Annotated in this window: 52 protein-coding genes, 1 tRNA gene and 1 pseudogene (1 of these 54 running past the window's edge); 36 read left to right on the plus strand and 18 right to left on the minus strand. The window is 71.2% G+C overall.

The window, feature by feature from the left end; translation table 11 throughout:
* The 4 genes and pseudogenes from N869_RS00380 to N869_RS00390 all read right to left on the minus strand — a co-directional run.
* Positions 1 to 468: pseudogene (locus tag N869_RS00380) on the minus strand (sugar ABC transporter permease); the annotation flags it as partial.
* Between the two features lie 74 nt (positions 469 to 542).
* Positions 543 to 2,228, minus strand: a complete 1,686-nt coding sequence (locus N869_RS00385; RefSeq protein WP_035056263.1) for an ABC transporter substrate-binding protein — start codon at positions 2,226 to 2,228, stop codon at positions 543 to 545.
* 92 nt (positions 2,229 to 2,320) lie between these two features.
* Entirely contained in the window at positions 2,321 to 2,476 is a 156-nt protein-coding gene (locus N869_RS17180) for a hypothetical protein (protein WP_156968262.1), read from the minus strand.
* Between the two features lie 695 nt (positions 2,477 to 3,171).
* Positions 3,172 to 3,248 (minus strand) — tRNA-Leu (locus N869_RS00390).
* Positions 3,249 to 3,380: 132 nt separating this feature from the next.
* Here N869_RS00390 and N869_RS00395 point away from each other — a divergent pair.
* A complete protein-coding gene (locus N869_RS00395; protein ID WP_232229529.1) occupies positions 3,381 to 4,010 on the plus strand; it encodes an ANTAR domain-containing response regulator in 630 nt (209 codons plus the stop codon).
* A 174-nt stretch (positions 4,011 to 4,184) separates the two neighbouring features.
* A complete protein-coding gene (locus N869_RS00400) occupies positions 4,185 to 5,462 on the plus strand; it encodes an ABC transporter substrate-binding protein (protein WP_035056269.1) in 1,278 nt (425 codons plus the stop codon).
* A gap of 79 nt (positions 5,463 to 5,541) precedes the next feature.
* Here N869_RS00400 and N869_RS00405 read toward each other — a convergent pair whose 3' ends face one another.
* From N869_RS00405 to N869_RS00420, 4 genes are read right to left on the minus strand one after another with little or no spacing between them, the layout of a single operon-like run.
* Complete coding sequence (locus tag N869_RS00405) at positions 5,542 to 6,285, minus strand: ABC transporter ATP-binding protein (protein ID WP_408606330.1); 744 nt, start codon at positions 6,283 to 6,285, stop codon at positions 5,542 to 5,544.
* A 38-nt stretch (positions 6,286 to 6,323) separates the two neighbouring features.
* The gene (locus N869_RS00410) at positions 6,324 to 7,229 is read right to left on the minus strand and encodes an ABC transporter ATP-binding protein (protein WP_035056275.1); all 906 of its coding nucleotides are present in this window, start codon (positions 7,227 to 7,229) and stop codon (positions 6,324 to 6,326) included.
* Positions 7,219 to 8,205: a branched-chain amino acid ABC transporter permease gene (locus N869_RS00415; protein WP_035056278.1), complete on the minus strand. Its 987-nt coding sequence runs from the start codon at positions 8,203 to 8,205 to the stop codon at positions 7,219 to 7,221. The genes N869_RS00410 and N869_RS00415 overlap by 11 nt, the downstream gene beginning before the upstream one ends.
* Positions 8,206 to 8,215: 10 nt before the next feature.
* On the minus strand, positions 8,216 to 9,646 hold the full coding sequence (locus N869_RS00420) for a branched-chain amino acid ABC transporter permease (RefSeq protein ID WP_232229526.1): 1,431 nt from the start codon (positions 9,644 to 9,646) through the stop codon (positions 8,216 to 8,218).
* 292 nt (positions 9,647 to 9,938) lie between these two features.
* Between N869_RS00420 and N869_RS00425 the strand changes: the two genes are divergently transcribed.
* On the plus strand, positions 9,939 to 10,616 hold the full coding sequence (locus N869_RS00425; RefSeq protein ID WP_035056281.1) for a GNAT family N-acetyltransferase: 678 nt from the start codon (positions 9,939 to 9,941) through the stop codon (positions 10,614 to 10,616).
* Here N869_RS00425 and N869_RS16770 read toward each other — a convergent pair.
* Positions 10,529 to 10,951 carry a hotdog fold thioesterase gene (locus N869_RS16770; RefSeq protein ID WP_084136291.1) on the minus strand — a complete coding sequence of 141 codons (423 nt, stop codon included), beginning with the start codon at positions 10,949 to 10,951 and terminating at the stop codon, positions 10,529 to 10,531. The genes N869_RS00425 and N869_RS16770 overlap by 88 nt on opposite strands.
* Between N869_RS16770 and polA the strand changes: the two genes are divergently transcribed.
* Positions 10,950 to 13,655, plus strand: a complete 2,706-nt coding sequence (gene polA / locus N869_RS00430) for a DNA polymerase I (RefSeq protein ID WP_035056394.1) — start codon at positions 10,950 to 10,952, stop codon at positions 13,653 to 13,655. The two genes, N869_RS16770 and polA, sit on opposite strands and share 2 nt — an antisense overlap.
* An 18-nt stretch (positions 13,656 to 13,673) precedes the next feature.
* Here polA and N869_RS00435 read toward each other — a convergent pair whose 3' ends face one another.
* A complete protein-coding gene (locus tag N869_RS00435; RefSeq protein WP_035056285.1) occupies positions 13,674 to 14,459 on the minus strand; it encodes a class I SAM-dependent methyltransferase in 786 nt (261 codons plus the stop codon).
* 125 nt (positions 14,460 to 14,584) lie between these two features.
* Between N869_RS00435 and N869_RS00440 the strand changes: the two genes are divergently transcribed.
* From N869_RS00440 to N869_RS00480, 9 genes are all read left to right on the plus strand, one after another.
* Positions 14,585 to 16,252 (plus strand): ABC transporter substrate-binding protein, encoded by a 1,668-nt coding sequence (locus tag N869_RS00440; RefSeq protein ID WP_084136296.1) that lies wholly within the window; start codon positions 14,585 to 14,587, stop codon positions 16,250 to 16,252.
* A gap of 13 nt (positions 16,253 to 16,265) precedes the next feature.
* Complete coding sequence (locus N869_RS00445) at positions 16,266 to 17,270, plus strand: ABC transporter permease (RefSeq protein ID WP_035056291.1); 1,005 nt, start codon at positions 16,266 to 16,268, stop codon at positions 17,268 to 17,270.
* The gene (locus N869_RS00450; RefSeq protein WP_035056294.1) at positions 17,267 to 18,202 is read left to right on the plus strand and encodes an ABC transporter permease; all 936 of its coding nucleotides are present in this window, start codon (positions 17,267 to 17,269) and stop codon (positions 18,200 to 18,202) included. The genes N869_RS00445 and N869_RS00450 overlap by 4 nt, the downstream gene beginning before the upstream one ends.
* The gene (locus N869_RS00455) at positions 18,199 to 19,878 is read left to right on the plus strand and encodes a dipeptide ABC transporter ATP-binding protein (RefSeq protein ID WP_035056297.1); all 1,680 of its coding nucleotides are present in this window, start codon (positions 18,199 to 18,201) and stop codon (positions 19,876 to 19,878) included. Before N869_RS00450 ends, N869_RS00455 begins: the two co-directional genes overlap by 4 nt.
* 138 nt (positions 19,879 to 20,016) lie before the next feature.
* Positions 20,017 to 21,042, plus strand: coding sequence for a 6-phosphofructokinase (locus N869_RS00460; RefSeq protein WP_035056300.1), 1,026 nt, complete (start codon positions 20,017 to 20,019; stop codon positions 21,040 to 21,042).
* Between the two features lie 198 nt (positions 21,043 to 21,240).
* Positions 21,241 to 22,725, plus strand: coding sequence for a 30S ribosomal protein S1 (gene rpsA, locus N869_RS00465; protein WP_035056303.1), 1,485 nt, complete (start codon positions 21,241 to 21,243; stop codon positions 22,723 to 22,725).
* A gap of 85 nt (positions 22,726 to 22,810) precedes the next feature.
* Positions 22,811 to 23,437: a dephospho-CoA kinase gene (coaE, locus tag N869_RS00470; protein WP_052104791.1), complete on the plus strand. Its 627-nt coding sequence runs from the start codon at positions 22,811 to 22,813 to the stop codon at positions 23,435 to 23,437.
* Between the two features lie 43 nt (positions 23,438 to 23,480).
* Positions 23,481 to 25,580: an excinuclease ABC subunit UvrB gene (gene uvrB, locus N869_RS00475; protein ID WP_035056306.1), complete on the plus strand. Its 2,100-nt coding sequence runs from the start codon at positions 23,481 to 23,483 to the stop codon at positions 25,578 to 25,580.
* 198 nt (positions 25,581 to 25,778) lie between these two features.
* Positions 25,779 to 26,837 (plus strand): TerC family protein, encoded by a 1,059-nt coding sequence (locus tag N869_RS00480; protein WP_052104792.1) that lies wholly within the window; start codon positions 25,779 to 25,781, stop codon positions 26,835 to 26,837.
* A 28-nt stretch (positions 26,838 to 26,865) separates the two neighbouring features.
* On the opposite strand, the gene N869_RS00485 is transcribed toward N869_RS00480, so the two are convergent.
* Positions 26,866 to 27,174 (minus strand): YciI family protein, encoded by a 309-nt coding sequence (locus N869_RS00485; protein ID WP_035056309.1) that lies wholly within the window; start codon positions 27,172 to 27,174, stop codon positions 26,866 to 26,868.
* Positions 27,175 to 27,323: 149 nt separating this feature from the next.
* On the opposite strand from N869_RS00485, the gene N869_RS00490 reads away from it, so the two are divergent.
* Both N869_RS00490 and N869_RS00495 read left to right on the plus strand, forming a co-directional pair.
* Positions 27,324 to 28,523, plus strand: a complete 1,200-nt coding sequence (locus N869_RS00490) for a serine/threonine-protein kinase (RefSeq protein ID WP_035056403.1) — start codon at positions 27,324 to 27,326, stop codon at positions 28,521 to 28,523.
* Positions 28,520 to 28,849, plus strand: a complete 330-nt coding sequence (locus tag N869_RS00495; RefSeq protein WP_035056312.1) for a hypothetical protein — start codon at positions 28,520 to 28,522, stop codon at positions 28,847 to 28,849. The genes N869_RS00490 and N869_RS00495 overlap by 4 nt, the downstream gene beginning before the upstream one ends.
* A 31-nt stretch (positions 28,850 to 28,880) precedes the next feature.
* Here N869_RS00495 and N869_RS00500 read toward each other — a convergent pair whose 3' ends face one another.
* A complete protein-coding gene (locus tag N869_RS00500; protein WP_035056315.1) occupies positions 28,881 to 29,549 on the minus strand; it encodes an MBL fold metallo-hydrolase in 669 nt (222 codons plus the stop codon).
* Positions 29,550 to 29,649: 100 nt separating this feature from the next.
* Here N869_RS00500 and uvrA point away from each other — a divergent pair, with 100 nt between their 5' ends.
* Entirely contained in the window at positions 29,650 to 32,511 is a 2,862-nt protein-coding gene (gene uvrA / locus N869_RS00505; protein ID WP_035056318.1) for an excinuclease ABC subunit UvrA, read from the plus strand.
* Between the two features lie 15 nt (positions 32,512 to 32,526).
* Here the strand turns inward: uvrA and N869_RS00510 are convergent, their stop codons facing one another.
* Entirely contained in the window at positions 32,527 to 33,042 is a 516-nt protein-coding gene (locus tag N869_RS00510) for an OsmC family protein (RefSeq protein WP_035056320.1), read from the minus strand.
* 94 nt (positions 33,043 to 33,136) lie between these two features.
* Between N869_RS00510 and uvrC the strand changes: the two genes are divergently transcribed.
* The 9 genes from uvrC (at position 33,137) to N869_RS00555 (ending at position 42,212) form a co-directional block, all read left to right on the plus strand.
* Positions 33,137 to 35,152, plus strand: a complete 2,016-nt coding sequence (gene uvrC, locus N869_RS00515; RefSeq protein WP_035056323.1) for an excinuclease ABC subunit UvrC — start codon at positions 33,137 to 33,139, stop codon at positions 35,150 to 35,152.
* A 77-nt stretch (positions 35,153 to 35,229) separates the two neighbouring features.
* Positions 35,230 to 36,168 carry an RNase adapter RapZ gene (gene rapZ, locus N869_RS00520; RefSeq protein ID WP_035056325.1) on the plus strand — a complete coding sequence of 313 codons (939 nt, stop codon included), beginning with the start codon at positions 35,230 to 35,232 and terminating at the stop codon, positions 36,166 to 36,168.
* A complete protein-coding gene (locus N869_RS00525) occupies positions 36,165 to 37,160 on the plus strand; it encodes a gluconeogenesis factor YvcK family protein (RefSeq protein ID WP_052104794.1) in 996 nt (331 codons plus the stop codon). The genes rapZ and N869_RS00525 overlap by 4 nt, the downstream gene beginning before the upstream one ends.
* Positions 37,161 to 37,164: 4 nt before the next feature.
* On the plus strand, positions 37,165 to 38,145 hold the full coding sequence (gene whiA, locus N869_RS00530) for a DNA-binding protein WhiA (protein ID WP_035056327.1): 981 nt from the start codon (positions 37,165 to 37,167) through the stop codon (positions 38,143 to 38,145).
* A 188-nt stretch (positions 38,146 to 38,333) separates the two neighbouring features.
* Complete coding sequence (gene gap / locus N869_RS00535) at positions 38,334 to 39,341, plus strand: type I glyceraldehyde-3-phosphate dehydrogenase (protein ID WP_035056329.1); 1,008 nt, start codon at positions 38,334 to 38,336, stop codon at positions 39,339 to 39,341.
* 114 nt (positions 39,342 to 39,455) lie between these two features.
* Positions 39,456 to 40,646, plus strand: coding sequence for a phosphoglycerate kinase (locus N869_RS00540; RefSeq protein WP_035056331.1), 1,191 nt, complete (start codon positions 39,456 to 39,458; stop codon positions 40,644 to 40,646).
* Positions 40,643 to 41,437, plus strand: a complete 795-nt coding sequence (tpiA, locus tag N869_RS00545; RefSeq protein ID WP_408606331.1) for a triose-phosphate isomerase — start codon at positions 40,643 to 40,645, stop codon at positions 41,435 to 41,437. The genes N869_RS00540 and tpiA overlap by 4 nt, the downstream gene beginning before the upstream one ends.
* Before the next feature lie 169 nt (positions 41,438 to 41,606).
* Positions 41,607 to 41,849: a preprotein translocase subunit SecG gene (gene secG / locus N869_RS00550; RefSeq protein WP_035056336.1), complete on the plus strand. Its 243-nt coding sequence runs from the start codon at positions 41,607 to 41,609 to the stop codon at positions 41,847 to 41,849.
* Positions 41,850 to 41,864: 15 nt separating this feature from the next.
* Positions 41,865 to 42,212, plus strand: a complete 348-nt coding sequence (locus tag N869_RS00555) for an RNA polymerase-binding protein RbpA (protein ID WP_035056338.1) — start codon at positions 41,865 to 41,867, stop codon at positions 42,210 to 42,212.
* A gap of 63 nt (positions 42,213 to 42,275) precedes the next feature.
* On the opposite strand, the gene pgl is transcribed toward N869_RS00555, so the two are convergent.
* The 5 genes from pgl to tkt all read right to left on the minus strand — a co-directional run bounded on the left by pgl (position 42,276) and on the right by tkt (position 48,959).
* Complete coding sequence (gene pgl, locus N869_RS00560; protein ID WP_035056407.1) at positions 42,276 to 43,022, minus strand: 6-phosphogluconolactonase; 747 nt, start codon at positions 43,020 to 43,022, stop codon at positions 42,276 to 42,278.
* Positions 43,023 to 43,050: 28 nt separating this feature from the next.
* A complete protein-coding gene (gene opcA, locus N869_RS00565; protein ID WP_035056341.1) occupies positions 43,051 to 43,971 on the minus strand; it encodes a glucose-6-phosphate dehydrogenase assembly protein OpcA in 921 nt (306 codons plus the stop codon).
* Positions 43,972 to 44,011: 40 nt separating this feature from the next.
* Positions 44,012 to 45,553 (minus strand): glucose-6-phosphate dehydrogenase, encoded by a 1,542-nt coding sequence (gene zwf / locus N869_RS00570; RefSeq protein ID WP_035056343.1) that lies wholly within the window; start codon positions 45,551 to 45,553, stop codon positions 44,012 to 44,014.
* Positions 45,550 to 46,695: a transaldolase gene (tal, locus tag N869_RS00575; RefSeq protein ID WP_052104796.1), complete on the minus strand. Its 1,146-nt coding sequence runs from the start codon at positions 46,693 to 46,695 to the stop codon at positions 45,550 to 45,552. Before tal ends, zwf begins: the two co-directional genes overlap by 4 nt.
* A gap of 89 nt (positions 46,696 to 46,784) precedes the next feature.
* Positions 46,785 to 48,959, minus strand: a complete 2,175-nt coding sequence (gene tkt / locus N869_RS00580; protein ID WP_035056346.1) for a transketolase — start codon at positions 48,957 to 48,959, stop codon at positions 46,785 to 46,787.
* 291 nt (positions 48,960 to 49,250) lie between these two features.
* Between tkt and N869_RS00585 the strand changes: the two genes are divergently transcribed.
* The 11 genes from N869_RS00585 to der form a co-directional block, all read left to right on the plus strand.
* On the plus strand, positions 49,251 to 50,246 hold the full coding sequence (locus tag N869_RS00585) for a heme o synthase (RefSeq protein ID WP_084136292.1): 996 nt from the start codon (positions 49,251 to 49,253) through the stop codon (positions 50,244 to 50,246).
* Between the two features lie 4 nt (positions 50,247 to 50,250).
* On the plus strand, positions 50,251 to 51,213 hold the full coding sequence (locus tag N869_RS00590) for a site-specific tyrosine recombinase XerD (RefSeq protein WP_052104797.1): 963 nt from the start codon (positions 50,251 to 50,253) through the stop codon (positions 51,211 to 51,213).
* 11 nt (positions 51,214 to 51,224) lie between these two features.
* Complete coding sequence (locus tag N869_RS00595; protein ID WP_084136293.1) at positions 51,225 to 52,100, plus strand: ParA family protein; 876 nt, start codon at positions 51,225 to 51,227, stop codon at positions 52,098 to 52,100.
* The gene (locus N869_RS00600) at positions 52,090 to 52,974 is read left to right on the plus strand and encodes a segregation and condensation protein A (protein ID WP_035056418.1); all 885 of its coding nucleotides are present in this window, start codon (positions 52,090 to 52,092) and stop codon (positions 52,972 to 52,974) included. The genes N869_RS00595 and N869_RS00600 overlap by 11 nt, the downstream gene beginning before the upstream one ends.
* Positions 52,971 to 53,648: an SMC-Scp complex subunit ScpB gene (scpB, locus tag N869_RS18340; RefSeq protein WP_035056351.1), complete on the plus strand. Its 678-nt coding sequence runs from the start codon at positions 52,971 to 52,973 to the stop codon at positions 53,646 to 53,648. The genes N869_RS00600 and scpB overlap by 4 nt, the downstream gene beginning before the upstream one ends.
* Complete coding sequence (locus N869_RS00610) at positions 53,645 to 54,415, plus strand: pseudouridine synthase (RefSeq protein ID WP_052104798.1); 771 nt, start codon at positions 53,645 to 53,647, stop codon at positions 54,413 to 54,415. The genes scpB and N869_RS00610 overlap by 4 nt, the downstream gene beginning before the upstream one ends.
* A 31-nt stretch (positions 54,416 to 54,446) precedes the next feature.
* Entirely contained in the window at positions 54,447 to 54,809 is a 363-nt protein-coding gene (gene aroH / locus N869_RS00615) for a chorismate mutase (protein ID WP_035056353.1), read from the plus strand.
* A complete protein-coding gene (locus tag N869_RS00620; RefSeq protein ID WP_035056356.1) occupies positions 54,806 to 55,927 on the plus strand; it encodes a prephenate dehydrogenase in 1,122 nt (373 codons plus the stop codon). Before aroH ends, N869_RS00620 begins: the two co-directional genes overlap by 4 nt.
* Positions 55,928 to 56,000: 73 nt before the next feature.
* A complete protein-coding gene (cmk, locus tag N869_RS00625; protein WP_035056423.1) occupies positions 56,001 to 56,714 on the plus strand; it encodes a (d)CMP kinase in 714 nt (237 codons plus the stop codon).
* Entirely contained in the window at positions 56,711 to 57,415 is a 705-nt protein-coding gene (locus N869_RS00630; protein ID WP_035056359.1) for a lysophospholipid acyltransferase family protein, read from the plus strand. The genes cmk and N869_RS00630 overlap by 4 nt, the downstream gene beginning before the upstream one ends.
* Positions 57,416 to 57,457: 42 nt before the next feature.
* A protein-coding gene (der, locus tag N869_RS00635; RefSeq protein ID WP_035056361.1) for a ribosome biogenesis GTPase Der crosses the window boundary here: on the plus strand, positions 57,458 to 57,671 show its 5' end (the start). The gene runs 1,298 nt beyond the window's last position; only the first 214 of its 1,512 coding nucleotides appear in the window; the start codon lies at positions 57,458 to 57,460; the stop codon falls past the right edge of the window.

The following is a 57,671-nucleotide window of genomic DNA, read 5'->3' on the forward strand; positions in this document are numbered from 1 at the left end:
GAAGTGCGGCAGGTAGGAGATCGACTGGATGGTGCGCTTGAAGGCGGTCTTGCGGACCTCGTTGAGCGCGAGCGCCAGGACGATGGGCAGAGGGAAGCAGAAGAGCAGGGTGAGACCGCCGAGGATGGCCGTGTTGGCGAAGACCTTCCAGAACGTCGGGTCGTTGATGAAGAGCTCGATGTAGGCGAACCCGACCCACTCCTCACCGAACATGCTCCCGCCGGGTCGGAACCGCCGGAAGGCGATCACGTTGCCGAGCATCGGGACGTACCGAAACAGGAGCAGGAACAGGACGGGCACCAGCGCCATCGCGTACAGGGGCCAGTCGCGCCGCAACGCGGTCTTCCACGGACGGCGCCGGGCAGGCCCGGAGGTCACCGACGGCGTTCCGGCACCCGGCGGGTCGACGTCGACCTCGGCCGTGACGCCCCGGTCCACGGCCGGGGAGGGTTCACGCGTGAGGCTCATGCGGTGCTCCTTGGGTCAGGGGGCCGCGGGGTGTCGGGACGTCCCGACACCCCGCGGGTCACGTCGTCGGACGGTCAGCCGTTGGCCTCGGCCCAGCGGTCCTTGGCGCTGTTGATCAGCTCGACGTAGCTGGCCAGGCCGGAGCTGCCGAGCTCCGAGACGAACGCGTCCCACTCGGACATGTCGCGGTCACCGAGGATGAACTGCAGGGTCGCCGTGTCCACGGAGTCCTTCAGCGGGGTGGCCTGGAGCGACGCGCGCTCCAGCTCCATCTCGTCCAGGGGAGCGGGCGGGAACGGGTCCCGCGGGGTCCGGGACGAGAGCACGGTGTCGATGTAGTCGACGTACCCGGGCTGGTTGTACGACTCCTTGAGCACGCGGGACTCGGTCCCGCCGGCCAGGACGTCGTTGCCCCAGCCGAGGTCGACCTTGATGTCGGTGCTCCCGGTGTCGGTGTTGAGGTTGTAGGCCGTGTACGTGAAGTCGGGCAGGAGCGTGATCGTGCCGTCTTCAGCCTTCTCGTAGGTCTCGCCCTCTACGCCCCACTGGACCAGTTCACGCGCCTCCGGGTTGTAGTACAGCCAGTCGAGGAACTGAATGGTGCTGCAGAGGTTGGGGTCGTCCTTCGCCTGCGCGGTGACCATGAAGCCGTGCCAGAAGTTCCGGGGCTCCACGACCTGCCCGGCCTCGCCGCCCGGGGGGGCGAGCAGGGCGAGCTCGTAGTCGGTCACGCCCGCCGCGTCGAGCGCGATGGCGAACTCGTTGACGGTCCCTGAGGCGCCCGAGGCGGCGAACACCGTCTCGGCGGCGATCTTCTCGGTGACCGTGCCGGTCCCGTCGTTCGGTGCGGTGAACGACTCGGTGTCGAGCAGGCCGGCGTCGACCAGGCCACGGAAGTACGCCACCATGTCTCGGTAGCCGTCGGTGGTCGGCGCGTACTCGAAGTCACCGGTGGACTCGTTGTAGAACATGCCCTGGCCGAAGCCCCAGCCGGCCACGGTGCCGAAGGCGTGCGAGGCGTAGTTGAGCATGGACTGGCCCTCGAAGCCGTCCGCGAGCGGCAGGCTGTCCGGGTACGCCTCCTTGATGAGCTCGAGGCCCGTCTGGAGCTCTTCCCAGGTCTCGGGGATCGGTGCACCGACCTCCTCGAAGACGTCCTTGCGGATGATGAGCGAGAACATGGGTACCGAGACCTCCTGCAGGCCCGGGGTCATGTAGTACCGACCGTCGGACTGGCGCAGGTTGTCGACCATCTCCCGCAGGTCCCACTCGTCGACGTACTTGTTGAAGTTGGGCATGTGCTCGGCGTAGTCGCTCAGCGGGAGCACGGCCCCGGAGGCGGCGAAAGGTCGCTCGTCGCCGGTGTAGGTGAGGGGGATCACGGTAGGTGCCTCACCTGCGGCGATCAGCAGGCCGCGCTTCTCGACCGCGTCGCTGAACGGGACGTGGGTGGTGACGATGCGGACGTTGGTGCGCTCCTCGATCTCGTCGAAGATCCGCCAGGAGTCCGTCACGGGGCTCTCGGGCCAGTCGGTCCACAGCATGCTCACCTCCATCGGCTCGGGCGAGGTGAACTGCTGGTCGGCGGCGTAGTCGGTGACGGCGCACTCGAGCTCTGCCGGCTCAGCCGCGGCGGTTCCACCTCCTGGGGATCCTCCGGTGCCGCCGCAGGCGGCCAGGGCGAGTGCCGAGACGGCCGTCAAGGCCACGCCTCGGTACGTCCCCGCCCGGCGGGTTCGTGTCTTCGGGACGGGGTTCATGGCTCTCCTCTTTGAGATCGTGCTCGGACGAGCACGTGCGCTGGGTTTCTGTGGTGGCTCGGGGGTCGGTCGACGTGCCTCGTCGTCGGAGCTCATGCGAGTGCCCGCCGGATCGCGTCCGGCGTGAGGGCGACGAGGTCCACGTGTACTGGACCGGTACGGAACGCCGGACGCCGGCGGTTGCGCGCCCGGTCGGACGCGTCGTCCTCGAGGTGGACCAGCAGGTGAGCGCAGGCATCGTTGCCCATTCCCGACTCCTTCGTCGTGAACCGCTGAGCGAGAGATCGATCTCTCGCGACGCAGCATGCACGGGGCGCGAGGGGGTTGTCTAGACACCGGAGGCGGGCTCTCGGCACCCGTGACGAAAACGTTATCGAAAGCCAGCGGCCGGGGTTGCGCCCGTGGCGCGACCATGTGGTCCGGTCAGACCGTCCAGGACCAGGTCACCGTCAGCGCACCGGCCTCGCGGGCCTCGTGCCCGCGCGCCGTCACCCCTCGGGCGGCAGGCCGACGTGGGCGTCGCGCCATGGTGTCTGCGCAGGTCGGGGTGGTGCCCCGAGTGGGATTCGAACCCTGTACCCCCACGTCGTCGAGGTGCAGCAGACCCCAGTCCCGGTGGCTGTTGCCGGCGCGATCCTGACCGCTTGACCGATTCGGCCGCCGCTGAGGTGCCCCGGGAGGCCGCCCGCTCCGAGTCGGCCGAGCACGTGCGCCGACAGCTCGACAAGGGGCCAGACGTTCTGATCCTCACGGCGCCTGAACTGCGGTCTCGATGTGCTCCCGCCACCGGACTCGATCCAGCCGATCCTTCGCCGGCGGTAGCAGCATGCGAGCGGCAGCCCGGCCGACCGGGCCATCGGATCAGTCTGATCTCGGCAGCCCCGACTGGGCCCGCCCGCTGCGACACGTGTGGGACACGCCGTGATGTTCTCGCAGGTCAACCTGGTGCCCCGAGTGGGATTCGAACCCACACTGGATCGGGTTTGAGCCGAACGCCTCTGCCGGTTGGGCTATCGGGGCAGGGCACCCGTGGGCGCCCTGAAGCGCGTGGCATGTGCCCGACCTGTGTGGCGTTGCACCTAGTCACGCGGCTTCGGCACTAGGCTAGCGTGCGTGAGCGAGAACGACGGCACCCAGACTCCCGACCTCGAGCTGCCGATCGGTGCACCCGACGCCGACACGGAGGTCGAGGCGCCGACGACCCGTCCCCAGCGTCGGGCGGTCGTGGCCGAGGACGAGGCCCTCATCCGCATGGACGTCGTCGAGACGTTGCGTGAGGCCGGATTCGACGTCGTGGGGGAGGCCGGCAACGGCGAGGAGGCCGTGAAGCTGGCGGTCGAGCTCAAGCCCGACATCGTCGTCATGGACGTGAAGATGCCCGTCATGGACGGGATCACCGCCGCCGAGAAGATCGGCAAGGAGCACGCAGCCCCCGTGGTCCTGCTGACGGCGTTCTCGCAGACCGAGCTCGTGGAGCGCGCCCGGGACGCCGGTGCCATGGCCTACGTCATCAAGCCGTTCACCCCTGCCGACCTGCTGCCCGCGGTCGAGATCGCGATCTCCCGCTACAGCCAGATCAGCGCCCTCGAGGCCGAGGTCGCCGACCTCGCCGACCGGTTCGAGACACGCAAGCGCGTGGACCGGGCCAAGGGGCTCCTCATGACCAAGATGGGCCTGAGCGAGCCCGAGGCCTTCCGCTGGATCCAGAAGACGTCGATGGACCGTCGCCTCACCATGCGCGAGGTCGCCGACGCCGTCATCGAGCAGGTCGGCAGCGCGTGAGCCTGCGTGTGACACGCACGTAGGACATAGGTCACAAGTCCGCAACAGATTCCCGTGCTTGGGGATCTGTCACACCGTGGACACACACGGCCGGTACGTTCCTCGGCACACACCCTCGCCGGGCGCTGGCTCCCGGTAGGGGAGATCAGAGTGCTCAGAAGAGGAGTGCACCGCATGAAGCGATCGACCCACATGGCCCGCGCCGCCGCGCTGGCCGGAGCCGTTGCCCTCGTCCTCACCGCATGCGCCGGTGACGCCGATGAGCCGGCCGCCGAGAACACCCCCACCGACGAGCAGGCAGGCGGCGACACCGGGCCCCTGATCGTCGGGTCTCTGCTACCCCAGACGGGTTCCCTCGCGTTCCTCGGCCCCCCCGAGATCGCCGGCGTGGACCTCGCCGTCGAGGAGATCAACGACGCAGGTGGCGTCCTCGGGTCTCCTGTCGAGATCCACCACACGGACTCCTCCGACGCTGCGAACTCCGAGGTCGCGACCCAGTCGGTCACCGACCTGCAGAGCCGAGGCGCCCAGGTGATCATCGGCGCTGCGGCCTCGTCCGTGACGCGCATCGTGATCGACGACATCACCGGGTCCGAGATCGTCCAGATCTCACCCGCGAACACTGCCACGGACCTCTCCGGGTACTCGCCCTTCTACTTCAGGACCGCGCCGTCGGACGTCGTCCAGGGTGACGCCCTCGCCAACCTGATCCTCGAGGACGGGCACGCCGACGTCGCGTTCATCGTGTTCAACGACGACTACGGCATCACCCTCCGTGACGTCGCCCAGGCCACGCTCGAAGACGCAGGCGCGACCGTGACGTACGGGTCGTCCGGGGACGAGTTCGACCCGCAGTCCAACGACGTGATCGCCTCGACCGTCACGGCCGCCCTGGCGACCGACCCCGACGCGGTCGTGGTCATCGCCTTCGACCAGACCAGGCTCATCGTCCCCGCGCTGGTGTCGGCCGGGTTCGACGCGTCGAACCTGTACTTCGTCGACGGGAACCTGTCGGACTACTCCGAGGACTTCGAGCCGGGCACGCTCGAAGGGGCCCAGGGCACCCTCCCCGGTGCGTTCCCCAGCGACGAGTTCCAGGGCCGGCTCCTGGAGGTCGACCCCGACCTGCGTGACTACTCCTACGCCGCCGAGTCCTACGACGCGGTGATCCTCGCCGCGCTGGCGGCCGTCCGCGGGGGAGGCACCGACGGTCCGACCATCCAGGCGAACCTCGCCGCGGTGTCCGGGGCCGAGGGCGGGACGGAGTGCATCGGGTTCTCCGAGTGCGCTGCGCTCCTGGACGACGGTCAGGACATCGACTACCAGGCCGTCTCGGGCGTCGGACCGTTCGCGGACAACAACGACCCGTCCTCGGCGTACGTCGGCATCTACCGGTACGAGGACGACAACAGCTACACGTGGGTCAAGGCAGTGTTCGGTGAGGTCGGCTGACCTCACCGGGTGAAGACGAGGGGCCCTGCCGTCCGGCAGGGCCCCTCGTCTTGTAGCGCGACTGATCGTCGCGTTCGGCTCAGCCGTCGGATCCCACGTCCGTGGCGAGCGTGCCCAGGTACAGCTCGATGACCTTCGGGTCGTTCATCAGGTCCCGCCCAGGGGCGGTGTAGGCGTTGCGGCCCTGGTCCAGGACGTAACCGCGGTCGCAGACCTGGAGGCAACGACGGGCGTTCTGCTCGACCATGATGATCGAGACACCCGTCCGGTTGATCTTCCTCGTCCGCAGGAAGGTCTCGTCCTGACGCACCGGCGACAGCCCGGCGGACGGCTCGTCCAGCAGCAGCACCGACGGCTCCATCATCAATGCTCTCGCCATGGCCACCATCTGGCGCTCGCCACCGGACAGGGACCCGGCGCGTTGACGCCGGCGGTCTCCCAGGGCCGGGAACAGGTCGACGATCGCCTCGAAGCGTTCGGCGAACCGACGCGGTTCCTGGTAGCTGCCCATCTGGAGGTTCTCCTCGATGGTGAGGGAGGGGAACACGTTGTTGTTCTGCGGGACGAACCCGACACCCCGCCGGACCAGTGAGTCGGCGCGCTTGTTCGTGATGTCCTCACCCTTGAGGGTGACCTTGCCGGAGCGGACCGTCACCAACCCGAAGAGGGCCTTGAGGAGCGTGGACTTGCCGGCACCGTTCGGCCCGATGATCCCGATCAGCTCGCCGGGCCGCACGACCAGGTCGCAGCCGTTGAGGATGTTCACCCCCGGCAGGTACCCGGCGACGAGGTCCTCCGCGTGGAGGAGGGTGTCGTCCTGCACGGTCCCCGCGGGGGCCTGCGTCGTGGCCGGGGTGGTGGTCACGGTCGTTCCTCTCGTCGCTGCGCGCTCCCGGCGGCCTCATCAGGTCCCTCGGGGTCCTCCAGAAGGGCGTCGTCACCCAGGTCCGTGTCGTGGTGGGCGCCCAGGTAGGCGTCGATCACGGCGGGATCGGCCATGACCGACCCCGGCGGACCTTCGGCGACGACCCGCCCCTCGGCCATGACGGCCACCCAGTCCGAGATGTGCCTGACCATGTGCATGTCGTGCTCGACGAACAGCACCGTGGTGCCGTCGTCGCGCAGGGCCTGGATGTGCCCGAGGAGCGACTGGGTCAGGGCAGGGTTCACCCCCGCCATCGGCTCGTCGAGCATGATCATCACCGGGTTGCTCATGAGGGCTCGCGCCATCTCCAGCAGCTTGCGCTGCCCGCCGGACAGGCTGCCCGCGAAGTCGTCCTTCTTCTCCAGCAGGCGGAACCGTTCCAGCAGCTCCTCCGCGCGGGCGGTGATCTCCCGTTCCCTGGGTCGCCACAGGGGCGGGACGAGCGCGGTCGCGAGGCTCTCACCGGGTTGGCGGTCAGCACCCAGCCGCATGTTCTCCATGACGGTCATCCGGGCCAGGGCCTTGGTCAGCTGGAACGTGCGGACCATCCCGCGGCGGGCGACGCGTGCGGCCGGGAGCCGACCCATGGGCCGGCCGTCGAACGTCCACGTACCGGTGCTCGGCCGGTCGAACCCGGTCAGCAGGTTGAACAGCGTCGTCTTCCCGGCGCCGTTGGGTCCGATCAGTGCGGTGATCGCACCGCGTTGGACCTCCAGGTGCTCCACGTCGACCGCGACCATGCCCCCGAAGCGGCGACGAACGCCGTCCACGACGAGGATCGGGTCGGGCTTGGGCGCGCCAGGGGAGTGCGGGACGGCCCCGAGGGTGGTGTCAACGGGCATCGATCGCCAGCTCCTTCCGGTCCCCGAGTATCCCTTGCGGTCTGAAGATGACCAGGAGCATCAGGGTGACGCCGACGACGATCCAGCCGAACTGCTCGATCTGCTCGGTCCGCATGACGGTGGCGGGCACCACGTCGCGCATGACCGTCTTGATGAGCATCAGCGCGCCCCAGAAGATCATCGACCCGAGCACCGGACCGAAGACCGTCGCGGCCCCCCCGAGCAGGAGGATCGTCCAGATGAAGAACGTCATGGGTCTGCCCATGGCATCGGGTTGCACCGCCCGGGGTAAGACGTAGACCACCCCTGCGAGCGCACCGATCACGCCGCCGAGGACCAGCGCCTGCATCTTGTAGGCGTACACGTTCTTGCCGAGGGAGCGGACGGCGTCCTCGTCCTCCCTGATGCCCTTGAGGACCCGGCCCCACGGGCTGTTGATGAGCCGCCACACGAGCAGGCAGGCGAGGAGGACCAGGAGCCACCCGACGATGCGGATCCACCACGAGTTCGAGGCGTTGTTGGCGTAGGTGAACGGGCCCAGGGTCGTCGTGCCGTCCGGGAACGGTGACAGTGCCTGGAACGTCACCTTGTAGCTGTCGCCCCGGAGCCCGGACGAGGCGCCGGTCAGGTCGGTGAGGGCGGTGGACCGACCGACGATGCGGACGATCTCGGCTGCGGCGATGGTGACGATGGCCAGGTAGTCCCCGCGCAGCTTGAGGGTCGGGATCCCTAGCAGCAGGCCGAAGAGCACCGCGCAGGCGATCGCGACCAGGACCGCTGCCCACAGCGGGAACCCGGCGATGGTGGAGATCGCGAAGCCGTAGGCGCCGAGCAGCATGAAGCCTGCCTGCCCGAAGTTGAGCAGCCCGGTGAGCCCGAAGTGCACGTTGAGGCCGATGGCCGCGAGGGCGTATGCGGCGGTGGTGGGGGCGATCAGCTCGCCGGCGACGTTTGTGAGGATGCGTGCCCAGTCCATGGGGTCTCCCTTATCCGATCCGCTCGGCGCGGCCGAGGATGCCCTGGGGGCGTAGCAGCAGTACGAGGATGAGGATCACCAGTGCGCTGACGTAGCGCATGTCCGAGGGGATGACGAGGTTCGACAGCTCCACGACCATCCCGATGACCAGTGAGCCCGCGAGGGCGCCGAACGCCGTGCCGAGCCCGCCGAGGGTGACGGCGGCGAACATGAGCAGGAGCAGGATCTGGCCCATGTTCCAGGCGGTGGCGTTGAGGTACAGGCCCAGGAGCACCCCGCCCAGGCCCGCGAGCCCGGCTCCGACGGTCCAGACGATCCTGATGATGCGGTCCACACCGATCCCGGACGCCGCGGCGAGCGCCGGGTTGTCCGAGACGGCCCTGGTCGCGCGTCCGACGCGGGTGGAGGTCAGCAGGTAGCCCACGGCGGCGAGCGCCAGTGCTGCGATGCCGAGGGAGATCAGGGACTGCTGGGCGATCGTGACGGGCCCGATGGTGAGGGTCTCGGGGTTGGTGCGCACGATCCGCAGCGAGCTGCTGCCGAGGAAGAACTGGAACACGTACTGCAGGGCGATCGCCAGGCCGATGGTGACGATGAGCTGCTGGGTCAGTCCGACACGACGTCGTCGGAGCGGACGCCAGATGGCGGCGTCCTGGAGCCATCCGGAGGCAGCGGCCAGGGCGATGGCGATGATCGCGGACACCAGCAGGGGCAGGCCCACGATCTGGGTGAAGACGTAGGCGAGGATCCCACCGAGGGTGACCTGCTCGCCGTGGGCGAAGTTGCTCAGGCCGGTAGTGCCGAAGATCAGCGACAGGCCGACGGAGGCCAGGGCGAGCAGGGTCCCGAACACCAGGCCGGAGCTGGCCTGCTGGGCCACGCGCTCCCAGGTGATGCCGGACCCCGACCGGGAGTCCGGTGGGGGGCTGGTCACGGCGTCGGGGTCGGGCACGTCGGCGGTGTCGTCGGCGGTGCCGGGCGACGGGGTGGGGTCCGGTCCGGGGTCACCGAGGGGGAAGAGGACGGCCGCGGAGGTTCCGAGCTCGACGGACACGGTGCGGGGGTTGGCCGCGGGGTCCCTGAGGGTCTCGCCGTCGGGCAGCGTGTCCTCGTCGAGGGTCACCGTGTGCTCGCCGGGCTCGGTGGTCGCGATCGACCAGCGCCCGTCCGGGCCGGTCGAGGTCTCCAGCTCACCGGAGGGGCCTTCGATGACGATGCGGACGTCGGTGGCGGGTTCCCGCTCCGAGGTCCGCACCGTGCCCGCCACGCACCCGGTGTCGGGAGCCGGGGTGCACTCGCCGGTGGCGGCGTGCGCTGTGCCGGTCGCCAGGAGGGCGGCCCAGGTGAGGGTGAGGACGACCAGGGCGAGCAGGGCGGGGCGGAGGGTGCCGCCGGGTCGGGGGGGTGCCTGGGGCAACCGGGGGATCGCTGCACGTGGCACGTGGGCCTCCGTCCGCTTGTGCGCTCTCGCGCAGGTCCTCCGGTCGGGCGACGGTGCCCGGCCGGTCCGGGCCCGGTCGGTCCGCCGGGTGCCGGTGAGAGTAGGCACCCGATGTGTCCTCGCGGTTACGTGCCACAGGTTCCGCTCCTGCCAGGGACCTTGGTCGCACGTCCGGTGAAGGAAACGTAGGGGTCCGGGACCAGACTTTCTCCACGCGGCCGCGACCGTTACCGTTTCGTCATCAAACCGGGCGCCGCCCCCACGGCCCGGGTTCGACGGAGGAGGCCCAGGCGTGCGAACCGGAGTCGAGGTCAGCCCCGCTGAACCCCAGGACGTCGAGCACCTGGCAGGGCTGTGCCTGCGAGCCCGGTCCGAGTCCTCGCTCGCGAGTCAGATCTGCAGCGCCGACCAGGGCGACGTCGCGCGACAGATCGGTGCCCTGACCGGGGCACCGGGGGGTGTGGTCCTCACCGCTCGCCTGGAGGGCACGGTCGTCGGGCTCCTGCTGGCGCGGGTCCTGGGTCCGAGCCCGTTCACCGAGGAGGTGAGCCTGGCGGTGGAGGCCGTGTACGTCGACGCGGCGCACCGACGGCGTGGCGTCGGGCACGCGCTCATGGTCGGGGCCACGCACGCCGCCCGGCAGGCCGGGGCGGAGTCGGTCTACGCCGCGCCCATCCCGGGGGCGCGAGGCATGCAGCGATTCTTCGTGCGACTGGGGTTCACGCCCGCCGCCGCCCACCGGGTGGTCTCGACCTCGGCGCTGGAGCGTCGCCTGGCCGGTGACGTCGCCAAGGGCCGGGTCGGCGCCCTGGAGGACCTCATCGCCAGGCGTCGGCGCCTGCGCCTGGATGGGCAGGTCGGCCACGTCCCCGACCAGGTCGGTCAGGCCTCGCGCGCGGTGATGAGCACACAGGTCAGTCGCGCGGTGCAGACCCGCCTGTCCGCGGAGTCCACCACGACCACCTCATAGCTGGCGGTCGTCCTGCCGAGGTGCACCGCCCGGGCGGTACCGGTGACCTCCCCGTCGGCCACGCCCCGGTGGTGGGTGGCGTTCAGGTCCACGCCGACGGCGCGCCTGCCCTTACCGGCGTGCAGCATCGCCCCGTAGGAGGCCAGCGTCTCGGCCAGGGCCGCCGAGGCCCCGCCGTGCAGCAGCCCGTAGGGCTGGGTGTTGCCCGCCACGGGCATCGTGCCGATGACCTCCTCGGCGCTCGCCCGGAGCACCCGGATGCCGAGCCTGGAGATCAACGTGCCCGGGTCGGCGGGGGCGGTGGGGTCCAGGTCGGGTCCGTCGGTGTCGGTCATGGCCGATAGGTTGGCACCCGTGACTGACCTGGCGCGAACCCGTCCCCTGCTCCTGCTCATCGACGGGCACTCGATGGCGTACCGGGCGTTCTTCGCGCTCCCGGCGGAGAACTTCTCCACGAGCACAGGGGCGACGACGAACGCCGTCTACGGCTTCACCTCGATGCTCGCCAACCTGCTGCGCGACGAGCGCCCGACGCACGTGGCCGTGGCGTTCGACGTGGGGCGCACCACGTTCCGCACCGAGCAGTACCCCGCGTACAAGGCGACCCGGGACGCGACCCCGGAGGAGTTCCGTGGCCAGGTTCCCCTGATCAAGGAGATCCTGGCCACGCTGCGTGTCACGACGCTCGAGAAGGAGGGTTTCGAGGCCGACGACGTCATCGCGACGTTGGCCACGCGAGCGGTCGCCTCGGGCATGGACGTGCTGGTGTGCTCCGGGGACCGGGACGCGTTGCAGCTGGTCGGTCCCGAGGTCACGCTGCTCTACCCGCGCAAGGGGGTCTCGGACCTGGTCCGCTTCACCCCCGAGGCCGTCGAGGACAAGTACGGCGTCCCGCCCGGGCGCTACCCGGACCTGGCGGCGCTCGTGGGTGAGACCAGCGACAACCTCCCCGGGGTGCCGGGCGTGGGTCCCAAGACCGCCGCGAAGTGGATCACGGCCCACGGCGACCTCGAGGCGGTGCTCGCCGCCGCGCCGACCATCAAGGGCAAGGCGGGGGAGAACCTGCGCACCCACCTGGACCAGGTGCGGGTCAACCGCGAGCTGAACGCCGCAGTGCGCGACCTGGAGCTGCCCGTCACGGTCGAGGACCTCGCGTCCCAGCCGTGGGACCGCGAGGCGATGCACCGGGTGTTCGACGCCCTGGAGTTCCGTACCCTGCGCGAGCGGCTCCTGGCGATGGTCCCGGACGCCGAGGACGACGCAGCGGCGTTCGACCTGGAGGTCGTGGCCGCCGTGCCCGGGTCCCTGGGCACGTGGCTCGCTGAGCGGGACGGCCGCACGGTCGCCCTCGAGGTGTCCGGCCGCGGCAACCCCACCGGCGGTGACGCCTGGACCCTCGCGCTCGCCGACGGCACGCAGCAGGCGCTGGTCGTCGACCTGACCGACCTGGACCCGCAGGACGAGTCGACGCTCGCCGTCTGGCTCGCGGACGGCGCGGCACCGAAGGCCGTGCACGGGGCCAAGTCCGCCGTGCACGCCCTGGGTGCACGTGGGCTGGACCTGGCCGGCGTGGTGTTCGACACGCTGCTCGCGGCCTACCTGTGCCACCCGGACCAGCGTTCCTACGACCTCGGCGACCTGGCTGTGCGCCACCTGCGTCGCGAGCTGCGTGCCGAGTCGGCGTCCGGCGACGGCCAGGGGGCGCTGGACCTCGACCTGGACGGTGGTGGTGTGGAGACGGGGGCCGCCGTCCGCGCCGCCGCCGTCGCCGAGCTGGTCGAGGTGCTGCGGGGCGAGCTCGCCGACCGGGCCTCCGGTGGGCTGCTGGCGGACCTGGAGCTACCGCTGGTGCAGGTGCTCGTCGGGATGGAGCGCACCGGCATCGGCGCCGCCGGGGCGTACCTTGCCGAGCTCGAGGCGCACTTCGCGGCCGCGGTCGCCGACGCCGCGTCCGAGGCCTACGCGGTGATCGGGCGGGAGATGAACCTCGGGTCGCCCAAGCAGCTGCAGGAGGTCCTGTTCGACCAGCTCGGCATGCCCAAGACCAAGAGGATCAAGACCGGGTACACCACGGACGCAGCAGCCCTGACGGACCTGTTCGAGCGGACCGAGCACCCCTTCCTGGCGCACCTGCTCGCCCACCGCGACGCCTCCCGGTTGCGGCAGACGGTCGAGGGGCTCATCCGTTCGGTGGCACCCGACGGGCGCATCCACACCACGTTCCAGCAGACGATCGCCGCGACGGGCAGGTTATCGTCGACCGACCCCAACCTGCAGAACATCCCGATCCGCACAGAGGCGGGCCGCCGCATCCGCCGTGCCTTCGTCGTCGGGGACGGGTACGAGACGCTCCTGACGGCCGACTACAGCCAGATCGAGATGCGCATCATGGCGCACCTGTCCGGTGACGAGGGGCTGATCGACGCGTTCCGCTCAGGTGAGGACCTGCACAACTTCGTCGGGGCTCGGGTGTTCGGCGTGACGACGGACGAGGTCACCTCCGCGATGCGGTCCAAGATCAAGGCGATGTCGTACGGTCTGGCGTACGGGCTGTCGTCCTTCGGGCTGTCCAAGCAGCTCGGGATCTCCGTGGCCGAGGCGACGGCCCTCATGGAGGACTACTTCGCGCGGTTCGGGGGAGTGCGGGACTACCTCGCCGGTGTCGTGGAGGATGCTCGCCGGACCGGGTACACCGCCACGATCCTCGGACGCCGCCGCTACCTCCCGGACCTCACGTCCGACAACCGGCAACGGCGAGAGATGGCGGAGCGCATGGCGCTCAACGCACCTATCCAGGGCAGCGCCGCGGACATCATCAAGGTCGCGATGCTCGGCGTCCACCGTGGCCTGGCGCAGGAGGGCCTGGCCTCCCGGCTGCTCCTGCAGGTCCACGACGAGCTGGTCCTGGAGGTGGCACCGGGAGAGCGGGCTGCGGTCGAGCGGCTCGTGCGGGACGAGATGGCGGCAGCCGCCACCCTGTCCGTCCCGTTGGACGTCTCCGTGGGCACCGGACGCAGCTGGCACGACGCCGCGCACTGAGCCTCGGGACAGCCCGGGTCAGCGGTCCGGCAAGCGGCACACGAAGATCGCGGTGCCGGGGACGCGTGCTCCTCTCGCCGGGCCCCACCCACCCCAGGCCCGGGTGTGCCCGGCCGGCCACTCGGGTTCGACGACCCGTTCGAGGAGCAGACCCGCACCCACCACGTCGGCGACGTGGTCCCCCAGTGTCCGGTGGTACTCGGCGTACTCGACACCCCCGTCGGCGCCCAGCTCCACGTACGGCCGCCGGTCGAAGTAGGACCGCGTGATCTCCAGGCCCTCGGGGTCGTCCGGCATGGCCCACCGGATGGGGTGTGTGACCGCGAACACCCACGTGCCCCCCGGCCGGAGCACCCGCGCCACCTCCTGGTGCACCCGCGCCGCGTCCGGCACGAACGGGATCGCGCCGAACGCCGTGAACGCGGTGTCGAAGGAGTCGGCCGCGAACGGGAGGGCGCGGGCGTCGGCCTGGACGCGCGCCACCCCGTCGCCGTCACCGTCGAAGGCGGTCAGCATGCGCCACGCGACGTCGCTCGCGACCGGGTGGGCACCGGCCGCGCGCAACCACCGGGAGCACTGGGCCGCGCCCGCCCCGACCTCCAGGACGTGGCGCCCCCGCACGTCACCCAGGAGGCGTGCGTCGGCTTCCCGGAGCCCCTCCGGGCACCAGCAGAAGTCGTCACGGCCCAGGAACTCCCCGTGGTCGGCGAGGTAGTCCTCGGCGTTGAGCTCCCACCAGGAGCGCCCGGGGTGCGGGGAGGGGTCGTGGACGTCGCGGAAGCCGGCGAAGTCGGGGGACGTCATCAGACCATTGTCGACCCGTGCCGGGTCACAGGCTCGTGTCATGCACGCGAAACATCATTTGACCTAGGTTCGCCCCGCAGCGGTCGGCGCTCCGCCGGCCCGAGGACGACAGAGGTGATCGAGTGATCAGGCTCACGAGGACGGTGGCGGTCGTCACCGTGGCAGGTGCGGTCCTGGCCGGTTGTGCGCAGAGCGAGCGCGAGCAGGCCCAGGACGGCGAAGGTGGCGGGTCGGGGACCAGGGACACCTTCACGTTCGCGGCGTCCTCGGACCCGGCGTCCCTGGACCCCGCGTTCGCCAGCGACGGCGAGTCCTTCCGCGTCGCACGCCAGATCTTCGAAGGCCTGGTGGGGGTGGAGCCCGGTACCGCGGACCCCGCGCCGCTGCTCGCCGAACGCTGGGACGTCAGCGACGACGGGCTGACCTACACGTTCGACCTCAAGCAGGGCGTCACCTTCCACGACGGCACCCCGTTCGACGCCGACGCGGTGTGCGCGAACTTCGAGCGCTGGAACGGCTGGACCGGGATCCTGCAGTCCGGGAACCTCTCCTACTACTGGCAGAAGGTCAACGGAGGGTTCGCCTCCAGCGACGAGGAGTCCCTCGACGGGACCGGCAAGTACCAGAGCTGCGCCGCCCAGGACGACCACACCGCCGTGATCACCCTGGCGAGCCCGCTCCCTGAGTTCATCTCCGCGCTGTCGCTGCCGGCCTTCGCGATGCAGTCGCCCACCGCGCTGGAGGAGCACGGCGCCGACGACGTCGGAGGCGACGCGGGCGCCCCCGTCCTGCCGGACTACGCGACCGCCCATCCGACCGGCACAGGCCCCTTCGTCTTCGAGTCGTGGTCCCGCGGCCAGCAGGTCGTGCTGCGCGCCTACCCCGACTACTGGGGTGAGCAGGGACAGGTCCAGCGCATCGTCTTCCCCATCATCAGCGACGCCAACGCCCGCCGGCAGGCGCTGCAGGCCGGCGACATCGACGGGTACGACCTCGTCGGTCCGGCCGACGTCGCAGCGCTCCAGGACGCGGGCTTCCAGATCGTGGACCGCGAGCCCTTCAACGTCCTGTACCTCGCGATGAACCAGGCCGACCCCGCCCTGGCGGACCTGCGCGTGCGGCAGGCGATCGCCCACGCGATCAACAAGGAGGCACTGGTGGCCCAGACCCTCCCGGAAGGGACGGAGATCGCCACGAACTTCATCCCGCCCTCGGTCGCGGGCTGGAGCGGCGACGTCGAGACCTACGACTACGACCCCGACCGCGCCCAGGAGCTCCTCGAGGAGGCCGGGGCGTCCGACCTGACGATCGACTTCAACTACCCCACGAACGTCTCACGGCCGTACATGCCCACCCCCGAGCAGGTGTTCCAGGCGATCAGCGCCGACCTGGAGGACGCCGGCATCACCGTCAACGCCGTGCCGGAACCCTGGGCCCCGGACTACCTCGACCGGGTCACCGGCACCGAGGACCACGGGCTGCACCTGCTCGGGTGGACCGGGGACTACAACGACACCTACAACTTCATCGGCGTGTTCTTCGGGGCCCGCTCGGTCGAGTGGGGCTTCGACGACCCCGAGCTGTTCGAGATGATCGGCGAGGCCCGGTACCAGACCAGCGTCGAGGACCAGGTCGCGGCCTACGAGGCGGCCAACGTCGCGATCATGGAACGCCTCCCCGGCGTGCCGATCGCCCACCCCGTCCCGTCACTGGCGTTCAGCCCGGACGTGCACGGCTACCCCGCCTCACCCGTGCAGGACGAGGTCTACAACGTCATCACCCTGGACGACTGACCCCACCACGACGATGCTCAGACTCGTCCTGCAGCGCCTCGCGCTGCTGGTGCCGACACTGCTGGGCCTGTCGGTCCTGCTCTTCCTCTGGGTGCGTGCTCTCCCAGGTGGGCCCGCGACGGCCCTCCTGGGAGAGCGGGCGACCCCGGCAGAGGTCGCCCGCGTCAACGCCCTCTACGGGTTCGACCGGCCTCTGCCCGAGCAGTACCTGACCTGGCTCGGTCAGCTCCTGCAGGGCAACTTCGGGGTCTCCACCCGCACGGGCACCCCCGTGCTCCAGGAGTTCTGGCTCCGGTTCCCGGCCACCATCGAGCTCACCCTCATGGCCCTGCTCTTCGCCGTCGGCGTGGGCATCCCCCTCGGCTACCTGGCCGCCCGCCACCAGGGGCGTGCCCTGGACCACGTCACCGTGGGCGTCTCGCTGCTGGGCGTCACCATCCCCGTGTTCTTCCTCGCGTTCCTCCTCAAGTGGGTCTTCGCGGTCCAGCTCGGGCTGCTGCCCTCCGCCGGTCGACTCAGCTCGTCGATGATCGCCACCCACCCCACGAACTTCTACGTCCTGGACGGGCTCCTGACCCGGGAGTGGGACGCCGCGTGGGACGCCCTCCAGCACCTGGTCCTGCCGGCCGTCGCACTCGGGTCGATCCCGCTGGCGATCATCGCCCGCATCACCCGCGCCTCCGTCATCGAGGTCCAGAACGCCGACTACGTCCGCACCGCCCGCGCCAAGGGCCTGCGACCGTCCCGACTGCGACGCCGCGTCGTGCTGCGCAACGCCATGCTCCCCGTCGCCACCACCATCGGCCTCCAGGTCGGGCTCCTGCTGTCCGGCGCGGTGCTCACCGAGACGGTGTTCGCCTTCAACGGCATCGGGAGCTTCCTGGCCACCGCGATCTTCTCCCTCGACTACGCGGTGCTGCAGGGCTTCATCCTCTTCATCGCCGTGATCTACGCCCTGGCGAACCTCGCCGTGGACGTCTCCTACGGACTCATCGACCCCCGGATGCGAGCACGATGACCACCGAGACCCACGCCCTGGGCCCCCACGACCCGTTGCCCGCACGCCCAGGGCCCGACCCCGAGGCCGGGGCGAGCATCTGGCGTCTGGCCGCCCGCAGGCTGCGCCGGAACCCGGGTGCCCTCGTCGGAGCCACCATCATCGTCCTGTTCGTGCTGGTCGCCCTGCTCGCGCCCGTGCTCGCCCCGTACGACGGGCAGGCGCTTCCCGGGCGCGCGCAGATCCGCCCCACCTACATCCCCGGCCCCTCGGCCGATCACCTGCTCGGCCTCGACAGGTTCGGCGGCGACCTGCTCTCCAAGCTGATCTGGGGCGCCCGGGCGTCGTTGACCATCGGCGTCCTGTCCACCCTGCTCGGGCTCGCCGGTGGCCTCCTCCTGGGAGTCCTGGCCGGTGCCTTCGGCGGGTGGGTCGACATGGCCACCATGCGGCTGGTCGACCTCGTGCTCTCCGTGCCCTCGCTGCTCCTGGCCGTCTCGATCGCGGCCGTCATCGGGCAGTCGCCCCGGGCCGTGGTGATCGCGATCGGCGCGGTCCAGGTGCCCGTCTTCGCGCGCCTGCTGCGGGGGACGATGCTCGCCCAACGGGGCCAGGAGTACGTCCTGGCGGCCCGGTCGCTGGGCCTGACCCGCCGTACCGTCACGATGAGCCACGTCCTGCCCAACAGCCTCGGCCCCGTGATCGTCCAGGCGACCTTGATGCTCGCGACCGCCGTCATCGAGGCCGCGGCCCTGTCGTTCCTCGGCCTCGGGGGAGGGTCACCGACGACCGCCGAGTGGGGGCGCATGCTGACGGTCGCCCAGAACGAGCTCGAGGTGGCACCGCGGCTGGCGCTGTGGCCCGGTGCGTGCATCGCCGTCACGGCACTCGGCTTCACGCTCTTCGGTGAAGCGCTCCGAGAGGCGCTCGACCCCAAGACCAGGACGAGGTGACCACCGTGGATGCCGTGGACGGTCCGCTGCTCAGCATCCGTGACCTGGACGTCGGGTTCCGCACCGACCAGGGCACGGCACTCGCGGTCCGGGGGGCCTCCTTCGAGGTCCACGCCGGCGAGACCGTCGCGGTGGTGGGGGAGTCCGGCTCCGGCAAGTCGACCACGGCAGCGGCCGTGGTGGGGCTCCTTGCGCCCAACGGGTCGGTGACGGGCGGGCAGATCCACTTCCAGGGCATCGACCTGCTCCGTGCTGGACGTGCCGGCATCGCCCGGGTCCGCGGCAAGGAGATCGGCCTGGTGCCCCAGGACCCGATGTCCAACCTCAACCCCGTCGTGCGTGTCGGCCGTCAGATCGCCGAGACCCTGGAGGACAACGGCGTCGTGCGAGGACCGGCGGCACGCCGCCGGGCCGTCGAGCTCCTGGACGAGGCCGGTCTGCCTGACGCTGCGGCACGGGCGCACCAGTACCCCCACGAGCTCTCCGGCGGCATGCGGCAACGGGTCCTCATCGCGATGGGGCTCGCGTGTCGACCGCGCCTGCTGATCGCCGACGAGCCGACGTCCGCCCTGGACGTCACCGTCCAGCGCACCATCCTCGACCACCTCGACACCCTCACGGCCGACCTGGGGACCGCGGTCCTGCTGATCACCCACGACCTGGGTCTGGCCGCCGAGCGCGCCGACCGCGTCGTCGTCATGTACCGGGGTGAGGTCGTGGAGCAGGGCCCGGCGCTGGACCTCCTGCGCTCACCCCGCCACGAGTACACCCGACGCCTGAGTGCGGCCGCCCCCTCCCTCGCCTCGGCTCGCCTCACGCCGGCCCGGCCGTCACCACCCCGTGACGCCCCCGACACACCCGACAACATCGTCGAGGTCGACGGGGTCACCAAGGTGTTCCGCCTCCGGGGTCCCGGCCTGCTCGGCCGCGGTCGCGACCTGACTGCGGTGGACGACGTCTCGTTCACGATCCCGCGGGGGACGACGGTCGCGCTCGTGGGGGAGTCGGGCTCGGGCAAGTCGACGGTGGCCCGCATGGTCCTGGACCTCCTGACCCCGACGGCGGGCGAGATCCGCTTCAACGGACGAGCCGTCAGCGGGGCGCGGCGGGACCGTGCGGCCGAGGTCCGCTTCCGCAAGCAGGTCCAACCCGTCTTCCAGGACCCGTACTCCTCCCTGGACCCTCTGTACTCGGTCCACCGCACCATCGAGGAGCCCCTCCGCGCCCATCGACTCGGGTCCCCGGACCGGCGTCGCGAGCGTGTCGAGGAGCTCATGGACGCCGTCGCGCTGCCGCTCGACCTGCTCCGCCGGTACCCGGGGGAGCTCTCGGGCGGGCAGCGGCAGCGGGTCGCGATCGCCAGGGCCCTGGCGGTCGACCCCGACCTCGTGGTGTGCGACGAGGCCGTCTCGGCGCTCGACGTCATCGTCCAGTCCCAGATCCTGCACCTGCTCGCGGACCTCCAGCAGCGGTGGGGGCTGAGCTACCTCTTCATCACCCACGACCTGGCGGTCGTGCGGCAGATCGCCGACGAGGTGTGCGTCGTGCAGGGCGGGCGGGTCGTGGAGAGCGGTCCGGTCGACCAGGTGTTCGAGGCCCCCCGGGAGGGGTACACGCGGGCGCTCCTGGACGCGATTCCCGGGCGATCGCTCGACCTGGGGGCGCGGTCCGGGTGACCGGGACCCTCGACCCGACCGGGCCCGGCGCCGGTTGGCTAGTGTGGTGTCCACGGGACGCATCGGTGCGTGACGGCTCTCCGCGAGGGCCTGTCCACCAGACCGTCCCTGGCCCCCAACGACGAAGGAGAGTCGCGCGTGCGTGTCGGACTGCTGACCGGTGGCGGAGACTGCCCAGGACTCAACGCGGCGATCCGTGCCGTGGTCAAGCACGGCGAGGGCCACTACGGCCACTCCATCATCGGGTTCCGCAACGGGTGGAAGGGCGTGGTGGACGGTGACGTGATGCCGTTGCGGCGCGAGCACATCCGCAACGTCCTGCCCGTCGGCGGCACCCTCCTGGGCACGGCACGGTTCCACCCCCATGCGGGCAACGGCGGACTCGAGGCCGTGACCGCCACGCTCGAGGCCGAGCGGATCGAGGCGCTGATCTGCATCGGCGGCGACGGCACGCTCCACGCGGCGTCCAAGGTCGCCGAGACCGGCGTGAAGATCGTCGCGATCCCCAAGACGATCGACAACGACGTGGAGGGTACCGATCTGTCGATCGGGTTCCACACCGCCGTGAACATCGCCACCGAGGCGATCGACCGCGTCCACACCACCGCCGAGAGCCACAACCGCGTCATGGTCGTGGAGGTCATGGGGCGTCACGCCGGGTGGATCGCGGTCACCGCCGGGATCGCCGGCGGGGCCGAGCTCGTCCTGGCACCTGAGGAACCGTTCGACATCGACCAGGTGGTCAAGTTCCTCAAGCACCGTCACCGCGCCCACGCGAACTTCTCGATCGTCGTGGTGGCAGAGGGAGCGATGCCGCGCGAGGGCAGCTCGATGGACTACACCACCCAGGTCGGGAAGTACGGCGAGATCATCGCGGGCGCGATCGGGGAGAAGGTCGCGCACGAGATCGAGCAGCGCACGGGCTTCGACACCCGTGTCACGATCCTGGGCCACGTGCAGCGTGGCGGGTCGCCGACGCCTACCGACCGTATCCTCGGGTCACGTTTCGGGGTCGCGGCGATGGATGCGATCGCCTCGGGGCGGACCGGGGTCATGACTGCACTGCGTGGGGAGACCGTGGAGCTGGTGGACCTCGCCGAGATCGCCGGGAAGGTCAAGCACGTGCCCATGGACCTGCTGCGGACCGCTCAGACCCTCGCCTGAGACGATCGTCGTCCACCTTTTGACCACGCCGTCGGCCACCGCATAGGATGGTCGGCGGCGTGGCACGTCCTGCGCCGATTTCGTGATCGAACAACATCCCGCAGGCCCGTGATCGCGCCACGGCGCGCCCGGGACCGGGGCCCACAGCAGCAGTCCCTGTCCGCACTACTTCCTGTCCGCATCGGAGCTCTAGACTCAATGACCACCTCCACCTCCACGAAGCCGAGCACGCCGCAGGTCGCCATCAACGACATCGGCTCGGCCGAGGACTTCCTCGCCGCGATCGACGCGACCATCAAGTACTTCAACGACGGCGACATCGTCGAAGGAACCATCGTCAAGGTCGACCGCGACGAGGTCCTCCTCGACATCGGCTACAAGACGGAGGGTGTCATCCCCTCCCGCGAGCTCTCGATCAAGCACGACGTCGACCCGGACGAGGTCGTCGCGGTCGGGGACGCGGTCGAGGCCCTCGTCCTGCAGAAGGAGGACAAGGAAGGGCGCCTGATCCTGTCCAAGAAGCGCGCGCAGTACGAGCGGGCGTGGGGCACGATCGAGAAGATCAAGGAAGAGGACGGGGTCGTCACCGGCACCGTGATCGAGGTCGTCAAGGGTGGTCTGATCCTCGACATCGGCCTGCGCGGCTTCCTCCCGGCGTCGCTGGTGGAGATGCGCCGCGTGCGTGACCTGCAGCCGTACGTCGGCAAGGAGATCGAAGCCAAGATCATCGAGCTCGACAAGAACCGCAACAACGTGGTCCTGTCGCGGCGCGCCTGGCTCGAGCAGACCCAGTCCGAGGTCCGCTCGACGTTCCTGCAGACGCTGCAGAAGGGCCAGGTCCGCCCGGGGGTCGTGTCCTCGATCGTCAACTTCGGCGCGTTCGTGGACCTCGGCGGCGTCGACGGTCTGGTGCACGTCTCGGAGCTGTCCTGGAAGCACATCGACCACCCGTCCGAGGTCGTCGAGGTCGGCCAGGAGGTCACCGTCGAGGTTCTCGACGTCGACTTCGACCGCGAGCGCGTCTCGCTGTCGCTCAAGGCGACGCAGGAGGACCCGTGGCAGGCGTTCGCCCGGACGCACGCCATCGGTCAGGTCGTGCCCGGCAAGGTCACCAAGCTCGTCCCCTTCGGTGCGTTCGTGCGCGTGGAGGACGGCATCGAGGGCCTGGTGCACATCTCCGAGCTGGCGGTCCGGCACGTCGAGCTGCCCGAGCAGGTCGTGAACGTGGGTGACGAGACCTTCGTGAAGGTCATCGACATCGACCTCGAGCGTCGTCGCATCTCGCTGTCCCTCAAGCAGGCCAATGAGGGCGTCGACCCCAACAGCGAGGACTTCGACCCCGCGCTGTACGGCATGGCGGCCGAGTACGACGAGAAGGGCAACTACAAGTACCCCGAGGGCTTCGACCCCGAGACCAACGAGTGGCTCGAGGGGTACGAGGCCCAGCGCGAGGCGTGGGAGGCCCAGTACGCGGCCGCCCAGGCGCGCTGGGAGGCCCACAAGAAGCAGGTCGCCGAGGCGGTCACGGCCGAGGCCGAGGCAGTCGCCAGCCCCGAGGCCCCGGCGTCCTCGGGGGCGTCGACCAGCAGCAGCTACTCCTCGACCCCGGTCGAGCAGGGCAGCGGAACCCTCGCCTCGGACGAGGCGCTGGCCGCGCTGCGTGAGAAGCTCACCGGCAACTGACGTACCCAGAGCCGTCGGGCTCACCGGAGGGCCGGCCACCAGTGACGGTGGCCGGCTCTCCGGCATCTGTCGCTAGGCTCGGACCATGGACGGTTCACCGCGGTTCCCGCAGGACCGGCACCTGCGCGTCGGACTGACCGGCGGTATCGCCGCCGGAAAGTCGGTCGTGTCCCGACGGCTGCAGGAGCTCGGCGCATGCGTGGTCGACCACGACGGCTTGGCCCGTGAGGTCGTGGCCCCGGGCACGCGCGGGCTTCGCACCGTGGTCGCCGCGTTCGGCCCCCAGGTGCTCACGGAGGACGGTCAGCTGGACCGTGCGGCCCTGGCAGCAACCGTCTTCGCGGACTCCGCCGCGCTCGAACGCCTCAATCAGATCGTGCACCCGCGGGTCAGGCGAGCCGCTGAGGAGCGCGAGTCCGACGCGGTCGCCGCCGGGTCCGACGTGGTTGTCCACGACATCCCGCTCCTGGTCGAGACCGGGCAGGCGGGACACTTCGATCAGCTGGTGGTCGTCGACGCACCGGCTGAGCTGCGCGTGCAGCGGCTGGTGGGCGAGCGGGGGATGACCGAGGAAGCCGCGTGGGCCAGGGTCGCGGCACAGGTCGCGGACGACGAACGGCGTGAGGCCGCTGACGTCCTCCTGGACGGGTCACGGAGTGTCGAGGACCTCGTCGCAGAGGTGGACGCCCTGTGGTCGAGCTGGCGCGACTGACCCCTGACGGGTTGGTGTCGCACGGGCGACGTACGGTACTCGCATGCGTCCCGTGACCGACATCCAGCGCAGCGCCTCCCGCTTCGAGGTCGTCTCCGAGTACAGCCCCTCCGGGGACCAGCCGGCCGCGATCGCAGAGCTCGCGAACCGGGTCCGCGCCGGTGAGAAGGACGTGGTGCTCCTGGGCGCGACGGGCACGGGCAAGTCCGCGACCACGGCCTGGCTCGTCGAGGAGCTCCAGCGCCCGACCCTCGTCATGGCACCGAACAAGACCCTCGCCGCCCAGCTGGCGACGGAGTTCCGTGAGCTGCTGCCCCACAACGCGGTCGAGTACTTCGTCTCGTACTACGACTACTACCAGCCCGAGGCGTACATCGCGCAGTCCGACACCTACATCGAGAAGGACTCCTCGATCAACGAGGAGGTCGAGCGGCTTCGGCACTCGGCCACCAACTCCCTGCTGACCCGACGTGACGTCGTGGTCGTCGCGTCCGTCTCGTGCATCTACGGGTTGGGCACACCCCAGGAGTACGTCGACCGCATGGTCCGCCTGGCCGTCGGGGACCACATCGAACGTGACGATCTCCTGAGGCAGTTCGTCACCATGCAGTACACGCGCAACGACATGGCCTTCACCCGGGGGACCTTCAGGGTCCGTGGTGACACCGTGGAGATCATCCCCGTGTACGAGGAGCTCGCCATCCGGATCGAGTTCTTCGGGGACGAGGTCGAGGCCATTCATGCCCTGCACCCCCTGACCGGAGACGTCCTGCGGTCCGAGGACCAGACCTTCGTCTTCCCGGCCTCGCACTACGTGGCCGGACCCGACCGCATGGAGCAGGCGATCTCCACGATCGAGACCGAGCTGGAGGACCGCCTGGCCGAGCTCGAACGGCAGAGCAAGATGCTCGAGGCGCAGCGGCTGCGGATGCGCACCACCTACGACATCGAGATGATGCGGCAGGTCGGCAGCTGTGCCGGGATCGAGAACTACTCCCGCCACATCGACGGTCGGGGCCCCGGCACGGCACCCCACACCTTGCTGGACTTCTTCCCCGACGACTTCCTGCTGGTGATCGACGAGTCCCACGTCACGGTCCCGCAGATCGGCGCCATGTTCGAGGGCGACATGTCGCGCAAGCGGTCCCTGGTCGAGCACGGCTTCAGGCTTCCCAGTGCGATGGACAACCGGCCCCTGCGGTGGGAGGAGTTCGTCGAGAGGATCGGTCAGACCGTCTACCTCTCGGCGACGCCGGGTGCCTACGAGCTGTCCCAGTCGGACGGTGTGGTCGAGCAGATCATCCGACCCACGGGTCTGGTCGACCCGGAGGTCGTCGTCAAGCCCACCAAGGGGCAGATCGACGACCTGCTCCACGAGATCAGGGAGCGGGTCGACCGAGACGAGCGCGTGCTGGTCACCACGCTGACCAAGAAGATGTCGGAGGACCTCACCGACTACCTCCTGGAGCGGGACGTGCGGGTGCGGTACCTGCACTCCGAGGTCGACACCCTGCGCCGGGTCGAGCTGCTCCGCGAGCTCAGGCTCGGGCAGTTCGACGTCCTGGTCGGGATCAACCTCCTGCGCGAGGGGCTGGACCTCCCCGAGGTGTCGCTCGTGAGCATCCTCGACGCCGACAAGGAGGGGTTCCTGCGCTCGGGGACGTCACTGATCCAGACGATCGGTCGCGCGGCACGGAACGTGTCAGGCCAGGTCCACATGTACGCCGACAAGATGACCCCGGCGATGGCCCAGGCGATCGACGAGACCCAGCGTCGACGGGACAAGCAGATCGAGTACAACCGTCGGCACGGGGTGGACCCGACCCCGTTGCGCAAGCGCATCAGCGACGTCACCGACATGCTCGCGCGCGAGGACATCGACACCGCGGAGCTGTTGCAGGGTGGGTACCGGCAAGGAGGTAAGGACTCCCGCGGGGCCGCCCCGGTCCCTGGTGCCGCGGGCGACCAGAGGTCGGCCCTCGCCGCGGCGTCGGCGGGTGAGCTCGCCGGGCTCATCCAGGAGCTCAGCGAGCAGATGCGCAACGCCGCAGCGGAGCTCCAGTTCGAGCTCGCGGCCCGGTTGCGTGACGAGATCTCGGACCTGAGGAAGGAGCTCCGTCAGATGCAGGCGGCGACCGCCTGACACCTGTGCCGGGTCACCGCAGGTCCGTGTCCCGATGGTCTACTGTGTGCGCAGTTGGAGGGGAGTACTCCCGCCGCAGCAGCGTCGTCATCACGGAACCGGCCCGGCCCGGCCCGGTGCTGCTGGTCCACGTTCCCGGTCGGGTCCGTGGGTGGAGGAGACCTCCGGTACCCCCACGTCCTGTACCGGAGGAACCCCGTGAACGTGCCCACCTGGGTCTGGCTCGCGACCGTCGCCGGCATCGTCGGCCTGCTCGTCTTCGACTTCTACGCCCATGTACGCACCCCCCATGAACCCACGTTCCGGGAGTCCGCGTGGTGGTCGACGTTCTACATCGCCCTCGCGCTCCTGTTCGGCGCCGGTCTTCTGGTGGTCGCGGGGGCCGGCCACGGTGGTGAGTACTTCGCCGGCTACGTGACGGAGAAGAGCCTGTCGGTCGACAACCTCTTCGTGTTCCTCATCCTCATCACCAGGTTCGGTGTCCCACGGCCCTACCAGCAGAAGGTCCTGCTCGTCGGTGTGGCGATCGCACTCGTGCTCCGCGGGCTGTTCATCTGGGCGGGGGCGGCGATGATCGCCCAGTTCTCGTGGGTGTTCTACCTGTTCGGCCTGTTCCTCGTGTACACCGCGATCAAGCTTGCGCGCGAGGAGCATCAGGAGCAGGCGCCGGCCGAGTTCCACGAGAACCGGGTCCTGCGCCTGGTGCGCAGGGTCCTGCCCGCCACCGACGGCTACCGGGGTGACCGTCTGACGGTCGTGGAGGCAGGTCGCCGGCTCGTCACCCCGATGCTCATCGTCATGATCGCGATCGGGACGACCGACCTGCTGTTCGCGCTCGACTCGATCCCGGCCATCTTCGGGCTGACCCGTGAGCCCTACATCGTGTTCACGGCCAACGCCTTCGCACTGCTGGGCCTGCGTCAGCTGTACTTCCTCATCGGCGGGCTGCTGCAGCGTCTGGTGTTCCTCGCCCAGGGCCTGGCGTTCATCCTCGCGTTCATCGGTGTGAAGCTCGTCCTGGAGGCGCTGCACACCAACCAGGTGTGGTTCATCAACGGCGGCGAGCACGTCGGTTGGGCCCCCGAGGTCCCGATCTGGTTGTCGCTGTCGGTGATCCTCGGGACGTTGGCCGTCGCCACGGTGGCGAGCCTGGTGGTCACGGCCCGCGGACGTCGGGACGTGGCCTCACGCACGCAGGAGCAGGCCGTCGAGCAGCAGGCCGGCGTGCCGGTGGATCGGCAGCCCGACGGCCGGTGACCGGAGCGGGCCCGGCTGGTGCGGGCCGTCAGGACCAGGGGCCGATGACCGGGTCCCACCGGCGGACGACGCGCTCGGTGACGAGCCCTTCCCGCCGGAAGGGGTCCTGGTCGAGCACGGCCAGGACCCCTTCCGGGGAGTCACCCCGCAGCACCAGGAGCGCCCCGGCGGCTGCGCCCCCGGCGGGCTCGGGTGAAGGTGGCCCCACCCAGGGCCCGCTGGCGAGCAGGACGTCCCGGGCCAGGAGGCCCTTGAGGAACTCCCGGTGCTCGGGACGGACCTCGCTCCGGCGGTCGTCACGGTCGTCGTACACGTATTCGACGCAGTAGGTGCTCACGGGTGAATTCTGCCCGCACCGGCCCCGCTCCGTCCGCTCAAGGTGCGATCACCTGCGTGTCGCCCTAACGTCGGGAGCGCTGGGTCGTGAGAGTCGTGCGCCCGTCCCCCGCGTGGTGCTTCTCACGACGCGAGGAGATGGAGGCGGACGTGACGCACGCCGACACGGCCCGTGGTGTCGTCCTCGACGGCAGGTACCGCATCGAGGAGGTCATCGGCCACGGAGGGATGTCGACGGTCTACCGGGCCCACGACGACGTGCTGGACCGGGACGTGGCGGTCAAGATCTTCCCGCCCTCCTCGGAGGCCGCGCACACGCGGCGGCACCAGTCCGAGATGCACGTCCTGGCCCGGCTGAGCCACCCGGGCCTGGTCACGCTCCACGACGCGGGGTCCGCGCACGCGGGTGGGCCCGGTGAGCAGACGTACCTGGTGATGGAGCTGGTCCCGGGGCCCACCCTCGCCGACCACCTGGCCGGCGGGCCGATGCCCACCTCGCACGTGGCCCGGATGGGCAGGCAGCTGGCGGACGCGATGGCGGCGGTGCACGAGGCAGGTGTGGTCCACCGCGACATCAAGCCTGCGAACGTGCTGGTGGTCGACCGCGACGCGGTGACGGACGAGGACCCGGCCGCGGCCCTGACCACGGGGCCGCTGGTCAAGCTGGCCGACTTCGGGATCGCGCGCCTGGCCGACGGGGCCCGGCTGACGATGACCGGCACCACGCTCGGGACGGCGACCTACCTCAGTCCGGAGCAGGCGGCAGGTGGGGAGGTGGGGCCGGCCACGGACGTCTACGCGTTGGGGCTCGTCCTGCTCGAGTGCCTGACCGGTGAGAAGGCGTTCCGTGGGACGGTGATGGAGGTGGCAGCCGCACGCCTCAACACCGACCCGACGGTCCCGGAGTCGCTGGGGGAGCAGTGGGGGGCTTTGCTGGCGCGCATGACCAGGAGGGAGGCGGCCGACCGGATCTCCATGCGCCAGGTCGTGGTCGAGCTCACCCGTGTCCTCGGGGAACCGACGGACGAGATCCCCACCGGTGCGCTCCCCGCCGCCGAGGCGCCCTCTGCCGGGTCGGGCGGCACGGAAGAGGGTGCAGGACAGGGGCGCTCGGGCCGCTCCGCGGCCGCGGTGACGATGTCGTTGGGTGCGGTCCCGCGTGGTCGGTCTGCCGGCACACGGCGCCGGGTCCCGACCCCGATCCTGGTCATGGCGGTCGCACTGCTGGGGCTGACCGTCGGTCTGATGGTGCCTCGGGGCGACCAGGGCGTGCCGCGTGGGGACCTCCCGGTGGTGGAGGGGCCCCTGGGGGAGGCGATCGACGACCTGGCCCGGAGCGTCGAGCCGTGAGGCGGCGCGCGGGGGCGTGGCGGTGGTGCGTGGCCGCGGGTGCGGGCGCGCTGCTCTGGGCGGCGTCCGCGTGCAGCCCTGCGGTGGACCTCGACCCGAGGGTCGCGACCGAGCTCCAGGAGGCGGTGGAGGACCTTGCGCGGGCAGCGGCCGAGGGTCGTTACGACTCGGCGGACGTCGCCGCCGACAGGGTCCGCGAGATGCTCGAGCGTGCCGCGGAGGACGAGGCGGTCTCGTTGGGTCGCTACCGTGCCATCGACGACGCGCTGACCCGCACCCAGGCGGAGATCGACAGGATGCGTGTCGAGGAGCCGCTGGTGCCGTGACCGGGGCCGGCGACCGCCGAGCCCGCCCGGGTCACCACCCCCGGGCCCGCCACTCACCCAGGGCCGGCCGCTCGGCCCCGAGGGTCGTGTCCCGTCCGTGGCCGGGGTACACCCAGGTCGTGTCGTCGTAGGCCCCGAAGACGCGCTGCTCGAGGTCGTTCATCAGCTGCTCGAAGTCGCCGGGGGTGGCGGTCTTGCCCGGTCCACCGGGGAACAGGCTGTCCCCGGTGAAGAGGTGGACCCCACCGTGCGCGGCGGGGGCGTGGTAGGCGAGGGCCACCGACCCGGGGGTGTGCCCCCGCAGGGAGATCACCTCGAGCGCCACCTGGCCTACGGTGATCACGTCGCCGTGGCGCAGGTGCTCGGTGGTGACCGGGAGGGCGTGCGCGTCGGCCGTGCCGGCGAAGGACCGCGCTCCGGTGACCGCGACCAGCGACTCGAGCCCGTCGTGGTGGTCGCGGTGCCGGTGGGTGGTGACGACCGACTCGAGCGTTGCCGATCGGGACCCCTCACGGACCAGGCCGAGCAGCCTCTCGGGGTCGGCTGCCGCGTCGATCAGGAGCTGGCGCCCGGTGTGCCGGCAGGTGAGCAGGTAGGTGTTGTTGTCCATGGGGCCGACGGAGGCCTTGCGGATCACGAGCGCGTCGAGCGTGCGCGTGTCGGACGGGCCGTGGACGACCACGTCGCCGGTGTAGGCCATGGGCCCATGATGCCGCCGTCGTGGCTGGTGCGCTCCCCGTCCCGCACCGAACGTCTTCGAACAACTGTACGAGACGGGTCGGGCCACCTACGATGGCGACGTGAACGACCGTCTGCGCGTCCAGGGCGCCCGTGAGCACAATCTCCGCAACGTCGACATCAACCTCCCGCGTGACAGCCTCGTGGTGTTCACCGGGTTGTCCGGTTCGGGCAAGTCCTCGCTGGCGTTCGACACCATCTTCGCCGAGGGGCAGCGGCGCTACGTGGAGTCGCTGTCCGCCTACGCCCGCCAGTTCCTGGGGCAGATGGACAAGCCCGATGTGGACTTCATCGAAGGGCTGTCGCCCGCGGTGTCGATCGACCAGAAGTCGACCAACCGCAACCCCAGGTCGACGGTGGGCACGATCACCGAGGTGTACGACTACCTGAGGCTCCTGTTCGCGAGGGCGGGTACCCAGCACTGCCCCGTCTGCGGGGAGCAGGTGAGCAGGCAGACGCCCCAGCAGATCGTCGACCGGCTCCTGGAGCTGCCGGACGGGACCCGCTACCAGGTGCTCGCCCCGGTGGTGCGGGGGCGCAAGGGGGAGTACGCGGAGCTGTTCGCCGAGCTGCAGTCCAAGGGGTTCGCGCGCGCCCGGGTGGACGGTGAGGTCGTCCAGCTGTCCAGCCCGCCCACCCTCGAGAAGAAGCTGAAGCACACCATCGAGGTCGTGATCGACCGCCTGGTGGCCAAGGAGGGGGTCCAGCGGCGGTTGACGGACTCCGTGGAGACGGCACTGGGGCTTGCCTCGGGCCTGATGCTCGTGGAGCTCGTGGACGCCGACGAGGACGACCCGGGTCGCGAGCGCCGGTTCTCCGAGCACCGGGCCTGCCCCAACGACCACGAGCTGACGCTCGACGAGATCGAGCCCCGTACGTTCTCGTTCAACGCGCCCTACGGGGCGTGCGCGGAGTGCACGGGGATCGGCAGCCGGCTTGAGGTCGACCCGGACCTCGTCGTCCCCGACGAGGAGGCGACCCTGGCCGAGGGTGCCGTGGCCCCGTGGGCGCAGACGTCCTCGGAGTACTTCCAGCGTGTGCTGGTCGGCCTCGCCGAGGAGCTCGGGTTCTCCATGGACGTGCCGTGGCGGGCGTTGCCCGAGCGGGCCCGCAAGGCGGTGCTCTACGGCAAGGACCACAAGGTCCACGTGAAGTACCGGAACCGGTGGGGCCGGGACCGTCAGTACTCGACCGGTTTCGAGGGCGCGGTCACGTTCATCGAGAGGCGGCACGCCGAGACCGAGTCGGAGTGGTCCAAGGACCGCTACGAGTCCTACATGCGGGAGGTGCCGTGCCCGGTCTGTGACGGCGCCCGCCTGAAGCCCGAGGTGCTGGCCGTCCGTGTCGGGGACCGGTCGATCGCCGAGGTGTGTGCGTTGCCGCTGCGTCAGGCGCGGGACTTCCTCGCGGACCTGGCCCTGGGCGAGCGCGAGCGCGCGATCGCCGAGCAGGTCCTCAAGGAGATCCAGGCGCGGCTGGGCTTCCTGCTCGACGTGGGCCTGGACTACCTGTCGCTGGACCGCCCCGCGGGCACGTTGTCGGGCGGTGAGGCGCAGCGCATCCGGCTCGCGACCCAGATCGGCTCCGGTCTGGTGGGGGTGCTGTACGTGCTCGACGAGCCGAGCATCGGGCTGCACCAGCGCGACAACCGCCGGCTGATCGACACCCTGACCCGGCTGCGGGACCTGGGCAACACGCTCATCGTGGTCGAGCACGACGAGGACACGATCCGCACGGCCGACTGGATCGTGGACATCGGCCCCGGTGCGGGGGAGCACGGGGGCCGGGTGGTGCACTCCGGTGACCTGGCCGGGCTGCTGGCCTCCCAGGAGTCGGTGACGGGGGCCTACCTCGCCGGACGGCGGCAGATCCCCATGCCGGCCTCGCGGCGCACCCCGCAGAAGGGACGCCGGCTGACCGTCGTGGGGGCACGTGAGCACAACCTCCAGGGTGTGGACGTCTCGTTCCCGCTCGGGTGCCTGGTCGCGGTGACGGGTGTCTCCGGGTCGGGGAAGTCGACGCTGGTGAACTCGATCCTCTACACGGTGCTCGCGAACGAGCTCAACGGTGCCCGCCAGGTGCCGGGGCGGCACACGCGCGTGACGGGCCTGGACGGGCTGGACAAGGTCGTGCACGTGGACCAGGGGCCCATCGGGCGGACACCACGCTCCAACCCTGCGACGTACACGGGCGTGTGGGATCACGTGCGCAAGCTGTTCGCCGAGACGACCGAGGCGAAGGTCCGCGGCTACATGCCGGGACGGTTCTCGTTCAACGTCAAGGGCGGCCGCTGCGAGGCGTGCTCCGGTGACGGCACCCTGAAGATCGAGATGAACTTCCTCCCGGACGTGTACGTCCCGTGCGAGGTGTGCCACGGTGCGCGGTACAACCGGGAGACCCTCGAGGTGCACTTCAAGGGCAAGACCGTCGCCGACGTCCTGGACATGCCGATCGAGGAGGCGGCCGAGTTCTTCGCCGCCGTCCCGGCGATCTCGCGGCACCTGAAGACGTTGGTGGACGTGGGCCTGGGGTACGTGCGCCTGGGCCAGTCGGCGCCCACCTTGTCCGGCGGTGAGGCCCAGCGGGTGAAGCTCGCCAGCGAGCTGCAGCGACGCTCCAACGGCCGCACCGTCTACGTCCTGGACGAGCCGACCACCGGGCTGCACTTCGAGGACATCCGCAAGCTCCTGGGCGTGCTGCAGTCCCTGGTCGACAAGGGCAACTCGGTGATCGTCATCGAGCACAACCTGGATGTGATCAAGAACGCCGACTGGGTAATCGACATGGGCCCCGAGGGTGGCTCCGGTGGCGGGACCGTCGTCGCCGAGGGGTCACCGGAGGACGTCGCCCGGGTGGCGGAGAGCCACACGGGACGGTTCCTGGCCGAGGTGCTCGAGCCGGTCCCGGACCGCGCCACCGCGTGAGGTGCGGTCAGGGGGTCAGGTGGCGGTCGCGGCCTCCTGCGCCACCCGCAGGCCGGGCGGGTCGATCGTCACCGGAAAGCTCACCGACCGTGCGATGAAGCAGTGCTCGTGCGCCCGGGCGTGGAGGGCCTCCAGGTCGCCGTCGGTGATCGGGCGGCCGTCCTCGCGGGTGGCGGACTCGAGCGTGACCAGAGGGTGCAACCGCACACCGGTGAACTGGCCGTGACCGGCACCCTCGACCCGCATGGTGCCCTGGGCGTTGTCGATGTAGCCGACGACCACCACCCCGTCGGCCGACGCCAGGTGCAGGAACCACAGCATGTGGCACTGCGAGAGCGCACCGACGAGCAGCTGCTCGGGGTTGTACCTGGACGCGTCCCCACGGAAGGCGGGGTCCGCCGACCCCGGCAGCGGGGCCTTGCCCTCGAACCGGACCTCGTGGTCACGGCTGTAGGAGGTGTAGCTTCGGGTCCCCTCCGCTCCCGGGGCGGACCACTCGACCAGTGCGTCGTACGTGTGCAGGAGTCCCATCAGCCCACGCTAGCGGCCCGTCGGCCGCTCGGCGACGCCAGGTCGGGCCCGCACCTGGTCAGGGGCGCCCCCGCACGGACCTAGGCTCGTCACCATGGCCGATCCCTCGACCTACAGGCCCCGCCCGGGCCAGGTACCCGACTCACCCGGGGTGTACCGGTTCCGGGACGAGCACGGGCGCGTGATCTACGTCGGCAAGGCCAAGAGTCTGCGTGCCCGGCTCGGCAGCTACTTCCAGGACCTCTCGGCGCTGCACCCCCGGACCCAGCAGATGGTCACGACCGCGGCGTCGGTGGAGTGGACGGTGGTGGGCACAGAGGTCGAGGCGCTGGCCCTGGAGTACTCGTGGATCAAGGAGTACGACCCCCGTTTCAACGTCAAGTACCGGGACGACAAGTCCTACCCGTTCCTGGCCGTGACCCTGGGGGAGGAGTACCCGCGGGTCCAGGTGATGCGCGGGTCCAAGCGGCCCGGGACCCGGTACTTCGGTCCCTACGCCCACGCGTGGGCGATCAGGGAGACCGTGGACCTGCTGCTGCGCGTGTTCCCGGTCAGGACGTGCTCGGCGGGGGTGTTCCGACGGGCGGAGCAGACCGGGCGACCGTGCCTGCTGGGGTACATCGACAAGTGCTCGGCACCGTGCGTGGGGCGGGTCAGCGCCGAGGAGCACCGGGCCCTTGCCGAGGACTTCTGCGCCTTCATGGCGGGGGAGACCGCCACGTACGTGCGCCGTCTGCAGCGACGCATGCAGGAGGCGTCCGAGGCACTGGAGTTCGAGACCGCCGCCCGACTCCGTGACGACGTCGCGGCCCTGGAACGGGCCACCGAGAAGAACGCCGTCGTCCTGCCCGACGGGACCAGCGCGGACGTGTTCGCCCTCGTCGGGGACGAGCTCGAGGCCGCCGTCCAGGTGTTCCACGTCCGTGACGGCCGGATCCGCGGTCAACGGGGCTGGGTGGTCGAGAAGGTCGAGGACGTCACGGACGGTGAGCTCGTCGAGCACCTGCTCCAGCAGGTGTACGGCGACACCGACCAGGTCCACGACGTCGACCGCAGCTCCCAGGGCTCCCGCCGGCCCGAGCGCGCCACCACCCCGGGTGCTGCGGTACCGCGGGAGGTGCTGGTCCCGGTGCTGCCCCCGGACGTGGAGCAGGTGCAGGCGTGGTTGGGCACCCTGCGGGGTGGTCGGGTCGAGGTGCGGGTGCCGCAGCGCGGCGACAAGAAGACCTTGTCCGAGACCGTGCGCCGCAACGCCGAGCAGGCGCTCGCACTGCACCGCACGCGGCGCGCCGGGGACCTGACGACCCGCAGCCAGGCCCTGCAGGAGATCCAGGAGGCGCTGGGGCTGCCGGCCGCGCCGCTGCGAATCGAGTGCTACGACGTGTCCACCACGCAGGGCACCCACCAGACCGCGTCCATGGTGGTGTTCGAGGACGGTCTGCCGCGCAAGTCCGAGTACCGGCACTTCGTCGTCCGCGGCCCGGACGGCGACGGGGCACGGGACGACACCGCGGCGATGCACGAGGTCATCACGCGCCGGTTCCGTCGCCACCTCGAGGACCAGGCGAAGGCCGGTGCGGACCTCGCAGGGGTGGGGACCGGTGAGGTCGTGGCCGCGACCGGCGAGCGCCGACCGCGTTTCGCCTACCCGCCCAACCTCGTGGTCGTCGACGGCGGGGAACCGCAGGTCGCCGCCGCCCGGGCCGCGCTCGACGCGCTCGGCGTCGACGACGTCGCCCTGTGCGGCCTGGCCAAGCGGCTCGAGGAGGTGTGGGTGCCCGACGACCCCTACCCGGTGATCCTCCCGCGCGGCTCCCAGGGCCTGTACCTGCTGCAACGGGTGCGTGACGAGGCCCACCGCTTCGCGTTGCGGCACCACCGGTCCCGACGCAGCAAGGGGATGACCTCGTCGGTGCTCGACGAGGTCCCCGGCCTGGGCCCGGCACGCGCCGCGGCGCTGCTCGCCACGTTCGGCTCCGTGGCGCGCATCCGGCAGGCGGACGTCACCGACATCGCCGCGGTCAAGGGCATGGGCCCACGCACCGCCGCCGCCGTCGTGCAGGCCCTGAACGGCGACACGCCGAGGGAGGCACCCGGCCCCTCGCTGTGACGGCGCTGTGACGGCGCTGTGACGGCGCACCGGCGGCGACCCGTGCCAGCGCCAGGGGGCACTGGCATGCTGGACCCATGAGCAACGAGCCGCCGCCCGACACGGTGCCGGAGGGTGTCCCGGCGCTGGAGGCCTCGACGTCCACGCCCGAGGGGGAACCACCCGAGCTGCTGGTGATCACCGGCATGTCCGGTGCCGGCCGGTCCCGTGCCGCCGCCGTCCTGGAGGACCTGCACTGGTACGTGGTCGACAACCTGCCCGCCCAGCTCCTGACACAGATGGCGCGCATGATGACCGCGGCGCCGGGTGGTGTGCACCGCCTGGCCGCGGTCGTGGACGTCCGGGGCCGGGAGTTCTTCGCCGACCTGTCGCACGTCATCGACTCCCTGCGGGCCGTCGGCCACAACTACCGGCTGCTGTTCCTCGACGCCTCGGACGCCGTGCTGGTCCAGAGGTACGAGGCCGTCCGCCGCCCCCACCCCCTGCAGGGCGAGGGCACCATCCTCGACGGCATCGCCATCGAGCGGCAGCTCCTGCGAGAGATCCGTGAACGCGCCGACGTCCTCATCGACACCTCCGAGCTGACGGTCCACGACCTGGCCAGGGAGGTCCGTCAGGCCGTGACCGGCGGCGCCGAGGAGGCGCTGCGCATCAACGTGCTGTCGTTCGGGTTCAAGTACGGAATCCCCCTGGACGCCGACCACGTCGTGGACATGCGGTTCCTGTCCAACCCGTACTGGATCACCGAGCTGCGGCACCTCACCGGCCGGGACGCCCCCGTCCGGGACTACGTCCTGGGGCTCCCGGGTGCGACCCAGTTCATCGAACGCTACGTCGACGCCCTGGAACCCGTGCTCGCCGGCTACCGCAACGAGGAGAAGCGGTACGTCACGATCGCCGTCGGCTGCACCGGGGGCAAGCACCGGTCGGTGGCGCTGTCCGAGAAGCTCGCCGGCACGCTGCGCGAGTCCGGCCACCGGGTGGTGGTCGCCCACAGGGACCTGGGACGCGAATGACGGTGACCGGGTTCCCCGCCGGCCCCGCAGGTCAGGGGCCGGCGGTGGTCGCCCTCGGGGGCGGCCACGGCCTGTCGGCGAGCCTGTCGGCGCTGCGGCTGATGTCCGACCGGCTCACCGCCGTGGTCACCGTCGCCGACGACGGCGGGTCCTCCGGGCGGCTGCGCAAGGAGATGGCCGTGCTGCCGCCCGGGGACCTGCGCATGGCGCTGTCGGCGCTGTGCGACGACACCGAGTGGGGGCGGACCTGGCGGGACGTCCTGCAGCACCGGTTCCGTTCCGAGGGCGACCTCGACCACCACGCGGTCGGCAACCTGCTGATCGTGGCGCTGTGGGAGCTGCTCGGCGACACCGTCGAGGGCCTGGACTGGGTCGCGCGCCTGCTGGGTGCCCGCGGGCGGGTCCTGCCCATGGCCGCGGTGCCCCTGGAGATCGAGGCCGACCTGGTCGACGAGCGCGGCGGTCGCCGCACCGTGCGCGGGCAGTCCTCGCTCGCGAAGGCACCCGGCAGGGTCGAGGCGATACGGCTGATCCCCGACGACCCGCCCGCCTGCCAGGAGTCCGTCGCCGCGGTCCACGACGCCGACTGGGTGGTCCTGGGGCCGGGCTCGTGGTTCACCTCGGTGATGCCGCACCTGATGGTCCCCGGGCTCGCCGAGGCCCTGCACACCACCCGGGCACGGCGGTGCGTGACCCTCAACCTCAGCCCGGAGTCCGGCGAGACCCCGGGGATGACGGCCGAGGACCACCTGCGTGCGCTCGCCGACCACGCCCCCCGCCTGCGGGTCGACGTGGTGCTCGCCGACCCGAGCGCGATCGACGACGTGGTGGGTCTGGAGGGACGCTGCGCGGACATGGGCGCCGAGCTCCTGCTGCGGCAGGTGCGGGTGGGGGACGGGTCCGCCCGGCACGACGCCCTGCGGCTCGCGGCGGCCTACCGTGACGCGTTCGAGGGATTCCTCGGGGACGTGGGCACCAGCGTGGCAGGATGACGTCATGGCGCTGACGGCACAGGTGAAGGACGAGCTCGCCAGGTTGCCCGTCGACAGGACGTCGTGCCGTAAGGCCGAGGTCTCCGCCACGCTCAGGTTCGCCGGTGGTCTGCACATCATCTCCGGTCGCATCGTCATCGAGGCCGAGCTCGACACCGGCGCAGCCGCACGCCGGCTGCGGACGTTCGTCTCCGAGGTCTACGGCCACACCAGCGACGTGGTCGTGGTCAGCGGCGGCGGGCTGCGCAAGGGATCCCGGTACGTGGTGCGCGTGGTCAAGGACGGGGAGTCGCTGGCCCGCCAGACCGGGCTGCTCGACAACCGTGGCCGTCCCGTGCGGGGCCTTCCGCCGCAGGTGGTGTCCGCGGGCCTGGGTGAGGCCGAGGCCGCGTGGCGCGGGGCGTTCCTCGCCCACGGTTCGCTCACCGAGCCGGGTCGGTCGGCGGCCCTGGAGGTCACCTGCCCCGGGCCGGAGGCGGCACTCGCCCTCGTCGGCGCCGCGCGCAGGCTGGGGATCGGCGCCAAGGCCCGTGAGGTCAGGGGGGTGGACCGGGTCGTGATCCGGGACGGCGACGCCATCGGGGCGATGCTCACCCGCCTGGGCGCCCACGACGCGGTCATGGTGTGGGAGGAGCGGCGCATGCGCCGCGAGGTACGGGGCACCGCGAACAGGTTGGCGAACTTCGACGACGCGAACCTGCGTCGCTCGGCGCGGGCCGCGGTGGCCGCCGGCGCCCGGGTCGAGCGGGCGTTCGAGATCCTCGGGGAGGACCTGCCCGAGCACCTGCGTGAGGCCGGTCGGCTGCGCCTGGAGCACAAGCAGGCGTCGCTGGAGGAGCTGGGCCAGCTCGCGGACCCGCCGTTGACGAAGGACGCCGTCGCCGGACGCATCCGTCGGCTCCTCGCGACTGCTGACAAGCGCGCCCAGGAGCTGGGCATCCCGGACACCGAGGCGGGCCTCAGCGCGGACATGCTGGACGTCTGACGGCACGCCCCGGCAGGTGGGCGGACGGCAGGACAGACGTCCCGGCGGCAGGTGTGTCGTGCGTGTAACCTGGGTCTCATCTGGGGATCGACAGTCACGGTCCGGCCAGGCGCGTACAGGGCCGTACGCAACGTCAAGCGACCAATTGAGCGTGTCGGCTACTACCGGCGCGCGCCGAGGAGGGCATTGTGACCATCCGCGTCGGAATCAACGGCTTCGGCCGTATCGGACGTAACTTCTTCCGTGCAGTGATCGAGTCGGGCGCCGACATCGAGATCGTCGGTGTGAACGACCTGACGGACAACAAGTCCCTCGCGCACCTGCTCAAGTACGACTCGATCCTGGGCCGCCTGGCGCAGGAGGTCACCTACGACGAGACGTCCATCACCGTGGGCGGCAAGTCGTTCAAGGCGCTCGCCGAGCGCGACCCGGCCGCCCTCCCGTGGGGCGAGCTCGGCGCCGACATCGTCATCGAGTCGACCGGTATCTTCACCGACGGGACCAAGGCGAAGGCCCACCTCGACGCCGGTGCCAAGAAGGTCATCATCTCCGCCCCGGCGAAGAACGAGGACGCGACCTTCGTCGTGGGTGTCAACCACACCGAGTACGACCCGGCCGCGCACAACATCGTGTCCAACGCGTCGTGCACCACCAACTGCCTCGCCCCCCTGGCGAAGGTCCTGGACGAGGCGTTCGGCATCGAGCGTGGTCTCATGACCACCATCCACGCCTACACCCAGGACCAGAACCTCCAGGACGGCCCCCACAAGGACCCGCGTCGTGCGCGTGCCGCGGCCCTCAACATGGTGCCGACCTCGACCGGTGCCGCCAAGGCCGTGTCGCTGGTGCTCCCGCAGCTCAAGGGCAAGCTCGACGGGTACGCCATGCGGGTGCCCACGCCCACCGGCTCGGCCACGGACCTGACCTTCACCGCCAAGCGTGAGGTCACCGTCGAGGAGGTCAACGCTGCGGTCAAGGCTGCCGCCGAGAGCGACGCGCTCAAGGGCATCCTGGTCTACACCGAGGACCCGATCGTCTCGACCGACATCGTGACCGACCCCGCCTCGAGCATCTACGACGCGGGCCTCACCAAGGTCATCGGCGACCAGGTCAAGGTCGTCTCCTGGTACGACAACGAGTGGGGCTACTCCAGCCGTCTGGTGGACCTCACGGTCTACATCGGCGAGCGTCTCTGACGCCCCGGCACGACTGAGCAGCGACAGGCGTCCGCGTGCTCCGCGGGACCACACCCTCGGAGCACGCGGACGTCGTCGCATCATGCCCCTGCACCCGATCTGTGAAGGAACTCCATGAAGACCATCGACGACCTCGGTGACCTGCGCGGCAAGCGCGTGCTGGTCCGGTCGGACTTCAACGTGCCGTTGGACGGCACGACCATCACCGACGACGGCCGCATCCGTGCGGCGCTCCCGACCCTCCAGGCCCTTCTGCAGCAGGGTGCACGGGTCGTCGTCACCGCACACCTGGGCCGCCCCAAGGGTGAGCCCGACCCGACGTTCTCCCTCGCTCCCGTCGCCGCCCGGCTCGGCGAGCTCCTGGACCAGCCCGTGGCCCTCGCCTCCGACGTCGTCGGCCCGTCGGCCCACGCGACGGTCGAGGGCCTCCAGGACGGTCAGATCGCCCTCCTGGAGAACATCCGGTTCGACGCGCGTGAGACGTCCAAGGACGACGCGGCCCGCGGTGAGCTCGCCGACGAGCTGGCGGCGCTCGCCGACGCGTTCGTGTCCGACGGTTTCGGTGTGGTCCACCGCAAGCAGGCATCGGTGTTCGACGTCGCGCAGCGTCTCCCGCACGCGGCCGGCACCCTGGTGCGGGCCGAGGTGCAGGCCCTCCGGAAGGCCGTCGAGGCGCCGGACCGTCCCTACGTCGTGGTCCTGGGTGGCTCGAAGGTCTCGGACAAGCTCGGCGTCATCGCCAACCTGCTGACCAAGGCCGACAAGCTTCTCATCGGCGGCGGCATGGTCTTCACGTTCCTCAAGGCCCAGGGCCACGAGGTCGGGGCGTCGCTCCTCGAGGAGGACCAGGTCGAGGCCGTCAAGGGTTACCTCGCCCAGGCCACCGAGCGCGGCGTGGAGATCGTCCTGCCGGTCGACATCGTCGCCGCGGACTCCTTCGCGGCCGACGCCCCCCACGAGACCGTGTCGGCCGACGCGATCCCCGCGGGGAAGATGGGCCTGGACATCGGTCCACGCTCCGGTGAGCTGTTCCGTGAGGCGATCCTGGGCGCGAAGACGATCGCCTGGAACGGTCCGATGGGTGTGTTCGAGTTCCCGGCCTTCGCCGAGGGCACCCGCGCCGTCGCCCAGGCTCTGGTCGACACCGACGGCTTCTCGATCGTCGGTGGCGGCGACTCCGCCGCCGCGGTCCGCAAGCTCGGCTTCGACGAGGCCGGCTTCGGTCACATCTCGACCGGCGGGGGCGCGAGCCTCGAGCTTCTCGAGGGCAAGACCCTTCCCGGCATCTCGGTTCTGGAGGACTGATGGCACGCACACCCCTGATGGCCGGCAACTGGAAGATGAACCTCGACCACCACGAGGCCACCCATCTGGTCCAGAAGCTCGCCTGGACGCTCAAGGACGCCAAGCACGACTACTCGACGGTCGAGGTCGCCGTCCTGGTGCCCTTCACCGACATCCGCTCGGTGCAGACCCTGGTCGACGCCGACAAGCTCGAGCTCGCCTACGGTGCGCAGGACGTGTCGGCGCACACCTCGGGGGCCTACACCGGTGAGATCTCACCGGTGATGCTCGCGAAGCTGGGTGTGCGCTACGTGGCGGTCGGGCACTCCGAGCGTCGTGAGCTCCACGGCGAGGACGACGCGCTGTGCGCCGCGAAGGTCCGTTCGGCATTCGGTCAGGGCATCACGCCCATCCTGTGCGTGGGTGAGGGCCTGGACGTCCGCAAGGCCGGGAACCAGGTCGCGCACACCCTGGCGCAGGTCGACGGGGCACTCGAGGGCCTCTCGGCCGAGCAGGCCGCCACGATCGTCATCGCCTACGAGCCCGTCTGGGCGATCGGCACCGGTGAGGTCGCGACGCCCGAGGACGCCCAGGAGGTGTGCGGCGCGATCCGGGCACGGCTGGCCGAGCTGTACGACGCCGAGCTCGCCGAGGGCGTGCGGGTCCTGTACGGCGGTTCGGTGAAGTCGGGCAACGTCGCGTCGATCATGGCGCAGCCGGACGTGGACGGTGCGCTGGTCGGTGGCGCGAGCCTCGACGCGGAGGAGTTCGCCAAGATCGTGCGGTTCCAGTCGCACGAGGTGGGTCTCTAGCAGCACCCGGCCCGGTCGGGGCGGGGCTGCCACGCCCTGCCCCGACCGCCGTCGCCGACACCTGTCATGGACGTGTCATGGACGGTGTTGGTCGGATCACACCCCTGTCGCCTATCCTTGGGCGGGCGCCCGCCGGCGCCGACCCCGACGAGTGAGGACATTCGAGCACGTGGACGCCCTGCGCATCATCCTGCAGATCCTGCTGGTCCTGACCAGCTTCCTCGTCGTACTCCTCGTCCTGTTGCACAAGGGCAAGGGCGGTGGCGTCTCGGACATGTTCGGTGGGGGCGTGACGAGCAACGCCGGCAGCTCCGGTGTCGCCGAGCGGAACCTCAACCGGATCACCATCGGTCTCGCGCTGCTGTGGACCGTCATCATCGTGCTGCTGGGCTTGATCCAGCGCGTGAGCTGAGACCGGAGGACCATCGTGGCCAGCGGTAGTGCGATCAGAGGATCTCGAGTCGGCGCAGGTCCCATGGGGGAGGCGGAGCGCGGTGAGGCTGCGCCCCGGTTCCTGGTGTCCTACTGGTGCGCGAACGGGCACGAGACCCGGCCCAGCTTCTCGCAGGAGGGCGGCGCCGAGGCGCCCGAGACCTGGGACTGCCCGCGCTGCGGTTTTCCCGCCGGGCAGGACAAGGAAAACCCTCCGTCCCCGAGCCGGAACGAGCCGTACAAGACGCACCTCGCGTACGTGAAGGAGCGGCGCAGCGACGAGGACGGGGCAGCGATCCTCGACGAGGCTCTCGCGGCGTTGCGCGCGCGACGCGGCGGCTGACCTCAGGTCTGAACGGCGAAGGCCCCCACCAGTGCCGGTGGGGGCCTTCGCCGTGCTCGTGCGTCAGCCCGCTGCTGCGGCATCGACCAACCACAGGGTCCGGTGACGGCCCAGCACCCGTGCGGCGGGCAGCGGGTCCGTGTCACCGGGGTCCAGGGCCCTGGCGACGGCCGGGGCCTTGTCCTCCCCGCCCACGACCAACCAGACCTCGTCCGCGGCCTCGATCGCGGCGAACGTGAGGCTCACCCGGTGGGGCGGTGGCTTGGGCGACCCGTGGACGCCGACGACGGTGCGGTCGAGCACGTCGCACGCCTCGTGCCCGGGGAACAAGGACGCCACGTGACCGTCGGGCCCCACGCCGAGGAGGACCACGTCGAACGCCGGGAGTGCGGGGCCGGCGTCGTCGACTCCGCTCTCGGCGTGACGTGCCAGCTCGGCCTGGTAGTCGTCCGCCGCGGACTCGGGGGAGTCGTGGGCGTCCGAGGGTCCCATCGGGTGGATGTTCTCCTCGGGGACGGGCAGGTCGTCCAGGAGGGCCTGCCGCGCCTGGGTGACGTTCCGGTCCGGGTCACCGTCGGGGAGGAAGCGCTCGTCACCCCACCACAGGTGGACCCCCGTCCAGTCGACGGCGTGGCGGACGGGGGACGCCGCGATCTCGCTGAGCGTCCGGATCCCCACCGTGCCGCCGGTGAGGGCGACGTGCACGGGCCGGTGCGTGGACTGGGCGTCCACGAGTCGTACCAGGAGTCTGGCCGCGGTCGTCGCGGCGAGCGTCGCTGCGTCCGGGTGGACGATGACGGTGCGGTTCATGCTGCTCCTGCCTTCCTCGGTCGTGGTGTCACCGCGGATGGGTGTCGGGGAGGCCCGCGGCGAGCACCTCACCCCACACCTCGTCCGGGTCCAGGCGCCGCAGCTCCTCGGCGAGGCACTCGTTGAGGCCACGCATGGGCATCGCCGCCGTGCGGTCCGGGTGGCCCGGTTGCTGCAGGACCGCGACGCGCCCGTCGGGCCGGTCGATGGTCACAGGGCCTGAGGCCCGGTCCAGGACGACCTTGGTGATCCCTTCGACACCCGTCCGTCTGACGACCGTGACGGGGCACCGCAGGCTCATCCGGAGCCAGCCGGCCAGCAGCTCCACGGACGGGTGGGTGCTGAGACCGTGGACCTCGGCGCGGGTGACCGGCTCGTGGGGCGGCTGGTCCAGCGCGGACGCCAGGAGGGCCCGCCACCGGGTGAGCCGGGTCCAGGCCAGGTCGGTGTCGCCGGCCCGGTGCCCGTTGCGGAGCGCGGCGAGGCTCGCGACCGGGTCCGGTGAGGAGACCGTGTCGGTGATCCGACGCTGGGCCATGCGCCCCACGGGGTGCTCAGCCGGGTGGGACGGGATGTCCGTGGGCCACCACGCGACGATGGGTGCGTCGGGCAGGAGCAACGGCATCATCAGGGTGTCGGCGTGCTCGAGCATCTCGCTCGAGGTCCGCAGCACGACCACCTCGCTGGCCCCGGCGTCCCCGCCGACACGGATCTCGGCGTCGAGCCGGGGCGTGGTGCGCACCTCGTCGCGTGCCAGGACCAGCACGCGGCAGGGGTGCTCGCGGCTCGCGTCGTTCGCCGCGGCGACGCTGCTGTCGACGTCGGCCGCTGGGGTGTCGATCACGAGGGTCAGCACCCGCCCGAGCGCGACGGCGCCACCTTCTTCACGGAGCCGGACCAGGGCCTTGGCCACGGCGGCCGTGGTCGTGTCCGGCAGGTCGATGATCATCGGGGTGCGTCTCCCGTGCTCGTGCTGTCGGTGGGTGTGGTCACGGTCGCCGCCATGCCCGCCCGTCCAGGGCCATCATCGCGTCGGCGCCGGTGGGACCCCAGGTGCCCGACCGGTAGGGCTCGGGCTGACCTTGGCCACCCCAGAACGAGATGATCGGGTCGAGGATCTTCCACGACAGCTCGACCTCCTCGTGGCGGGGGAAGAGCGGTGGGTCTCCCAGCAGGACGTCGAGGATCAGACGTTCGTAGGCCTCGGGGGAGGACTCGGTGAACGCGTGCCCGTACCCGAAGTCCATCGTCACGTCACGGACCTGCATGGCCGTACCGGGGACCTTCGACCCGAAGCGCAGGGTCACGCCCTCGTCCGGCTGGACGCGGATCACCAGGGCGTTCTGCCCGAGCTCGGCGGTCGCGGTGGACTCGAACGGCAGGTGCGGGGCCCGCTTGAACACCACGGCGATCTCGGTGACGCGTCGACCGAGGCGCTTGCCCGCCCGGAGGTAGAAGGGGACCCCGGCCCACCGCCGGGTGTCGACGTCCAGGCGGATGGCGGCGTACGTCTCGGTGATCGAGTCGGGTGCGATGCCGGCCTCGTCGAGGTACCCCACGACGTCCTCCCCGCCCTGCCAGCCTGCGGAGTACTGGCCGCGGGCGGTGTGGCGGGCGAGGTCCTTGGGGAGCCGGACCGCCGAGAGGACCTTCTCCTTCTCTGCCCGGAGGTCGTCCACGTCGAACGAGACCGGCTCCTCCATGGCGGTGAGCGCCAGGAGCTGCAGCAGGTGGTTCTGGATGATGTCCCGGGCGGCACCGATCCCGTCGTAGTAGCCCGCGCGGCCACCGATGCCGATGTCCTCGGCCATCGTGATCTGCACGTGGTCGACGTAGTGGGCGTTCCAGATCGGTTCGAACAGCTGGTTCGCGAACCGCAGGGCCAGGATGTTCTGGACGGTCTCCTTGCCCAGGTAGTGGTCGATGCGGAACACGGTCTCGGGGTTGAACACCTCCGAGACCACGTCGTTGAGCTCGCGTGCACTGGCGAGGTCGTGACCGAACGGTTTCTCGATGACCACCCGGCGCCAGGTGTCGGGCCGCTGCTCGGACAGTCCCGAGCGGGCCAGCTGACGGCAGACGAGGGGGAACGAGCTCGGTGGCACCGACAGGTAGAACGCGTGGTTGCCACCGGTGCCGCGTTCGGCGTCGAGCTCGGCGACCGTGGTGCTCAACCGGTCGAACGCGTCGTCGTCGTCGAACTCGCCCTGGACGAACCGGATGCCCTCGGCGAGCTGGCGCCAGGTGCTCTCCCGGAACGTGGTGCGTGCGTTGGCCTTCACGGCGTCGTGGACGACCTTCTCGAAGTCCTGCTTGTCCCACTCACGCCGGGCGAACCCGGTGAGCGCGAAGCCGGGTGGCAGCAGGCCCCGGTTGGCGAGGTCGTAGACGGCCGGCATGAGCTTGCGCCGGGCGAGGTCCCCGGTGACCCCGAAGATCACCAACCCGCAGGGTCCTGCGATGCGCGGGAGCCGACGGTCGCGCGGGTCGCGGAGCGGGTTGGTGTAGCCCTCGCTCGTGGGTGCGGTCACGACGTCCCCTCGGGTGCGTGGGCGTCCAGGCCGGCGCGGACGGTCTGCAGCAGCTCGTCCCAGCTGGCCTCGAACTTGGCGACGCCGTCGCGCTCGAGGTCGACGGTGACCTGGTCGAGGTCGATCCCGAGGTTCCCGAGCGTCTCGATCTGCTCGTGCGAGCGGGTGTACGTCCCGGTGACGGTGTCGGGCACGACGTGACCGTGGTCCGCGACGGCTTCCAGGGTCGCTCCGGGCATGGTGTTGACGACGCCGGGCGCGACGAGCTGGTCGACGTAGAGGGTGTCGGGGTAGCGCGGGTCCTTGACCCCGGTCGACGCCCAGAGGGGTCGCTGCGCGATCGCGCCGGCTCGCGCGAGAGCCCGCCAGCGGTCGCTGGAGACGACCTGCTGGTGGAGCGCGTAGGCCAGCCGGGCGTTCGCCAGTGCGATCGTCCCGCGCACGGACTCGGCGTCGGGTGAGCCGAGAGCGTCGAGGCGGGCGTCCACCGCACCGTCCACGCGAGAGACGAAGAAGGACGCGACGGAGCGGATCGTGCTGAGCTCGAGCCCGGCGGCGGCCGCTCGCTCGAGCCCGGTCTGGTGGGCGTCGAGCACCGCTGCGTAGCGGCTCAGGGAGAAGATCAACGTGACGTTCACGCTGATGCCCGCGGCGAGCACGTCGCTGATCGCGGGGAGCCCTTCGACCGTCGCGGGGATCTTGATGTAGAGGTTGGGTCGGTCGACCGCTTCCCAGAGCCGCTTCGCGGTCTCCACGGTCGCGGCTGTGTCCCGCGCGAGGCGCGGGTCCACCTCGATCGACACGCACCCGTCCTGGCCACCGGTGGACCGGTGCACGTCCGCCAGGACGTCGCAGGCCTCTCGTACGTCGTCGGTGGTGATGGTGAAGACGGCCTCGTCCACGTCGACCCCGGCGGCGGCGAGCCGGCCCAGCTGCTCGTCGTAGGCGTCGCCGCGTGACAGCGCTGCGGCGAAGATCGTCGGGTTGGTGGTCACGCCCACGACGCCACGCTCGGCCACGAGGCGGGCGAGCTCGCCGCTGCGGACGAGCTCCCGGGACAGGTCGTCCAGCCAGATCGCGACGCCGGCGTCCCTGAGCCGGGTCACGGGTGCGGGCGGGGTGCTGCTCTGCTGCTCGGACATCACGGACTCCTCGGTCGCGCCCGCCGGGCGGCCCGTGGGGCCGCCCGGCGGGTCCGTTCTGTTCGTCTGTCAGGACACCGTCGCGACTGTCACAGGTCCGCGGTGCCACCCTCGGTCGGCTTCGCGGGGCCCCCGGGGGCGGGGGTGCCGGCGGCGTCCGCCAGCGACTCCTTGGCCGCGGCGACGGTCGCCTCGGGGGTGAGCCCGAACTCCTGGTAGAGGCGCTTGTAGTCGCCCGAGGCACCGAAGTGCTCCAGCGAGATGGTGCGCCCGGCGTCACCGACCAGCTCACGCCACCCGAGTGCGACGCCGGCCTCGATCGAGACGCGCGCACGGACGGACGCCGGCAGGACGGACTCGCGGTACGCGGCGTCCTGCTCGTCGAACCACTCACGGCACGGCATCGACACGACCCGGGTCGCGACGCCCTCGGCCTGCAGGGTCTCGCGGGCCGCCATGGCGATCTGCACCTCGGAGCCGGTCGCCAGGAGGATGACCTGCGGCGTGCCGCCCTCGGCCTCCGCCAGGACGTAGGCCCCGCGCGCGGTGCCTGCGGCCGACCCGAGGGCGCTGCCGTCGGCGTCACCGTCACCACGCTCGAAGGTGGGGACGTTCTGGCGGGTGAGGATGATGCCCGCCGGGTTGGCGGTGCGCTCCAGGATGGTGCGCCACGCCCAGGAGGTCTCGTTCGCGTCGGCGGGACGCACGACGTCGAGCCCGGGGATCGCCCGCAGGGACGCCAGGTGCTCGATCGGCTGGTGGGTGGGACCGTCCTCGCCGAGGCCGATCGAGTCGTGCGTCCACACGAACGTCACCGGGATCTGCATGAGGGCGGCGAGCCGGACCGCGGGCCGCATGTAGTCGCTGAACACCAGGAACGTGCCGCCGTAGGGGCGGGTGCCGCCGTGCAGCGCGATCCCGTTGAGGATCGAGCCCATGGCGTGCTCGCGGATGCCGAAGTGCAGGGTGCGGCCGTACTCGTTGCCCGCGAACATCGAGGTCGAGCGGTGCGCGGGGAGGAACGACGGCTCGCCCTTCATGGTGGTGTTGTTCGACCCGGCGAGGTCGGCCGACCCTCCCCACAGCTCGGGCAGCACGGGAGCCAGCGCCGAGAGCACGTTGCCGGACGCCGACCGCGTGGCCACGTCCTTGCCGGCGGGGAAGACGGGCAGGGCGTCCACCCAGCCCTCGGGCAGCTCGTGCGCCGCCAGGCGGGCGTGCAGCGCGGCCCGCTCGGGGTTGGCGGCCTTCCACTGGTCGTAGGCCTCGTCCCAGGCGCGGTGCTTGGCCTGGCCGCGGTCGACCAGCTTGCGGGCGTGGGCGAGGACCTCGTCCTCGACGACGAAGTCCTGCTCCGGGTCGAACCCGAGCAGCGACTTCAGCGCCGCGACCTCGTCGGTGCCCAGCGCGGAGCCGTGGATGGCCCCGGTGTTCTTCTTGTTGGGCGAGGGCCAGCCGATGATGGTGCGCAGGGAGATGATCGAGGGCTTGCCGGTCTCGGCCTTGGCGGCTGCGAGCGCGGCGCCCAGTGCGTCGACGTCCTCGACGTACTCCTCGCCGGCGGTCCAGTCCACGCGCTGGGTGTGCCAGCCGTAGGACTCGTAGCGGGCCAGGACGTCCTCGCTGAACGACACGTCGGTGTCGTCCTCGATGGAGATCTTGTTGTCGTCGTAGATCACGACGAGGTTGCCGAGCTCCTGGTGCCCGGCGAGGGACGAGGCCTCGGCGGTGACGCCCTCCATGAGGTCGCCGTCGCTGGCGATCACCCAGACGGTGTGGTCGAAGGGGCTGGTGCCCGGAGCGGCGTCGGGGTCGAGCAGACCGCGCTCACGACGGGCGGCCATCGCCATGCCGACGGCCGAGGCGAGACCCTGGCCGAGGGGGCCGGTGGTGATCTCGACACCGTCGGTGTGCTTGTACTCCGGGTGCCCCGGGGTCTTGGAGCCCCAGGTGCGCAGGGCCTTGATGTCGTCGAGGGAGAGGTCGTACCCGGAGAGGAACAGCTGCAGGTACAGGGTGAGCGAGGAGTGCCCGGCCGACAGCACGAACCGGTCGCGGCCCGCCCACTGGGAGTCGCTGGGGTCGTGGGTCATGTGCTGCTGGAACAGCAGGTACGCAGCGGGCGCCAGGCTCATCGCGGTACCCGGGTGACCGTTGCCCACCTTCTGGACCGCATCCGCGGCCAGGATCCGGAGCGTGTCGACGGCGCGGCTGTCGAGTTCGGACCACTCGTGCTCGTGCGGGGTGGGGACGGACGCGTTCAACAGAACCTCATTCCTGCCCGGGCGGTCACCCGGGCGGTCGCCTGGTGCGTGGGGTCCGGGCCGTGGTGACGGACCGGACCGGTTGCTGGGGGGCCGGGTCTGACCGGCGCCCACGCCGCGTCGAGCCTACCGGGGCGTGCCTGGGACCGGGCGTCCGGCCGACTGGTGGACGCGCCATCCCGGCCCCGCGGCCCTGGCCAGGGATCCCCGTTCAGGCCCCTGACGCGGACAGGCTGGTCGCGAGGCCCCGTACCATGGGACGTAGTACCCACAGAACGGAGCCTTGTCGCCGTGCGCTCAGCCATTCCCGCCCCCGCCGACCGGGCGTCCTCGCCGCGACCCGTCGCTGCCACCGGTCGGGCCCGGGCGGTCACGGGGGACAGGCCGTGGGCGGCGTCCCTCGGCGCGGTCCGCGCACGGGTCGGCGCCTACGTGGCTCTGACCAAGCCCCGCATCATCGAGCTGCTGCTCGTGACGACCCTGCCCACGATGCTGCTGGCGCAGCAGGGCTTCCCGCCGTTCCTGCTCGTGGTGGCGACCCTCGTGGGGGGCGCGGCCGCTGCGGGCTCGGCGAACGTCCTGAACTGCTACCTGGACCGGGACATCGACGAGGTCATGACCCGCACGCGTCGTCGGCCCCTGGTGACCGGCGAGGTCACGCCGCGGGCGGCCCTGGTGTTCGGGTACGCGCTCGGTGCGTTCTCCCTGGCCTGGTTCGCGGTCCTGGTGAACCTGCTCTCGGCGGCGCTCGCGCTGATGGCGATCGTGCTCTACGTGGTCGGGTACACGATGCTCCTCAAGCGGCGCACGTCCCAGAACATCGTCTGGGGTGGCGTCGCCGGGTGCATGCCGGTCCTGATCGGCTGGTCGGCGGTGACCGGACGCCTGGACTGGGCTCCCGTGGTCCTGTTCGGTGTGATCTTCTTCTGGACCCCACCCCACTACTGGCCACTGTCGATGAGATTCCGCCGCGACTACGCCGCCGCCGGGGTGCCGATGCTCCCGGTCGTGGCCGGTGACCTGCGCGTCGCGAAGGAGATGCTCGCCCACTCCGTGGCGATGGTCGCCTGCTCCCTCGCGCTGGTGCCGCTGGCCGGCATGTCGTGGGTGTACACCTCGGCCGCGGTGGTGCTGGGTGCGTGGTTCCTGTCCTCGGTGGTGGCCCTGGCGCGCCGCGCGCGCCGCCCGGGGACCAAGCTGGGCGAGATGCGCCTGTTCCACGGGTCCATCACGTACCTGACGCTGCTGTTCGTGGCGGTGGGCGTCGACCCACTGCTGCCGATCTGACCCGATGGGTGACGGCGCGGACGCTGAGCCGTCGCCTGCGCTGGTCGGCGCACGCCAGGCCTACCTGGACCACCTCGCGGTCGAGCGTGGGCTGTCGCAGAACACCTTGACGGCCTACCGGCGTGACCTGGACCGGTACGTCAGGTTCCTCACCACCCGTGGCCGTGCGGAACCGGCCCAGGTCACGGAGTCGGACGTGCGGGCGTTCGTCACCTCGGTCCGCACCGGTGAGGACGGGTCCCGTCCGTTGGCGGCGTCGTCCACGGCCCGGGTGGTGGCCGCGGTCCACGGGTGGCACCGGTTCTGCCTCCTGGAGGGGCTCAGCCCGTCGGACCCCGCGGGTGAGGTGCGCCCGCCGTCGCAGCCGCGACGCCTGCCCAAGGCGATCTCGACCGCTGAGGTCGAGGCGGTGCTGGAGGCGGCCGGGACCGGCGAGGGTCCGGTGCCGCTGCGTGACCGGGCGGTCCTGGAGCTCCTGTACTCCACGGGTGCGCGGATCAGCGAGGCGGTGGGGCTGGACGTGGACGACCTGTCCCTGGAGCCGGGCCTGGGCGCGGCACGGCTGTGGGGCAAGGGCGGCAAGGAACGTGTGGTGCCGGTGGGGTCCTTCGCCCGGGACGCGGTGGAGGCGTACCTGGTGCGTGCCCGACCGGCCCTGGCCGCCGGTGGCAGGGGAGGCCCGGCGTTGTTCCTCAACACCCGTGGCGCGCGGTTGAGCCGGCAGAGCGCGTGGGCGGTGCTGCGCCAGGCGGCCCGCCGGTCGGGCATCGGGCGTGCGGAGGACGTCTCGCCGCACACGCTGCGGCACTCGTTCGCGACCCACCTGCTGGCCGGTGGGGCGGACGTGCGTGTGGTCCAGGAGCTCCTCGGCCACGCCTCGGTCACGACCACCCAGATCTACACCCAGGTGACGCCCGACACCCTGCGCGAGGTCTACGTCGCGGCCCATCCCAGGGCCCTGCGGTAGCCTCGGTTGCCGTGACCAGCCCCGACCAGGACGTGACCTCCACGCCCCTCACGGACCCTGTCGGTCGCACGCTGCCCGACCTGCCCGAGCCGAGCGTCCTGATGTCGCACGGCCCGGCGCGCATCATCGCCCTGTGCAACCAGAAGGGCGGGGTGGGCAAGACCACCACGACGATCAACCTGGGTGCGGCGCTGGCCGACTACGGGCGACGTGTGCTGGTGGTCGACTTCGACCCGCAGGGCGCTGCGTCCGTGGGCCTGGGCATCAGCCCGCACGAGCTGGACCGCACCGTCTACAACGTGCTGATGGAGCGGGACGTCACCGCCACGGACGTGATCCGTCGCACCCGGGTCCCTGACCTGGACCTGATGCCGGCGAACATCGACCTGTCCGCAGCCGAGGTCCAGCTGGTCGGTGAGGTCGCCCGGGAGTCGATCCTGGCGCGTGCGCTGCGGCAGGTCGAGGACGAGTACGACGTGGTCCTGATCGACTGCCAGCCGTCGCTGGGCCTGCTGACGGTCAACGCCCTGACCGCCGCCCACGGTGTCCTGGTGCCCCTGGAGTGCGAGTTCTTCGCCCTGCGCGGTGCCGCGCTGCTGATCGAGACGATCGAGAAGGTACGCGACCGTCTGAACCCGCGCCTGGAGGTCGACGGGATCCTGGCGACCATGCACGACCCCCGCACGTTGCACTCCCGTGAGGTCCTGGCACGGGTCCACGAGGCCTTCGGGGACCAGCTGCTGCACACGGTCATCGGTCGTACCGTCAAGTTCCCCGACTCCTCCGTCGCTGCGGAACCGATCACCACCTACGCCCCGACCCACTCCGGTGCCGAGGCGTACCGTCAGCTGGCCCGGGAGCTGATCACCCGTGGCGATGCCGCCTGAGGTCGACGGCGGACCAGAGGGGCAGACGGACGCCGAGGTCACCGGTAGCGGGGGCTTCCAGGTCCACCTGGACAACTTCACCGGCCCGTTCGACCTCCTCCTGGGCCTGATCGCCAAGCACAAGCTCGACATCACCGAGGTGGCTCTGGCGCAGGTGACCGACGAGTTCATCGCGGCGGTCCGGGCCGCGGACGCCGGTGACGAGCCGTGGGAGCTGGGGCGCATCAGCGAGTTCCTGGTCGTCGCGGCCACGTTGCTGGACCTGAAGGCCGCCCGTCTCCTGCCCTCGGGGGACGTGGAGGACGCCGAGGACCTGGAGATGCTCGAGGCCCGGGACCTGCTGTTCGCCCGGTTGCTGCAGTACCGCGCCTACAAGGAGGTCGCCCGGCGCCTGGGTGACCAGCTCGTCGCGCAGGCCCGCAGCCGACCCCGCGCCGTGACCTTGGAGCCTCACCTGTCGGCCCTTCTGCCCGAGCTCGTGATGGGGATAGGGCCGGACGAGCTCGCCGCCCTCGCAGCGCACGCGTTGCGACCCCGTGCCGCACCGACGGTCGACCTGGGGCACCTGCACGCCCCGGCGGTGAGCGTCCGCGAGCAGGCGGCCGTCCTGGTGGGGAGGTTGCGGCGACACGGGTCCGGGACGTTCCGGGTCCTGGTGCAGGACGCGGACTCGACGCTGGTGGTGGTGGTGCGGTTCCTGGCGCTGCTGGAGCTGTTCCGTGAGGGTGTCGTGGCGTTCGACCAGGTGGATCCCCTGGGTGACCTGACGGTCCGGTGGACCGGGACCCAGGAGGGAGAGGTCGAGGTCACGGACGACTACGGTGACGTGACCGACGGTGCGGCGACCGGCGCCGGCCAGGACGGAGCGACATGACGGGCGACCCCACGAGCGCCGCAGACCCCGCGGGCCACGAAGTCCCTGCAGACACCGGAGAACCTGCACGCTCGCCGGCACCTGCGGTCGACGAGCTCGCGTTCGACGTCCATGATCTGCCCGGCGGGGCCCGTGCGGCGCTGGAGGCGGTGCTGATGGTCGCGGACGAGCCCGTCGCGTCGGTGCGCCTGGCGACGGTGCTGGGACTGCCCACCGCGACCGTCGAGCAGGAGCTCGACGCACTCGCAGCGCAGTACCGCGCCCACGACCGTGGGTTCGAGCTGCGCCACGCGGGGTCCGGGTGGCGGTTCTACTCCTCCCCGGCCATGGCGGACGTGGTGAGCCGGTTCGTCCTGGACGGTCAGACGGCCCGGTTGACGCAGGCGGCTCTGGAGACCCTCGCGGTGATCGCCTACCGGCAACCGGTGACCCGGGGGCAGGTCTCGGCGGTGCGTGGGGTGAACGTGGACTCGGTGGTCCGTACGCTTGCTGCGCGGGGTCTGGTGGTGGAGGTCGGGACCGAGCCGAGTGGCGCGGTCCTGTACGGCACGTCGCCCTACTTCTTGGAGCGGATGGGCATGACGAGCCTGGACGAGCTGCCACCGCTGGCCCCCTACCTGCCGGACATCGAGACGATGACCGGCGTCGACGGCGAACCGGAGGTGAGGGCGTGACACGGGGAGGCCGCAAGGCACCGGCACGCGACGTGCACGTACCCGAGGGGGTGCGCCTGCAGAAGGTGCTGGCTGGTGCGGGCATCGGGTCCCGCAGGCGCTGCGAGGAGATCATCGCGGCCGGGCGGGTGGACGTGGACGGGGTCACGGTCCGTGAGCTGGGGGTCCGGGTGGACCCGCGGCGGGCGGTGGTCCACGTCGACGGGTTGCGCCTGCAGCTGGACACGTCTCTGGTGACGATCGCGCTGAACAAGCCCCGTGGCGTGGTCTCGACCATGCACGACCCGCAGGGGCGGCCCTCGTTGCAGCAGTTCGTGGCCGACCGCCCCGAGCGGCTGTTCCACGTGGGGCGCCTGGACGCGGACACCGAGGGCCTGCTGCTGATGACGAACGACGGGGAGCTCGCCAACCGCTTGGCGCACCCGTCGCACGGGGTGCGCAAGACCTACCTGGCGAGCGTGGAGGGCAAGGTCCGGCCCGCCCTGGGGCAGGAGCTCCGGGCCGGTGTGACGCTCGAGGACGGGCCGGTCCAGGTCGACCGGTTCCGGGTCGTGGACTCCACAGCGAAGGCCACCATGGTCGAGGTCGTCCTGCACGAGGGGCGCAACCACGTGGTGCGTCGGCTGCTGGAAGAGGTGGGTCACCCGGTGACCCGCCTGGTCCGCACGCGGATGGGGTCGGTGCGCCTGGGCACGTTGCGCCCGGGCAGCACCAGGGTGCTCGGGCGTGAGGAGCTCGGGGCGTTGATGTCAGAGGTCGGGCTGTGACCGGCCGGTCGGGGACGAGGAGTGGTGCACGATGACGGTTCGCGCGATCAGGGGAGCGACACAGCTCGACACCGACGAGCGTGAGCACCTCGTCGAGCGCACCAAGGAGCTCGTGGAGCAGGTGCTGGACGCGAACGCGCTCACCACCGACGACCTGATCTCGATCCTCTTCACCTGCACCCCGGACCTGCGCAGCGACTTCCCGGCGGCGGCGGCGCGCGAGATGGGCCTGGGGGACGTGCCGTTGATGTGCGCTGTCGAGATCGACGTCCCCGGTGCGTTGCCCCGGGTGGTGCGGCTGATGGCGCACGCGAACCTGGACCGGCCGCGCACGGACGTGCGGCACGTGTACCTGCACGGGGCGACGGTGCTGCGCCGGGACCTGGCCCAGTGACGCCGGCGGGGGCGGCGGGGACCGTCGGCCCGGTGCGGGTGGTGGGCACCGGTGTGCTGGGCACGAGCATCGGGCTGGGGTTGCGGGCCGCCGGTGTGGACGTCGTCCTGCACGACCCGTCGCGCACCTCGTTGCTCCTGGCTCGGGACGTGGGCGCGGGGCGTCTGCCGCAGGACGGTGACCCGGACCCGCGCCTGGTGGTGGTCGCGGCACCACCGGACGTCACACCCGACGTGGTGGCCGGTGAGCTGGAGGCGTGGCCGGGCGCGGTGGTGACCGATGTCGCGAGCGTCAAGGGCGCGGTGCTGGGCCCGTTGCGGTCGAGCGGCGCGGACCTGACCCGGTACGTGGGCTCCCACCCCATGGCGGGGTCGGAGCGGTCGGGGCCGACCGCGGGCCGGCCGGACCTGTTCATCGGGCGCCCGTGGGTGGTGGTCGGCGGCCCGGAGTCGACGGGGGACGCGGTGCTGCGCGTGCGCACGCTCGCCACCGACCTGGGTGCCACCCCGGTGATGCTCGACGCCGGGTCCCACGACGCGGCGGTCGCCCTGGTGTCCCACGTCCCGCAGGTCGCGGCCTCGCTGGTCGCCGCCCGGCTCGTCGAGGGGGACCCGGCGGCGCTGGACCTCGCCGGGCAGGGCCTGCGTGACGTGACCCGCATCGCTGCGAGCGACCCGGCCCTGTGGACCTCGATCCTGGGGGCGAACGCCGGGGCGGTGCTGCCGGTGCTGCGGGCGCTGCGGGCTGACCTGGACGTGGTGATCGAGGCGTTGGGTGCTGCGGACGTCGCCCGGGACGCGGAATCCGTCCAGGAGGGTGCTCTGGGCACCGTGGCCGCGGCGATCGCGGCCGGCAACGACGGCGTGAGCCGGATCCCGGGCAAGCACGGCGGCCAGCGCCGCGCGTACGACGTGGTGACGGTGCTGGTCCCGGACGAGCCGGGTGAGCTGGCCAGGCTCCTGGCGGACGTGGGCTCCTCGGGCGTGAACGTGGAGGAGCTGCAGCTGGAGCACGCCCCCAGTCAGCCCGTGGGCCTGGCGTCGGTGTCGGTGCTGCGGGGGCTGCGCGGACAGCTGGAGGAGGTCCTGACCGGGCACGGGTGGCGCCTGGCCGGGTGAGCAGGATTGCGCCGGCCGTCGGGGTCGGTGCGCAGGAGCAGGGTCGAGCGGACGTGGAGCGCGTGTGGTGGATGTGGTGACCGGTACCCCTGTGGTGGTGGCCGTGGACGGCCCGTCGGGGTCGGGCAAGTCGAGCGTGTGCCGGCGGGTGGCGTCGCGGCGGGGTCTGGCGTACCTGGACACCGGTGCGATGTACCGGGCTGCGACGTGGTGGTGCCTGGAGCAGGGCGTGGACCTGGACGACGGGGACGCGGTCGCCGAGGCGGTCCGGTCGATGCCGCTGGTGGTGGGCGTCGACCCGGCAGGGCCGACGTTCCACGTGGACGGGACGGACGTGGGCGAGGCGATCCGGGGGTCGGCGATCTCGACCGTCGTGAGTCGGGTCGCGACCAACCTGCGGGCGCGTGCGGAGCTGGGGGACCGGCAGCGGCACCTGATCGCGGTCGAGCGTGACGGCGGGTTCAGCGGTGGACGCGGGGTGGTCGCCGAGGGCAGGGACATCACCACGGTGATCGCACCGGACGCGGACGTGCGCCTGCTCCTCACCGCGAGCGAGGAGGTCCGCCTGGCGCGGCGTGCCACGGAGCTGCACGGGCAGGCGGGGGCGGCGGCTGTCGAGGCCACCCGGGACCAGGTCGTGCGTCGGGACCGGGAGGACTCCACGGTGGTGGACTTCCTCACCGCCGCTGACGGGGTGGTGACGGTGGACTCCTCCACCCTGGACCTCGAGGAGACCGTCGAGGCGGTCCTGGCCGTGGTGGACGAGGTGCTCGGGCGTCCGGCGTGAGGGCCGGGCCGCAGGCGCCGGGTGCCGGGGGTCCGCGGCGGTCGCGGTGGCTGGGGTGGTTCCTGGCTCGGGTGGTGTGGCGCACCACGGTGATCGGAGCGGACCGTGTGCCGCGCACGGGACAGGTGCTGCTGGCGGCGAACCACCTGGGGCTGGTCGACGGCCCGGTGGTCCACGGGTGCGCCCCCCGGCCCACCCACCTGCTGGTCAAGCACGAGATGTTCCGCGGGCCGGTGGGGTGGTTGCTGCGGTCCGCGGGGCAGATCCCCGTGGACCGGGAGAACGGCCGCCCGGCGTTGTCGGCGGCCCTGGGTGTGCTGCGACGTGGCGGCGCGGTGGGGATCTTCCCCGAGGGTGAGCGTGGCCGGGGGGACGCGGCGACCGCCCGTGCCGGGGTGGCGTGGCTGGCGGTCACCTCGGGTGCCCCCGTGGTCCCGGTCGCGGTGCTGGGCACCCGACGGACGGGGGAGCCGGTGGGCCGGGTCCCCGGGGTGCGCCGGCGGCTGGTGGTGGCGTTCGGTGAGCCGGTGACGTTGACCGGTGGGGGTCCGGTGCGGGGACGGGCTGCGGTCCAGCGCGCCAACGAGCAGCTGCGGACGGTGCTCGCGGCGCACGTGGCGGCGACGAGTGCCGCCACGGGGGTGGCCCTGCCGACGGACGCGCCGTTCCAGGACCCGCCGTTCCAGGACGCGCCGGCCTGAACCGGTTCGTCGTCTGGTCCCCGGTCGGGGGAGGATGGGGGCATGAGCGAGCAGACCCCCCCTGAGAGCGACGCGGCAGCGCACGCGCCCGTCCCGACAGCACCGGTGGACGGCGACGACGACGCCGCACGGGAGGCGTCGTTGCGGGCCGGGCTGGCCGACTACGAGCTGCAGGACGAGGACCTCGCGCTCCTGGACGGGGGCGAGGGCGGCGAGGTGCCGGCCGGTCCTGCCGGGCCGTTGCCCGTGCTGGCGG

Source organism: Cellulomonas bogoriensis 69B4 = DSM 16987, from assembly GCF_000767165.1.
GTDB lineage: Bacteria > Actinomycetota > Actinomycetes > Actinomycetales > Cellulomonadaceae > Actinotalea > Actinotalea bogoriensis.

Bases quoted from the DNA above. Each gene is read 5' to 3' on its own strand.
- N869_RS00445 (WP_035056291.1), top strand. From the start codon at position 16,266: ATGCTCAGACTCGTCCTGCAGCGCCTCGCGCTGCTGGTGCCGACACTG.
- rpsA (WP_035056303.1), top strand. From the start codon at position 21,241: ATGACCACCTCCACCTCCACGAAGCCGAGCACGCCGCAGGTCGCCATC.
- N869_RS00385 (WP_035056263.1), bottom strand. From the start codon at position 2,228: ATGAACCCCGTCCCGAAGACACGAACCCGCCGGGCGGGGACGTACCGA.
- N869_RS00590 (WP_052104797.1), top strand. From the start codon at position 50,251: ATGGGTGACGGCGCGGACGCTGAGCCGTCGCCTGCGCTGGTCGGCGCA.
- opcA (WP_035056341.1), bottom strand. From the start codon at position 43,971: ATGATCATCGACCTGCCGGACACGACCACGGCCGCCGTGGCCAAGGCC.
- N869_RS00510 (WP_035056320.1), bottom strand. From the start codon at position 33,042: ATGGGACTCCTGCACACGTACGACGCACTGGTCGAGTGGTCCGCCCCG.
- polA (WP_035056394.1), top strand. From the start codon at position 10,950: ATGGCCGATAGGTTGGCACCCGTGACTGACCTGGCGCGAACCCGTCCC.
- coaE (WP_052104791.1), top strand. From the start codon at position 22,811: ATGGACGGTTCACCGCGGTTCCCGCAGGACCGGCACCTGCGCGTCGGA.
- aroH (WP_035056353.1), top strand. From the start codon at position 54,447: ATGACGGTTCGCGCGATCAGGGGAGCGACACAGCTCGACACCGACGAG.
- N869_RS00435 (WP_035056285.1), bottom strand. From the start codon at position 14,459: ATGACGTCCCCCGACTTCGCCGGCTTCCGCGACGTCCACGACCCCTCC.
- N869_RS00410 (WP_035056275.1), bottom strand. From the start codon at position 7,229: ATGCCCGTTGACACCACCCTCGGGGCCGTCCCGCACTCCCCTGGCGCG.
- pgl (WP_035056407.1), bottom strand. From the start codon at position 43,022: ATGAACCGCACCGTCATCGTCCACCCGGACGCAGCGACGCTCGCCGCG.
- rapZ (WP_035056325.1), top strand. From the start codon at position 35,230: ATGAGCAACGAGCCGCCGCCCGACACGGTGCCGGAGGGTGTCCCGGCG.
- N869_RS00500 (WP_035056315.1), bottom strand. From the start codon at position 29,549: ATGGCCTACACCGGCGACGTGGTCGTCCACGGCCCGTCCGACACGCGC.
- N869_RS00525 (WP_052104794.1), top strand. From the start codon at position 36,165: ATGACGGTGACCGGGTTCCCCGCCGGCCCCGCAGGTCAGGGGCCGGCG.
- N869_RS00600 (WP_035056418.1), top strand. From the start codon at position 52,090: ATGCCGCCTGAGGTCGACGGCGGACCAGAGGGGCAGACGGACGCCGAG.
- uvrB (WP_035056306.1), top strand. From the start codon at position 23,481: ATGCGTCCCGTGACCGACATCCAGCGCAGCGCCTCCCGCTTCGAGGTC.
- whiA (WP_035056327.1), top strand. From the start codon at position 37,165: ATGGCGCTGACGGCACAGGTGAAGGACGAGCTCGCCAGGTTGCCCGTC.
- N869_RS00415 (WP_035056278.1), bottom strand. From the start codon at position 8,205: ATGGACTGGGCACGCATCCTCACAAACGTCGCCGGCGAGCTGATCGCC.
- N869_RS17180 (WP_156968262.1), bottom strand. From the start codon at position 2,476: ATGGGCAACGATGCCTGCGCTCACCTGCTGGTCCACCTCGAGGACGAC.
- N869_RS00540 (WP_035056331.1), top strand. From the start codon at position 39,456: ATGAAGACCATCGACGACCTCGGTGACCTGCGCGGCAAGCGCGTGCTG.
- N869_RS16770 (WP_084136291.1), bottom strand. From the start codon at position 10,951: ATGACCGACACCGACGGACCCGACCTGGACCCCACCGCCCCCGCCGAC.
- scpB (WP_035056351.1), top strand. From the start codon at position 52,971: ATGACGGGCGACCCCACGAGCGCCGCAGACCCCGCGGGCCACGAAGTC.
- N869_RS00450 (WP_035056294.1), top strand. From the start codon at position 17,267: ATGACCACCGAGACCCACGCCCTGGGCCCCCACGACCCGTTGCCCGCA.
- tal (WP_052104796.1), bottom strand. From the start codon at position 46,695: ATGTCCGAGCAGCAGAGCAGCACCCCGCCCGCACCCGTGACCCGGCTC.
- N869_RS00400 (WP_035056269.1), top strand. From the start codon at position 4,185: ATGAAGCGATCGACCCACATGGCCCGCGCCGCCGCGCTGGCCGGAGCC.
- uvrC (WP_035056323.1), top strand. From the start codon at position 33,137: ATGGCCGATCCCTCGACCTACAGGCCCCGCCCGGGCCAGGTACCCGAC.